The organism is Streptomyces sp. NPDC048644, from assembly GCF_043199105.1.
GTDB lineage: Bacteria > Actinomycetota > Actinomycetes > Streptomycetales > Streptomycetaceae > Streptomyces.
On record NZ_JBICVO010000001.1, the window covers coordinates 470,141 to 525,620 of the forward strand.

Consider the following 55,480-nt stretch of genomic DNA (forward strand, 5'->3'; position numbering starts at 1 on the left):
ACGGGGGGGGGGGGGGGGGGGGGGGGGGGGGGGGGGGGGGGGGGGGGGGGGGGGGCCGCCCCCCCCCCCCCCCCCCCCCCCCCCCCCGGCCGTGTGCGCTCCGGCTCGCCCGTCGTCTTCCGCACACCCCATTGCGTCAGAAAGACGAATACACTGGCCGGGTGCCCCAACTACGCCTCGCCCTCCAACAGATCGACTCCTGCGTCGGTGACCTCGCGGGGAACGCCGAGACGATCGTGCGCCTGACCAGGTACGCCGCCGGGCAGGGCGCGCACCTGGTCGCCTTCCCCGAGATGACGCTGACCGGCTATCCCGTCGAGGATCTCGCGCTGCGCCCCTCGTTCGTCGAGGCGAGCCGTGCCGCGCTGACCGCCCTGGCGGCGCGTCTCGCCGCCGAGGGATGCGGTGAACTGCCCGTCGTCGTCGGCTACTTGGACCGCTGCGCCGAGGACCTGCCGCGCTACGGGCGGCCGGCCGGCTCCCCGCAGAACGCGGCGGCGGTGCTGTACGGCGGCGCGGTCGCCCTCAGTTTCGCCAAGCACCATCTGCCCAATTACGGCGTCTTCGACGAGTTCCGGTACTTCGTGCCGGGCGACACGCTGCCCGTCGTGCGGGTGCACGGCGTCGATGTCGCGCTCGCCATCTGCGAGGACCTGTGGCAGGAGGGCGGCCGGGTGCCGGCCGCCCGCAGCGCGGGGGCCGGGCTGCTGGTGTCGGTCAACGCCTCGCCGTACGAGCGGGACAAGGACGACACGCGTCTGGCGCTGGTCCGCAGGCGGGCCGGGGAAGCCGGCTGCACCACCGCGTATCTGGCGATGACCGGCGGGCAGGACGACCTGGTCTTCGACGGCGACTCGATCGTCGTCGACCGGGAGGGCGAGGTGCTCACCCGCGCCCCGCAGTTCGCCGAGGAATGCGTGCTGATCGACCTCGATCTGCCCGCCGCCGCCCCCGAGCCCCCGTCCGGCACCGTCGACGACGGGCTGCGCATCGACCACGTCACCCTCTCCCCCGAGCCGCTGCCCGCCTACCCGCCCCGGGAGCCGGGCGGCGAGGCCGAGCGGCTGTCCGACCTGGAGGAGATCTACACGGCGCTGGTCGTCGGGCTGCGCGCGTACGTCACCAAGAACGGCTTCCGCAGCGTGGTCATCGGCCTGTCGGGCGGCATCGACTCGGCGCTGGTCGCCGCGCTGGCCTGCGACGCGCTGGGCGCCGCGAACGTGCACGGCGTCGCCATGCCGTCGGCCTACTCGTCGGAGCACTCGCTCGGCGACGCCGCGGATCTCGCGCTCCGTACCGGACTGGCGTTCCGTACGGTGCCGATCGGCCCGATGTTCGACGCGTACATGGGGGCGCTCGGCCTGACCGGGCTCGCCGAGGAGAACCTCCAGTCGCGGCTGCGCGGCACGACGCTGATGGCGATCTCCAACCAGGAGGGCCATCTCGTCCTCGCGCCGGGCAACAAGTCCGAGCTGGCCTGCGGCTATTCGACGCTCTACGGCGACTCGGTGGGCGCGTACGGGCCCATCAAGGACGTCTACAAGACCGTCGTCTTCCAGCTGGCCCGCTGGCGGAACCGGGCGGCGGCGGACCGCGGCGACACCCCGCCGATCCCGGAGAACACACTGACCAAGCCGCCCAGCGCGGAGCTGCGCCCCGGGCAGGTCGACACCGATTCGCTGCCCGACTACGCCGTGCTCGACCGCGTCCTGGAGCTGTACGTCGACCGTGACCGCGGGCGCTCGGAGATCATCGCCGACGGCTTCGACGAGGAGCTGGTGACCCGGGTGCTGCGGATGGTCGACACCGCCGAGTACAAGCGCCGCCAGTACCCGCCGGGCACCAAGATCTCCGCCAAGGGCTTCGGCAAGGACCGGCGGCTGCCGGTCACCAACCGCTGGCGGGAGGGCGCCTGACCGGCGCCGGGCGCCCCGGGTCCGGTCGTCGCCCTCCCGGCCCGGCCCCCGGTTCAGCCGGTGTGGCCGCCCGCCGGGGCGCTCTCCGCGGCCTCCTGGGCGCTCTCCCCGCCGCGCGCCACGATCCGGGAGGTCTCGTGGGCGGCGGCGCCATCGCCGCGGTCCAGCAGTCCCGCGGTGACGGCGACGGCCAGTCCCGCGGCGGCCAGGACCGCGCCGACGAGGGTCGGTGAGGTCCAGCCCCAGCCGGCGGTCAGGGCCAGGCCGCCGACCCAGGCGCCGCCCGCGTTGGCGAGGTTGAAGGCGGACTGGTTGGAGGCGGCGGCCAGGGTGGGCGCCTGCTGGGCCTTGTTCATGACCAGCATCTGGAGGGGCGTGGTGGTCATGAAGCCGACGGCACCGATGAGGACGACGCAGGCCAGGGCCGCCCATTTCACCTCGGCGACGAAGTGGAAGGCGGCGAGGACGACGGTGAGCGCCGCCAGCGAGCCGTACAGCGTCGGGCGCAGCGCCCGGTCGGTCAGCGGCCCTGCGGCCAGCGCGCCGAGCGTCATGCCGATGCCGAAGAGGGCCAGCACGAGGGGGACGGTGCCCTGGGAGAAGCCGGTCACCCGGGTCACCGTCGAGGCGAGGTAGCTGTAGACGGCGAAGACGCCGGCGAAGCCGAAGACCGTGGTGAGCAGGCCGAGCAGGACCTGGCGGTCGCCGAGTGCGCGCAGTTCGCGGCCGAGCCCGGTGCGTTCCTGCGCGGGCAGCTGCGGGACGAGGCGGGCGAGCGCGGCCATGGCGGCCAGGCCGATGGCGGCGACGACGAGGAAGGTCGCGCGCCAGCCGAGGTGCTGGCCGAGCAGGGTCGCCGCGGGCACGCCGACGATGTTGGCGACGGTCAGGCCGAGGAACATGGTGGCGACCGCGCGGGCCTGCCGTCCCTCGCGCACCAGCCGGGCGGCCACCACGGCGCCGACGCCGAAGAACGCGCCGTGCGGCAGCCCGGCGAGGAACCGCCCGGCGATCAGCAGGCCGAAGGTGGGGGCCAGCGCGGAGGCGAGGTTGCCGACCGTGAAGACCGCCATCAGCAGCACCAGCATCCGCTTGCGGGGTATGCGGGAGCCGAGCGCGGTCAGGAGCGGGGCGCCGATGACGACGCCGAGCGCGTAGGCGGAGACGAGGTAGCCGGCGGCGGGCACGGTGGTGCCCAGGTCGTCCGCGACGTTGGGCAGCAGGCCCATCATCACGAACTCCGTGGTGCCGATACCGAAGGCCGAGATCGCGAGCGCGAGCAGAGCCAAGGGCATGAGAAACCTTTCGGGAACGGGTGCGTGGGGTCGTCACACGCGGCAGGAAGGAGGTCCGTAAGTTCTGTTACGGAACAAAGTCTTTCCGGCCCAGTATTCCGGCAGGTCAACGAGGTGTGAAATCCCGAGGTCGGACGGGCTCCGGGGGGCGGCCCGCGCCCGGCCCTGAGCCCGTCCGGCGGCTCAGAGCTTGACCGACGCCGCGACCGGCAGGTGGTCGCTGCCGGTGGCCGGCAGCGACCAGGCCGAGACCGGCTCCAGGCCCCTGACCATGATCTGGTCGATGCGGGCCATCGGGAAGCCGGCCGGCCAGGTGAAGCCGAAGCCGTCGCCCGCCGCGCCCTGCGCCGAGCGCATCTGCGAGGTGACCGGCGCCAGCGACCTGTCGTTCATGGTGCCGTTGAGGTCGCCGAGCAGCACCACCTTGCCCGCCGGGTCGTGGGAGATCGCCCGGCCCAGCGCGGCGGCGCTCTCGTCCCGCTGGTTGGCGGTGAAGCCCGCCGCGACCTTGACCCGTACCGACGGGAGGTGCGCGACGTAGACGGCGACCTTCTGGCCGTCCGCCGCGGTCACCGTCGCCCGCAGCGCCCGGGTCCAGCCCATCTTGATGTTCACCGGTGCGGCATCGGACAGCGGTCGCTTGCTCCAGATCCCGACGGTCCCCTTGACCGCGCTGTAGGGGTACGCCGCGGCCAGCCCCTTCTTGTACGCGGGCAGCGCCTCGGCGGTCAGCTCCTCCAGGGCGACGACGTCGGCGCCCGCCGCCGCGATGTCCTTCGCGGTGCCCGCCGGGTCGGGATTGTCGGCGTCGACGTTGTGGGTGGCGACGGTGAGATCGCCGCCGCTGCCCGACTTGCCGGTGAGCTGCCCGCCGAACAGGCTGACCCAGGCGACGACCGGCAGCAGCAGCGCGATCAGTGCGGTCGCCGAGCGGCGCAGCAGCGCCAGGATCAGCAGCAGCGGGATGGCGATGCCGGCCCACGGGAGGAACGTCTCCAGCAGACTGCCCAGGTTTCCCACGGTGTTGGGAACCCGGCCGTGCAGGAGCATCAGCAGCCCGACGAGCACCGCGAGCACGGCCAGAATGATGCCACGCCGCCACATCCCCTCCGGACGCCACCAGTTCTTCAGGCGGGCGGCTCCGGAACCGGTCCGTTCAGGGTCCTGGCCCTGTCCCGGCTCCGTCATGTATGCCTGCGCCATTCCGCTGTCCTCACTGCCTTGCTCCGCTGCCTCACCTGTGGTTCACGACCCTAGGCGATGCTTCGTGATGCGCTTTCTTAGAAGTGGAGACGGATGGGCGACGGGCCTGGGTTCCGCTGAGCGGCGCCTCGGCGCCAGGTGTCACAGAACGGGCATATTCCGCTCCCTGCCGTGGGCCCCTCGCGCCGGTCCGCCGCCCGCCCTCCTACCCCGTCACGGGCCCGGTCGCACCCCCTCCAGCACGGTGTCGACGATCTGCTCGGCGAGACCTTCGGGCAGCGCCTTCGACTCGTCGAGCAGCGCCCGGGAGAGCATCGGGCCGATGAAGAGGTCCGCGAGGACGTCGAGGTCGCGGTCGGCCCGGATGTCGCCGCCCGCCATGCCGCGGCGCAGTACCGCGAGCAGGGCCTCGCGGCGGGCGCGCATCACCGTCTCCTGGTACTCGCGCCACACCGCCGGCTGCGCCTGGACGTGCGTCAGCACCGTGCGCAGGACCGCGGAGTGGCGCTTGGCCAGCCCGCGCCTGCGGAGGAACTCCAGCAGCCGGACCAGTTCGTCGCGCACCGATCCGCCGCCCGGCGGCGGGACTTCCTCCTCCAGGGAGCGGATCACGTCGAGGAACAGCGCGTCCCTGCCGGGCCAGCGGCGGTAGACGGTGGCCTTGCCCACCCCGGCCTCCCGGGCGATGCGTTCCATGGCCAGCTCGCCGATGCCGGCGCCCTCCTCGATCAGGCGCAGGACGGCCTCGATGATGGCGCGGTCGGCGGCTGCGCTGCGCGGACGCCCGCGGCGTTCGGGGGCCGTCGCCCGGCCGCCCGTCACCCGGCCTCCGCCGCCGGTTCCTCCTGCGGCTGCGTCGCGGGCACCTCGCCACGGGACCTGCTGGGCAGGAAGACGGCGACCACCACCGCGCCGGCCAGCGCGATGCACGCCGAGCCGACCGCGGTGACGTGCATGGCGTGCACGAAGGCGTCCTTCGCCGTGGACACCAGCGGCGCTCCGGCCGGGCCCATCCGGTCGGCCAGCGCGAGCGTCGCCTCGACGGACTCACCGGCCGCGTGCCGGGCGCCGGGTGACAGCCGGGGGATGCCGTCGAGCGTGCCCTGGATGCCGTCGCGGTACGTCGTGGACAGCAGCGAGCCGAGGACCGCGACGCCGAGGGTGCCGCCGACCTGCCGGAAGGTGTTGTTGATCGCGGAGCCCGAGCCGGCCTTCTCGCGCGGCAGGGACTGCATGATCGAGACGGTGACCGGCGGCGTGATGTGCGCCATGCCGATGCCCTGGAGGAAGAAGAGTGCCTCCAGCACCCAGATCGGGGTGGTGGTGTCCAGGAGCAGCAGCCCGGCCATGGTGGCGACGATGGCCAGCATGCCGACGGTGCACACCGCGCGGGAGCCGAACCTGTCGACGACGTGCCGGGCCCGCGGCGCGAAGATCAACTGGGCGGCGGCCAGCGGCAGGATCAGCAGCCCCGACTGGAGCGGCGTGTAGCCGCGCACGCTCTGCACGTAGAAGACGATGAGGAACGTGACCCCCACCAGCGCGAAGAAGACCAGCGCGATGGCGGTGACGGCGGCCGAGAAGGCGGGCTTGCGGAAGTAGCCCATGTCGATCGACGGGTGGTCGCTGCGCCTTTGGTGCGCCACGAAGACGGCGAGCACGACGAGACCGCCCAGGGTCGTGCCGACGACCTCGGGGGCGGCGAAGTCGGCGAGCCGGCCGCCCCTGATGATCCCGTAGACCAGCAGGACCAGGCCGACCACGGAGAGCAGCACGCCCACCGGGTCCAGCCTGCCGGGTGCGGGGTCCTTGGAGTCGGGGACGAGGAGCACCACCGCGGTCAGCGCGACCAGCACGATGGGGACGTTGATGAGGAAGACCGAGCCCCACCAGAAGTGGGTGAGCAGCAGCCCGCCGGCGATCGGCCCGACCGCGATGGCCAGGCCCACGCCGCCGGCCCAGAACCCGATGGCCCTGGGCTGCTCGGCCGGCTCGAAGATGTTCATCAGGATGGCGAGGGTGGCGGGCATCACGAAGGCACTGCCGAGGCCCATCACGGCGCGGAAGGCGACCAGTTGGGCGGGCGAAGCGGCGAACGCGGCGAGCAGCGAGCCGAAGCCGAAGACCGCAAGGCCGAACAGCAGCATCTTCTGGCGGCCGATGCGGTCGCCGAGCAGCCCCGCGGTGAACAGCAGCCCGGCGAAGAGCAGCGTATAGGCGTTGATCGCCCACTCCAGCTCGCTCTGGCTGGCGCCCAGACCGACGGGCACGGGGGTGGCGATGGTCTTCATGGCGACGTTGAGGATGGTGTTGTCCAGGACCACGATCAGCAGGCTGAGCATGAGCACGGACAGGGCCACCCAGCGGCGGCGGTGGATGTGCGCGGGGATACTGCCGGCTTCGAGGGCACCCGGGCGGGGCGGTGAGGTGGCCATGCGGCACAGAGTAGAGCGTAACGATACGACTCCGTTCCGTAATCGCCGGATTCCGGGGACGCCCTTCCGCGCCGCAGCACCGCGTGCCAGCATGGAGGGGATTCCGGGGACGCCGTCAGGGCGCCTCGAGATGAGAACAGGAGCCGTCACCATGACGCAGCTTTCCCCTGCCCTGAAGCCGGCCGCACGGCCCGCCGGCCGGGACACCGCGCTCTACGGGGGCACCCGCTCCCGCCGCATCACGGTCCGCGACATCGCCGCCGCCAAGGAGCGCGGCGAGAAGTGGCCGATGCTCACCGCCTACGACGCGATGACCGCATCGGTCTTCGACGACGCCGGCATCCCCGTCCTCCTCGTCGGCGACTCGATGGGCAACTGCCACCTCGGCTACGAATCCACCGTGCCGGTCACCATGGACGAGATCACCCTGCTGTCCGCCGCCGTCGTCCGCGGCAGCCGGCACGCCCTGATCGTCGCCGACCTGCCCTTCGGCGCCTACCAGGAAGGGCCCGTACAGGCCCTGCGCAGCGCCACCCGGCTGGTCAAGGAAGCCGGCGTGGGCGCCGTCAAACTGGAGGGCGGCGAACGCTCGGCCCACCAGGTGGAGTTGCTGGTCTCGGCCGGCATCCCGGTGATGGCGCACATCGGCCTCACCCCCCAGTCCGTGCACGCCTTCGGCGGCTACCCCGTCCAGGGCCGCGGTGAGGAAGCCGCGCAGCAACTGCTGCGGGACGCGAAGGCCGTCCAGGACGCGGGCGCCTTCTCCGTCGTCCTGGAAGCCGTACCGGCCGAGCTGGCGGCGGAGGTCACCCGCTCGCTGCACATCCCGACCGTCGGCATCGGCGCGGGAGCCGGCTGCGACGCCCAGGTCCTGGTGTGGACCGACATGGCCGGCCTGACCGCGGGCCGGGCGCCGCGCTTCGCCAAGCAGTACCTCGCCCTGCGCGACCTGCTGGGCGGCGCGGCCAAGGAGTTCGCCGACGAGGTCGTCGGCGGGTCCTTCCCCGCCGAGCAGCACACCTTCCACTAGGAGGACGGGCTGCGGGGGCGATGCGCCCGCCCCCGCAGCCGCCCTGTCGGCAGCCTGTCGGTGCGCTGTCGGTGGCCGCTGGCACCTTGGTGCGCATGACACGAAAGACACAACCCACCAAGGGCGGAAACGCCGTGGAGGTGCGCGGTCTGGTCAAGCACTTCGGCGATGTGAAAGCCGTCGACGGGGTGGACCTGGACGTGCGGGAAGGCACCGTGCTCGGCGTGCTCGGCCCCAACGGCGCCGGCAAGACGACACTCGTCCGCTGCCTGTCCACCCTCATCGCACCCGACGCAGGCAGCGCCTTCGTGGCCGGCTACGACGTGGTGCGCCAGCCCCGCGCGCTGCGCCGCACCATCGGCCTGACCGGGCAGTACGCCTCGGTCGACGAAAAGCTCTCCGGCCGGGAGAACCTCTACATGATCGGGCGGCTGCTCGACCTGTCCCGCAAGGACGCCCGCCGGCGCGCGGACGACATGCTGGAACGCTTCTCCCTCACCGAGGCCGCCAAGCGGCCCGCCGCCAAGTACTCCGGTGGTATGCGCCGCCGCCTGGACCTGGCCGCCTCCATGATCGGGCAGCCCGCCGTCCTCTACCTGGACGAGCCGACGACGGGACTCGACCCCCGCACCCGCAACGAGGTGTGGGCCGAGGTGCAGCGGATGGTCCGCGAGGGCGCGACGGTGCTGCTCACCACCCAGTACATGGAAGAGGCCGAGCAGCTGGCGAGCGAGCTGACGGTCATCGACCGCGGCCGGGTGATCGCCGAGGGCCAGGTCGACGAACTCAAGGCGAAGGTCGGCGGGCGCACCCTCCAGATCCGCCCCGCCGAACCCGGCGAGCTGGACCGGATGGCCGGCGCCGTCGCCCAGGCCGGACTCGACGGCATCTCGGGCGCCACCGCCGACCACACCGAAGGTGTCGTCAACGTCCCGATCATCAGTGACGAACAGCTCACCGCGGTCATCGCCCTCCTGGGAGCGCGCGGCTTCGCCCTCGCCGGCATCAGCACCCATCTGCCCAGCCTGGACGAGGTGTTCCTGGCCATCACCGGCCAGAAGACCTCCGACGCGGGCTCCCCCGATGACGATTCGGACCAGCAGCACGCGGAGGTATCGGCATGAGTGCCGCGACAATGACGGCGCCCACGGCGAAGCCGCGTGCCGACGAGGGCCGGATCGGCCTGCGGGCCAACGTCCGGCACATCGGCGCGCTGGCCCGGCGCAACGCCCTGCAGATCAAGCAGGACCCGGAGTCGATGTTCGACGCCCTGCTGATGCCGATCATCTTCATCCTGCTGTTCGTGTACGTCTTCGGCGGCGCCATCGCCGGCAAGGGCCACCAGCAGGCGTACGTCCAGTACCTGGTGCCCGGCATGATGGCGATGATGGGCATGAACATCGCCATGGCGGTGGGCACGGGCGTCAACGAGGACTTCCGCAAGGGAGTCATGGACCGCTTCCGTACGATGCCGATCGCCCGGTCGTCGGTGCTGATAGCCAAGATCGTCGTCGAGGTCGGCCGGATGCTGATCGCCACCGCGATCCTGCTGGGCATGGGCTTCCTGCTCGGCCTGGAGGTCAAGGGCGGCTTCTTCCCGTTCCTCGGCGCGATCGCCCTGTCCACGGCCTTCGGCGCCGCCCTCATGTGGATCTTCATCCTGCTGGGCCTGGCCATGAAGACCCCGCAGGCGGTGCAGGGCGTGGCGATGCTCGTCCTGATGCCGCTCCAGTTCGGCTCGTCGATCTTCGCCCCGACGCAGTCGATGCCCGGCTGGCTGGAGGGCTTCACCAAGGTCAACCCGCTCTCCAACCTGGCGGATTCGGCCCGCGCACTGATCAACGGGCAGGGCGCCGTCCTGCACCCCACGCTGATCACGCTCGGCTGGGCCGTCGCCATCACCGCGGTGACCATGCCGCTCGCCGTCGCCAAGTTCCGCAAGAAGACCTGACCGGCCGGACGGCGCGTCCGGAGGCTCCCCGGGACGCGCCCCCAGAACCTGACGCGCCCGGAGGCCGGAAGCCCCCGGGAGTCACAGCCTTCGCCCGGCTCGCGTCAGATCAGGGCGGTGGCCTCTTCGAGCGAGAGGCCACCGCCCTCCGCATACGCCCCCGCGTAGGCGGCATCGCCCAGCACTCCGCGCGCCACCGCCTCGGCAGCCGCCCGGCTGTCCCGCATGACGCGCGGCGGCACGTGACTGGGCGACCGCAGCGCGTCGTACGCACCCACCAGCCGCGCCGCGTCCGGGCCCGCGTCCGCACCCCGCACCGCCACCATCAGCCGGGCACCGATGAGCAGTTGGCTCACCGGCAGGTCCGGCGCGACCATCCGGGTCAGGGCGCCCTGCATCTTCGCCAGCGCCGCACGGAGCCGTTCCGGCAGCCCGTCGAGCCGCCCCTGATCGAGGTCCGTCGCGACGAGCGCCGACTCCACCAGCCCCAGGAACAGCTCAGGAGCCCGCTGCGCGAACGCGTCCCGCACCGCGAGCAACTGCTCCCGCGCCTCGTCGATACGGCCCGCAACCGACAGCCGCATCGCCAGCGTCAGCTGCGCGAACGGCACCGCGTCCCGGCCGCTGTTGCGCTCCTTGGCCTGCGCCAGCACCTCCCGCAGCAGCCGCTCACCGGTGTCCTCCTGACCGTCCTCGATCAGCACCCCGGCCAGCCGGGTCCGCAGCAGCAGCGTCTGATCGTGCGCACCCAGATCCTCGGCGTACGCCATCGCGGCACGGTAGTCCTGGGCGGCGCGCGCGTACTCACCGCGCGCCTCGCGGGCCTCGGCGCGGCCCGCGAGCGCTTCGGCCGCGCCCCAGTCGTCCCCGATCCCGACGAAGATCCGCAGCGATTCGTCGGCGTCCCGGCTCGCCTTCTCCAGCCCGCCGGGACTGTCGTTGAGGATCTTCGAGCGCAGCTGGAGGGTGAAGGCCAGCTCCCACTCGTAGCCGAACTCCCGGCAGGCGCGCACCGCGTCGTCGGCCATCTCCGCCAGCCGGTCGATCCGTCCTGACAGCAGCACCGCGTAGTACCACATCACCCCAGGCACCCGGCAGGTCTGCGGCATCCCGCTGCGGTAGGCGGTCAGGACACCCGCCAGTTCCGCCCGCGTCTGCGGACTGCGCAGCGCCTCCATGTCGCTCTCGACGCTCGCCAACGCCACCAGACGGACCTCACGACGGGCCTCCTGGAGCAGCTCAGCGCTCATCGGGGGCGGCGCGTCGATGGGACGCTCGTACAGCTCGGGGGCCGGCTCGACGGGCGGCAGGAACGGGTCGGGGCCCAGCGCCCCGGCCGCCCGCGACCAGGTACGGGCATCGGCACGGTGGTCACGCAAGGACCAGAACCACTGCAACGACAGCACCAGGCACAGCGCCTCGTGCTCATCGCCCGCCGCCACCGCACGGCGCAGCGCGGTGCGCAGATTGTCGTGCTCGAGCTCCAGCCGCTCCAGCCACTCCCGCTGCCCCGGGCCGCGCAGCAACGGGTCGGCGCCGCGGGCGAGTTCGCGGTACGCGACGAGATGCCGGCGCTCGGCCCCGGCCCGCTCACCGGCCTCGTCGAGCCGCTCGCCCGCGTACTCCCCCACGGTCTCCAGCAGCCGGTAGCGCATCCGGCCGTCCGGCGCGGGCGCCGCCACCACCAGCGACTTGTCGATGAGCGAGCCGAGCAGCGCGGCGACCTCACGGCCGTCGACGTCCTCGTCAGCGCACACCTCATCGGCGAGGGCCAGATCGCAGCCACCGGCGAAGACCGACAGGCGGCGCAGCACGGCCCGTTCGGGCGCGTCCAGCAGATCCCAGGACCAGTCCACGACGGCGCGCAGCGTCTGCTGCCGGGGCAGCGCGGTGCGGCTGCCGCTGGTCAGCAACCGGAAACGGTCGTCGAGCCGGTCGGCGAGCTGCCGCGGCGAGAGCATCCGCAGGCGGGCGGCGGCGAGTTCGATGGCCAGCGGCAGGCCGTCCAGGCGCCGGCAGATCTCGGCGCAGGCGGCCGGGTCGTCGTCGATCCGGAAGCCGGGGCGTGCGACGGCACCGCGGTCCGCGAGCAGCCGCAGGGCGACGGGGTCGGGCAGCGGCTCCACCGGCCGCAGCACCTCGCCCGGTACGGCGAGCGGCTCGCGGCTGGTCGCCAGCACCGTGACACCGGGGCAGGCGGCCAGCAGCCGCTCGGCGAGTTCGGCTGCCGCGCCGATCACGTGCTCGCAGTTGTCGAGCACCAGCAGCATCCGACGGTCGGCGCAGTGCTCGGCGAGCCGGCCGAGCGGGTCGAGCGCGGTGGGGTCGGCCGCGGCGCGCAGCCCCTCGGCGGTGGTGCCGCGCACCACGGTCTCCCGGGCGCCGAGCACGGTGAGCACGCTCTCGGCAACGGTCCGCGGATCGTCGACGGGCGCAAGCTCCGCCAGCCACACCCCGTGCGGCCAGGCATCGGGCAACGCGGCGGCGGCCCGCTCCGCACCCTCCTGCGACAGCCGCGTCTTGCCCGCGCCACCGGGCCCGAGCAGCGTCACCAGCCGGTGCGCCGCCAAGTCACCCCGCAACGCCTCCAGATCACTGTCCCGCCCGACGAACGACGTCAGCCGCGCCCGCAGATTCCCGGGCGGCCCGCCACCGGAACCGAGGGTGCCGGAGGTGGTGGGGGCGGTGGGAGCGGTGGGGACTTTGTGGCCGCCGGTGTCGGTTCCCTTGTGGTGGGTGACGCCGTGGGCGGTGGTGACAGTGCTCGTTCCCGGGTGGCCCCGGGTGGGGTCGTGGCGGGCGGCGTCCTCACCGCGGGTGCGGTGGCGACGGGTGCCGTCGCCGTCCGCGGCGGCTCCGTGGCGGAGGGCGCCGTCCGGGGCGCCGCCATGGCGGGAGGTGTCGTACGGGTACGGGGAGCCGTTGCGACCGGCCACGTCGTGCGGGATGCCGCGAGGGCGGGGGTCCTGGGTGGGACGGGGGTCCGGGCCGGGGCGGCCGGGAAGGACGTCCGGGCCCGAGCCGTCGCCCGCGTCGGAGGCGGAGGCGGAACTGGGGCCGGGGCCGGGGCCGACGGGTCTGTGACGGTCGCCGCGGACCGCTCCCTCCAGGGGGTGGTGGCCGGGCGCATCGCGCCCCGGAGTCGGCGGCGCCACCGGAGCCTGGGCCGGGCCAGGCCGCAACAGCTCGGCGTGCAGGGCACGCAGTTCCGGGCCGGGGTCGGCGCCCAGGCGGTCGGCGATGCCGGCGCGTATCTCCTCGTAAGCGGCCAGCGCCTCTGCGGTACGGCCCGCGTCCCGCAGCGCGCGCAGTCGCAGCGCCTGGAGCGGCTCGTCGAGCGGATGGTCCTGGCAGAGCGCGCCGAGCGCCGGCAGCGCGTGGTCGGCGCGGCCGAGAGCGAGATCGGCGGCGAACCGGCTGCGCTGGGCGTCCAGCCTGCGGCGTTCGGCACGGGCCGCGTCGGCACGGGCCTCGGGCAGATCGGCGAGCGCCGGGCCGCGCCAGAGGGCGAGCGCGTCGTCGAGGAGGGCGGCGGCGCGGGCCGGTTCCCCGTCGGCCAGCGCCCGGGTGCCGTCCGCTGCGAGCCGCTCGAAACGGGTCAGATCGACGGCATCGGGCCCGGCGCACAGGCGGTAGCCGCCGTCGGCCGATGCGACCGCCTCATGACCCAGCGCCCTGCGCAGCCGGCCGACCAGCGCCTGGAGGGCGCCCGGCGCGTCGGCGGGCGGGTCCATCCGCCAGATGTCGGCGATCAGCAGGTCCGGGGGGAGCGCCCGGCCCGGCCGCAGCGCGAGCGCGGCGAGCAGGGCGCGCAGGCGTGCGCCGCCGAGGGCGACGGGGGTGCCGTCGGCCCTCAGAGCCTGGGTGGTGCCAAGAATTCCATAGCGCACCTGGCCATTGTCGGTCACGCCCGAGCCGCCCACTTTCCGTTCCCCCGCCTCATGCACCTCGCGCACCTCACACACCTGCCACACACCTGCCACCTGCCACTTACCGCCACCGCTGACCGTCGGGGATCCACGGCCCCTACTACCGACCGCTCGCCGCCCGGCCCCCACGGCCCCTACCGGCCACCGGCCGCTGACCACTGGCTACCGGTTACCGGCTGGGGTGTCTGCGGCGGGGCGGGGCGGGGCCGGCCACGGCCACCGTCGATCCGCCTCTGAGGGATCCCCAGACGCTCTCTCACCGGCCTCCGGGCGATTCCGTTCCGTGGCTCCCCGGGCAATCCCCGATGTGGCCCCCGACACATCCCCGAGCCGTCCGCGCCCGCACCCCCGAGCCGCCTCCGGCCGATCCCGGATTCGGCCCGGAGGTCCACCTTGCCCGGAACCGGCCCGACAGCGCGCGTCGTTTTCCGCAAAAGGAGACGCGCGGGGGAAAGGAACGGCACGGAGCCAGACACGGAACGGAGACCAGACAGAAGCACACCCCCATCCCGCGAGGCCCCCACCGGACTCTACGGCGCCCAAGAACCGGGGCACCCACGAGGAGCCGGGCCCCCACGAACCGACGGCACCCACAAGCCGACGGCATCCAGGACCCCGGACCCCCCGGAACGAACCGAGGCACCCAGGAACCGGGGCCCCCACGAACCGGGCCACCCCGGAGCCTGGCCACCCCGGAGCCTGGCCACCCCGGACACCTGGCCGTCCAAGGAGGTGTGCACAGAGCGCCGTGGCGCCGATACCGTCGGGGCTGGCCGGCACACCGCCAACGGCCGATCCGCCGACGGCCGAATCCACCACACCCGGGAGTCCCGCACGATGACCACAGCAATACGGCGCGCCGACCGCCACATCAGCCCGGTGTTCCTCGCGCTCGTCGCCGTGATGGCGGTGTCGGGCTGGGCGGTCTGGAGCGGGCAGCTCGCGGCCAGTACCGGGTTCGCGGTGTTCTTGTTCGTGGTGTCCGGCTGGGTGGTCTCGCTCTGCCTGCACGAGTACGCGCACGCCAGGACCGCCCTGCACAGCGGCGACATCTCGGTGGGCGCCAAGGGATACCTGACGCTGAACCCGCTCAAGTACACCCATGCGCTGCTGAGCATCGTGCTGCCGGTGATCTTCGTGATCATGGGCGGGATCGGGCTGCCGGGTGGTGCGGTGTTCATCGAGCGCGGCCGGATCCGCGGACGCTGGCGGCACAGCCTGATCTCGGCGGCGGGCCCGTTGACGAACATCCTGTTCGCCGCGATCGTCACGGCGCCCTTCTGGCTGGGCGCGATGGACGGCGTGCCGGACCCGTTCCGCTACGCGCTGGCCTTCCTGGCGCTGCTCCAGGTGACGGCGGCGATCCTCAACTTCGTGCCGGTACCGGGCCTCGACGGCTACGGCGTGATCGAGCCCTGGCTCTCGCACTCCTTCCGGCGCCAGGTGGAGCCGTTCGCGCCGTTCGGTCTGCTGGCGGTCTTCGGGCTGCTGTGGGTGCCGGAGATCAACCACGTGTTCTTCAACCTGGTCGACATGATCCTGCGCGCCCTGGGCGTCTCCAACTGGGATTCCTACTGGGGTCAGGAGTTCTTCCGCTTCTGGCAGGGCGAGTCGCAGATCCCGCAGGTCGGGGGCGGCGCGTAGGCCCGCGGACCTGCGGGCACGGCGGAATCGGGGGCGAAATCGGGGGCGGGTCGGAGGCCCCCATCCCGTTCAGGCCATCGCCCCAGGGGCCGTCAGTCCTTCACCTTCAGGCAGGCGTTCGTCTTCCGGCTGTCGCCCTCAGGCCGTCACCTCAGGGACCGGCAGGCATGCGCCCTCAGGCAGGCTCCGTGGCCTCGGACCTCGGGCCTCAAGCCGTCGCCTCGGGCCTCAAGCCGTCGCCATCGCCTCCGGCCTCAGGCCGTCGTCGTGGCCTCGGGGCGGGCGGCGGCCTCTCGTTCCAGCTTGGTGCGGCGTACGTAGAACCACGCCATGTTGCTGGAGATGCCCGCCATCAGGATCCAGACGACGCCGAGCCAGCTGCCCTGTACGAACGAGACGACAGCGGCCACGACGGCGAGGACGCATACCGCGACGGCGAACAGCGCCAGTCGCGGTGCCGGGCGGGACGAGGGAACGGAGGGCATGGGGGTCGGCTCCTGTCGGGGGTGCGGTGGTCCCTTCCAGTGTCCCCCATGCCCACCGGCGATCATGAAGCGGTCGCGTGAAACGGTCGCGTGAAGCGGTCGCCGTGCCGCCCGGCCGCCGTGCCGCCCAGTCGCCATGACGCCCGGCCGCGTGCCGCCCGACGGACGGCCGCCCACCGCCGGGCCGCCACACGCCGAGCCCGCGCCGACCACCTACCGGACGCACACCCGTCAGGCCGCAGGCCGGCGCCGCTCACGCGTCACCACCTACGGACGCGTACGAACGAGCCCCTCACACATCCGTCAACCGCAGCCCCGCATGGGCCTTGTAACGGCGGTTGACGGAGATGAGGTTGGCGACCAGCGACTCGACCTGGTGGGCGTTGCGCAGGCGGCCGGCGAAGACGCCGCGCATGCCGGGGATGCGGGCGGCCAGGGCCTGGACGATGTCGGTGTCGGCGCGGGCCTCGCCGAGCACCATCACGTCGGTGTCGATCTCCTCGGTCTCCGGGTCCTGGAGGAGGACGGCGGAGAGGTGGTGGAAGGCGGCGGTGACGCGGGATTCGGGGAGCAGGGCCGCGGCCTGTTCGGCGGCGCTGCCCTCTTCGGGCTTGAGGGCGAAGGCGCCCTTCTTGTCGAAGCCGAGGGGGTTGACGCAGTCGATGACGAGCTTGCCGGTGAGTTCCTCGCGGAGGGATTCCAGGGTCTTGGCGTGGCCGTCCCAGGGCACGGCGACGATCACGATGTCGCTGCGCAGGGCGCAGGCGGCGTTGTCGGTGCCTTCGGTGCCGAAGCCGATCTCGTCGGCGGCGGTCCGGGCGCGTTCGGCGGCGCGGGAGCCGATGATCACCTTCTGGCCGGACTTGGCGAGGCGGTAGGCGAGTCCGCGGCCCTGGTCGCCGGTGCCGCCGAGGACGCCGACCACCAGGCCGGAGACGTCCGGAAGCTCCCAGGGGTCACGCTTGAGTGCGGCCTTCACGCGGGTCGCGACGTTTTCGGACTGGGCGGCGGGCCGGTCGTCGGGCTGGGCGGCGGGGCGGGCGGCGGATCCGGCGTCGTCAGGAGTAGTCATGACAGCGATACTGTCACGCCGCCACGGCTGCCGGGCCGCCCCGCCCGCCGGTCCGTCCGCACGGGTGCCGTCCCCTTACGCCTTCGCCACTTCCGTCACCGCCGCCGTGGCCCTCGCATCGGTCACCAGGGGCTGCCTGCCCCGCCGTTGGGGCCCCCGCGGCAGGCCACCCGCTGCCTCGCCGGGCCCACCGGAAATACGAGCCCCGCCCCGGGCCCGCCGGTACGGGCCCCGCCCCCGGCCCGCCGGTACGGGCCCCGCCCTTCACGCCTTGACGCTCCCGTCCGTCAGCCCCGTGCGCCAGTACTTCTGGAGGACGGTCATCAGGATCATCAGCGGTACGACGGACAGGAACGCGCCGCCGACCGTGTACTGGTAGAGCACCGGCTGGCGGTCGGCGTAGCCGGTCCAGGAGGTCAGGCCCAGTTGGATGGGGTAGAGGTCGGAGTCCGAGAGCATGACCAGCGGCAGGAAGTAGTTGTTCCAGATGTGGACGAACTGGAACAGGAAGACGGTGACCAGGGCGGGGGTCATCAGTCGCAGTCCGAGTCCGGCGAAGATCCGGGCTTCGCCCGCGCCGTCGATGCGGGCGGCTTCCAGGAGCGAGTCGGGGACCGCGGCGGCGGCGTAGATGCGGCAGAGGTAGACGCCGAAGGGGCTGACGGTGCTGGGGATGAGCACGGCCCAGAGGGTGTTGGACAGGCCGATCTCGCTGAAGAGGAAGTACAGCGGGAGGGCGAGTGCGGTGCCGGGGATCAGGACGCCGGCGAGGACGATGTTGAAGACGGTTTCCCGGCCGGGGAAGGCGTATTTGGCGAGGGCGTATCCGGCGGCGGCGGAGAGCAGGGTGGCGGTGGTCGCGCCGATCCCGGCGTAGAGCAGGGAGTTGGCGAACCAGCGGAGGTAGACGCCGTGGTCGTAGGTGAGGACGTCGGCGAGGTGGTCGATGAGGTGCGGGTGGCCGGAGAACCAGAAGCCGAAGGTGCCGAAGAGGTCGGCGCTGTTCTTGGTGGCGGAGACGATCAGCCAGTAGACGGGGATGAGGAAGTAGATCGCGGCGACGGTGAGCAGGGTCGCGGTGATGATCCGGTAGCGGGCCGGGGGGCGGGTCACCGGCGGTCCGTTCCGTGGCCGCCGGCCAGGCGCAGGAAGCCGAATGACAGGACGCAGGCGGCGAGGGCGAGGAGGACGGCTTCGGCGGCGGCGAGGTGCTGGTTGTTGCCGACGAATGCCTCGCTGTAGGCGTGCAGGTTGGGGGTGTAGCCGGAGTCGATGGCGGAGGCGAGGGGGCGCAGGACCATGGGTTCGGCGAACAGTTGGAGGGTGCCGATGATGCTGAAGACGCAGGTGAGGGTGAGGGCGGGGCGGATCAGGGGGATTTTGATGTACCGGGCGGTGTGCCAGGCGTTGGCGCCGTCGATGCGGGCGGCTTCGTACAACTCGCTTGGTACGGCTTTGAGTTGGGCGATGAGGACGAGCATGTTGTAGCCGGTGAACTGCCAGGTGACGATGTTGGCGATGGACCACAGGACGGTGCCGCGGGCGAGGAAGTCGACGTGCCGGCCGAGGGTTTGGGCGAGGGTGACGAGGGGGCTGATGCCGGGGACGTAGAGGAATCCCCAGAGGATGGAGGCGATCACGCCGGGGACGCCGTAGGGGAGGAAGAAGGCGGTGCGGAAGAAGGGGACGCCGCGGGCGCTCGCGCTTTCCAGGAGGAGGGCGAGGGCGGTGGCGAGGGCGATCATGAGGGGGATCTGGACGGCGCCGAAGAGGAGTACGCGGGCGAAGCCGGTCAGGAAGCGGTCGTCGGCGAGGGCGTGGGTGTAGTTGGCGAGGCCGGCGAAGACGTCGTGTTCACCGCCGAGGCCGAGGGGTCCGGTGCGTTCGGTGCGGTGGAGGCTTTCGTGGACGGCGTAGCCGAGGGGGGCGAGGAAGCAGAGGGCGAAGAGGGTGAGGAAGGGCAGGAGGAGGCCGACGGCGGCGCGGGTGTGGCGGGTGGGGCGGCGGGTGGTGCGGCGTGACCGTCCTGGGGTGGCGTGGTGGGGGTGTGCCACCGGGGGGTCGAGGGTGTCGCGACTCATCGGCCGCTCTCCACTTTCAGCCCCTTGGCTTTGAGGTCGGCGAGGGTCTGGTCCTGGACTTTTTTCAGGGCGGAGCGGAAGGAGCTGCCGTCGCCGAGTGCGTCGGTGAAGGCGTCGCCGAGTCGTTGGTAGAGGGTGTCGACGCCTGGGCCCCATTGCCAGCGGGTGTCGACGTGTGCTCCGGCGTCGGCGAAGACGGTGCTGTAGTGCTGGCCGCCGAAGAAGTCCTTGTCGACGTCGAGGTCGGTGGTGGTGTAGCCGGTTTTGGCGCTGGGGAATCCGTAGCCGCCGTCGATGAGGAGGGCGATGGATGCGGGGTCGGTGTTGAGCCAGAGGGCGAAGTCGAGGGCGTCCTTGGGGTAGGTGGCGGCGGCGAATACGGCGGTGGTGGAGCCGCCCCAGTTGGCTTGTGCGTCGGCGCCCGGTGTCCATTGGGGCAGGGGGGCGGCGCGCCATTTGCCGCGGGTGGCGGGGGCGTTGCCGGCGAGGAGTGTGTCGCCCCAGCTGGCGCCGAGCCAGGCGGGTACGGCGCCGGTCTGGATGTCCTTGTACCAGGCGTTCTGGCGGTCGGGGATGGTTTTGACGAGTTTCTGTTTGACGAGGGATTCCCAGTAGTCGGCGACTTTGCGGGTGGGTTCGTCGTCGATGTGGAGGGTCCAGGTGTCGCCGTGGGCGGTGTACCAGGCGGCGCCTGCCTGCCAGGCGTAGCCGGCGAAGCGGTTGCCGTTGGTGGGGGCGAAGGTTTCGATCCAGGCGCCTTTTCTGCGGATGGCTTTGGCGGCGTTTTCGTAGTCGTCCCAGGTGCGTGGCGGGGCGATGTCCCACGTGTCGAAGAGGTCCTGGCGGAGGAAGAGGCCCATGGGGCCTGATGCCTGGGGGATGGCGTAGATGCCGTTGCCGAAGACGGATTGCTGCCATTGCCAGCCGACGAAACGATTCTTGTGGCGGGCGGCGCCGAGGGGGGCGAGGTCGTGGAGGCCGTTGTCGAGGAGGAAGCTGGGGATGACGGGGAATTCGATCTGGCCGAGGTCGGGGGGGTTGCCGGCTTTGATGGCGGCGTGCATTTTGGCGTATTGCTGGCCGTTGACCGCGGAGACCTTTTCGACGTTGACCTGGACGTCGGGGTGGTGGCGGTTCCAGAGGTCGACGGGTTTGTCGATGCCGGGTACCCAGGACCAGAAGGTCAGGGTGATCTTCTGGCCTTTTTTGCGTTCCCGGGGCGGGCCGCCGCTGCCCGCGCTGTTGCCGCAGCCGGCGAGGGCGAGGCCGGCGGCGGTGGCGGCGGCTGTGCCCAGGACGGTTCTGCGGGGCAGGGGGTGGGTGCTCACAGGAGGTCCTCCACGGGGATGCGGCGGAAGGTGATCGTCGCGTAGGCGCTGAAGTCGCCGGTTTCGTAGAACAGTCCGACGGTTGCGGGGTCGGCGCGGACGAGGTCGCTGTAGCCGGCGGGGAGGCCGGATGCGGTGTGGGCGGGTCGCCAGGTGTGGCCGTGGTCGTGGCTGGCGCGGAGGGTCATCAGGGCGCGGGCGGTGGGGTGGGCGGGGCCGGCGTACAGGAGGGTGCGGTGGTCGTCGAGGTGGAGGGTGCTGCCCTGGACGGGGGGTCCGGTGAGTCCTGCCTGGGGGCGGAAGGGGGTGGTGAGGCGGGTGCCGCCGTCGGTGGAGCGGGTGTCGGCGCGGTGCCAGGGGGCGGGGGCTTCGTTGCGGGTGGTGAAGTAGAGGGTGCCGTCGGGGAGTTCGGCCGCGGTGGTTTCGTTGGGGGCGACGGAGGGGTGGGTGTCGCTGTCGGTCCAGCCGATGCGCCAGGTGGTGCCGTGGTCGTCGCTGAGGAGGGTGTGGGCGCCGTTGTAGCGGGGTTCGGTGCCGTTGTGGGCGGGGTCGGTGGGTGGGGTGGAGTGGTTGGCGGGGACGACGAGGCGTCCGGCGTGGGGGCCGTGGCGGAGGTGGAGTGCGTGGCCTGGGCCGGTGGCGTACCAGCGCCAGGTGGGGTTTTTGGCCTGGTCGGTGAGGTCGCGGGGCGGGCTCCAGGTGGTGCCGTCGTCGTCGCTGTGCTGGAGGTGGACGCGTCGTCCGTCGGCGGCGTCGACCAGGCCGCGGCGGATGCGTTCTTCGGTGGCGTGGGCGGCGTTGTGGACCTGGAGGAGGAGGATGCGGCCGGTGGGCAGGAGCAGGGGTGCGGGGTTGCCTGCGGTGCCGGTGCCGTTGCGGGCGACGATGTGGAGGGGGCTCCAGGTCCGGCCGCCGTCGGTGGAGCGTTTGACGACGATGTCGATGTCGCCGGAGTCGGCGGCGGAGGTGACGCGGCCTTCGGCGAAGGCGAGCAGGGTGCCGGAGCGGGTGCGGACGGCGGCGGGGATGCGGAAGGAGGTGTATCCGTCGTCCCCTGCGCGGTACGGCACTGACGTCTCGTATGCCACGGGGCTCCCCCATCGGCCGGACGTAGGTCCTGTCGTGGAACTCCCGTCGACTGCCCGGAGGGCAGGCGGGCGTTCGGACCGGACGTAGGACGTCCTTCGTCCTGTGCGGTGACCATAGGGAGGGCTCAACTGACCGTCAAGGCAGCGGACATGTCCCGGTTTCGTGTCGCTCACGTCGGCAACGGCCGGGCCGCCGGTGGGTGAACTCCCGGTGAACGGGGGCCGGTCGGCCCGCCGGGCGGGGTGGCGGGCCGGCGACGGGCGGGGGTGTCAGTCGGCGAGCCGGCGGCGGATGCCGTCGAAGTGGCGGTGCATGGCCTCGGTGGCGCGTTCGCCGTCGCCCGCTTCGAGTGCCGCGACGATCTCGGCGTGCTGACGGTAGGTCACCTGGGGGTCCTGGCGGTCGTCGGAGAGGTCTTCGCGGACCCGGCGCAGGGCGGCCCAGAAGGCGTCGAGGACCTCGCTGAGCAGGTGGTTGCCCAGTGAGCGGTAGAGGGCGAGGTGGAAGGCGCGGTCGGTGGAGCTGTCGACCCGGCCGTTGCCCGCCTCCTGTTCCATGCGGGCCACCAGATCTTTGAGCGTGCCGAGGTCCTCGGGCGGCAGGTCGTGGGCGACGGTGGCGATCAGGCCGGATTCGAGGGCTTCGCGGACCTCCATGAGTTCGTAGAGGCTGGATTCGCCTTGGTGGTGGCGGACCGCGGCGCGGAAGGCGACGCCTTCGACGAACGGTTCGAGGGTGAGGGGGCCGACGTAGGTGCCGAAGCCGTGGCGGATTTCGACGATGCGCATGGCCTGGAGCGCTTTGAGTGCTTCGCGGACGGAGTTGCGGCTGACGTCGAGCAGGCCGACGAGTTCCGCTTCGGTGGGCAGCGGGTCACCGGGGGTCAGCCTGCGCTGCAGGATGAGCTGCTTGATCTGCCCCTGGACGTCTTCGGACATCGTGCCTCGCGCCATGGTTCTCCCTCTCCCGCGTCTGCTGTGCGGCCGGTTCGCCCGGCCCCCTCCGGGACCTGAACCCTTGACCGGCCGCGTGTGCACGGGTCTATTGTGACCCAGACATAGGACATCCCATGTCCGACGTCCAACAAGTTGGCGGGCGCCCCGCCCGCACCGCACCACCGCTGGAGCCCTCATGGCACTGCCCGCACCGCTGCACGGCGTCGTCCCGCCGGTCTGCACCCCGCTCGACCCGCGGGGCGAGGTCGACGCCGCGTCCCTCACCCGCCTGGTCAACCACCTCATCGACGGCGGCGTGCACGGGCTGTTCGCGCTCGGCTCGACCGGCGAGGTCGCGTACCTCACCGACACCCAGCGCGCCACCGTCCTGGAGACCGTCGTGAAGGCCGCCGACGGCCGGGTGCCGGTGCTGGCCGGCGTCATCGACACCACCACCTACCGGGTGACCGGGCACGCCAGGGCCGCGGCCGGTCTCGGCGCCGACGCCCTCGTCGCCACCGCGCCCTTCTACACCCGCACCCACCCGCGGGAGGCCGCCGCGCACTTCCGCCGGATCCGCGCCGCCGTGGACCTGCCGCTGTTCGCCTACGACATCCCCGTCGCGGTGCACAGCAAGCTGTCCGCCGCGCTGGTGCGGGAGCTGGCAGGGGACGGCACGCTGGCGGGTCTGAAGGACAGCAGCGGCGACGAGGGCTCGCTGCGCCGGCTGATCGTCGCGCTGGGCGGGCGCACCGGGCGGCGCGCGGGCCCCGTCCCCGGTTTCTCGGTCCTGACCGGCTCCGAACTGACCGTGGACGCCGCCCTGCTGGCCGGTGCCGACGGCGTCGTCCCCGGCATCGGCAACGTCGACCCGGCGGCCTACGTGCGGCTCTACGACGCCGCGCGGGCCGGTGACTGGGACGCCGCAGCCGCCGAACAGGAGCGGCTCACCGCCCTGTTCGCCATGATCGACGTCGGCCCGGAGGCCGAGATGGGCCGCAGCTCGTCGGCGCTCGGCGCGTTCAAGGCCGCGCTGCGGCTGCGCGGCGTCATCGCGCACGGCGCCACCGCCGCACCACAGCTCCCGCTGAGCGAGGAGTCCGTCGCCGAGGTCGGCCGGCTGCTCACCGCGGCCGGGCTGCCGCCCGTCCGGTGACCGGCGCCCCCGGGGCTGCGCGCCCTGCGGCCGTCGGCCTCGACCTCGGCGGCACCAAGATCGCCGCCGCTCTTGTGGGCGCGGACGGCACGATCCTGGCCCGGCACACCCGGCCCACACCGGGCGAGGAAGGCCCCGAAGCGGTCCTGGACGCCCTGGCCGCCGCCACCCGCGCCGTCCTCACAGGCGGGTGCCAGGATCCCGCGGGGGTGGGGGTCGCGGCCTGCGGCGTGATCGACCCCGTCGGCGGCGTCGTGCGGGCGGCCACCGACCGGATCGCCGGCTGGACCGGCGCGCCGCTCGGACCCGGGCTCGCCGCCCGTACCGGCCTGCCGGTGGCCTGCGACAACGACGTACGGGCCGCTGCCGGGCCCGAGTTGGCCGCGCTCGACGACCCCGCGCCGTCCCTGCTGTACCTGTCCGTCGGCACCGGAATCGGCGGGGCGGTCGCCGTCGACGGGCGGATGCTGCACGGCTGCGCGGGGATCGCCGGGCACATCGGCCACCTCCCGGTCCCCGAGGCGGATGGCCTGCCGTGCAGCTGCGGCGGGACCGGGCACGTCGAGGCCGTCGCGTCGGGGCCCGGCATCACCGCCCTGTACGGGCGGCTCGGTGGGTCGGCCGCCGGCCGCCTGGAGGACGTCGTCCGGCGGGCCGATGCCGGTGAGCGCGCGGCGGCCGATGCCATCGCCGTCGGGGCGCGGGCCGCGGGCCGGGCGCTGGGCGGCCTGGCCAACGCGCTCGGGCCCGGCCATGTCGTCGTCGGCGGTGGTGTGCCGAAGGCCGGGGCCCGCTACTGGTCGGCGCTGCGCCGCGCGTTCGCCGCCGAGCTGATGGCGCCGCTCGGCGGGCTCGTGCCCCGCCCGCCGCGGCACGGCCATGACGCGCCGCTGCTCGGCGCCGCCGCCCTCGTCACCGCACTCCCCCTGCACCAGCCCCCTGGAGGCCGGATATGACCACCCCGCACGAGCCCGCCGCCCCGGCCACCACGTCCCGCGCCGAGCGGGCCGCCCGCCTCGCCGGAGCGCTGCGCGGCCGGCTGATCGTCTCCTGCCAGGCGCCGCCCGGCAGCCCGCTGCGCGACACCGGCACGATGGTGCGGATGGCCCGCGCCGCTGCCGCGGAGGGCGCCGCCGCCATCCGTGCGAACGGCACCGACGACATCGCGGCGATCGTCGCGGCGCTGCCGGGCGTGCCGGTGATCGGCCTGTGGAAGGACGGCGACGGCGGTGTCCGCCTGACCCCGACGGTCCGGCACGCGCTGGCCGTCGTCGCGGCGGGCGCCGCCGTCGTCGCCGCCGACGCCACCGACCGCCCGCGGCCCGACGGTTCGTCCTTCGCCGAGCTGGTGGCCGCCGTGCACGCGGCGGGCGCGCTGGTACTCGCGGACGTCGCCACCGCGGCGGAGGGGGCCGCGGCCGTCGCGGACGGCGCCGACCTGGTCGCCGGCACCCTGTCCGGGTACGTCCCCGGCTCGCCCCGCACGGAAGGCCCCGATCTGGACCTGGTGGCCGCGCTGGCCGCCGCCGTGGACCGCCCGGTCATCGCCGAGGGCCGGATCCGTACGCCCGACGAGGCGGCGGCTGCGCTGGCCCGCGGCGCGCACGCGGTGGTCGTCGGCACCGCCATCACCGCGCCCGGCGCCCTCACCGCCCGGTTCGCCGCCGCCCTGCGGCACTGATCAACGGGCCGCGGCCCCCATCCCGTAGACCGCGCTCGACGGCGAGCGTCCGGCACTCTGGAGTCACCGTGCACCCTTCGCACAAGGCGTCCCTCCCGTGGTACCGGGAGGTGAGCCGCACCCGGTGGAAGGCGTTCTTCGCCGCCTGGATCGGCTACGTACTCGACGGTTTCGACTTCGTCCTGATCACCCTCGTACTGACCGAGATCAGCGAGGAGTTCGACCTGAGCACGGCGGCGGCTGCCAGTCTGATCTCCGGCGCCTTCATCACCCGCTGGCTCGGCGGCGCGGTGCTCGGCGCGCTCGGTGACCGCTTCGGGCGCAAGCTGTCGATGGTGGCGAGCATCCTGCTCTACTCCGTGGGCACCTTCGCCTGCGGATTCGCCTGGGACTACACCAGCCTGTTCGTGGCGAGGCTGCTGATCGGCATGGGGATGGCCGGTGAGTACAGCGCCAGTGCGACCTACGTCCTGGAGAGCTGGCCCGCCCGCGTCCGCAACCGCGCCAGCGGCTTCTTGATCTCCGGGTTCTCGATGGGCTCGGTGCTCGCCGCCGAGTGCTACAAGTGGGTCGAACCGGCGCTTGGCTGGCGCTGGATGTTCTACCTCGGCCTCGCGCCGATCCTCGTCGCCCTGTGGGTGCGGCGTTCGCTGCCGGAGGCCGAGGAGTGGAGTGCGGCGGTCGCCGGGCGCGCGGCCAAACCCGATCCGTTCCGGCCGCTGTTCGCCACGCCGCGGCGGGCCACCGCCAACGTGCTGGTCACGGCGGTGGCGACGGCGGCGCTCTTCGGGGTGTTCACGCCGGTGGGTGCGGGCGCGGTGCCGCTGCTCGCGGTGGTCGGCGGCCTGGCCGTCGCCGCGCTCGCCGTGCAGCTCGGCGGGCGCCGCGGCTGGGTCCTGTACCTGTCGCTGATCGTGACGGTCTTCGTGGCGTTCCTCTACTCCTGGCCGATCCAGGGGCTGCTGCCGACGTACCTCAAGACGGAGCTGCACTACAGCCCGTCGGAGGTGACCCAGGTGCTGTTCTTCGCGGGCTTCGGCACCATGGCCGGCTGCTGTCTGGCCGGTTTCGTGGGGGACCTGATCGGCACGAAGAAGGCGTACGCCCTCACCCTGATCGCCTCGCTCGTGTTCGTCTTCCCGGTGTTCGCCGTCTCCGGCAACCTGCTGCTGCTCGGCGCGCTGCTGTTCGTCCTCCAGGCGCTGAGCTTCGGCATCTCCGGGCTGCTGCCGCGCTACATCGGCGGGCACTTCCCGACGTCGAGCCGCGGCGCCGGGCTGGGCTTCACGTACAACGTCGGTGCGCTGGGCGGCGCGGTGGCGCCGGTGCTGGGCGCGCACCTCGCGGAGGGCAGGTCGCTGGGCGGCGCGCTGGCCGCGCTGACCTTCGCCGGCACGATCCTGGTGGTGCTGCTGGTCGGCTTCGACGTGCCCGCCCGCCTCAACCGGCTGATGAGTCCCGGCAGTCCACGCGACCATCTGGCGGACGGGCCGCGCACGGAGGGGACCGGCGGAGCAGACGCCACGGAGGCCACGGAGGCCACGGACGCCACGGACGCCACGGACGCCACGGATGCCACGGATGCCACGGATGCCACGGACCTCGGCAACTCCCGGGAGAGCGCGGGCAGTTCCTGACCGCCCCGGGCCGGCGTCCCCTTTCGGGTGACGCCGAGGGGATCCGCCGTGCCGGCCCCGGCCCTGCGACAGGATGCCGGGCCATGGATGCCGTACGGGTCGCGCTGCTGCGCGAGGTCCTCGCCACCACCGAGTGGGTGCAGTCCACCCGCCGCTTCGCCGGGGCGCTGCGCGCCTCGGTCGCCCCGCACGGCGGCGGGCTGCTGCTGGTCGGCAGCGCCGCGTACGAGCCCTGGCACCTGGCCGCGCACCTCGACGACGAGGCCGCCTGGTCGGGGCTGCCCGAGCTGTCGCCGACGCTGGTGCGCCACCGCGTACCGAGCGGCGGCCCGGCCCATCTGTCGGTGGGCATCGGCCGGCTGGCGTCCGCCGGGCGCGGCGCGACGCTGCTGGTCGTCTCGCCGGGGCAGCCGGGCGCCGGACTCCTGGAGCGGGTGCACGACGCCCGGCGCAACGGCGCGACGGTCCTGGCGCTGGACGGCGGCGACCGCGAGCTGCACGCCCTGGCCCACGACGCGCTGGCCGCCCCCGCCCCCACCGGCGACCGGGCCGGTGACGACGGCGAGCAGCCTCACCCCCTCGACCTCGACACCGTGCAGCACCTGGTCAGTGCCGCGGCCGGCGAGAACAGCCTGCCGGCACCGCGCAGGCACCGCCGCTTCCGTGACCGGCTGGCCCGGCTCGCGGACGAGCTGACCGCGCCACCGCCACCGCGCTGGTGAGGCCGGGCGCACCCGGCGGGGGCGGGCGTGCCCCTGTCCGCCGGCCCGAACCCTAGGAAATTCCCAGGGACTTGCACGCCGCCTTGAGGTCCTCGGTGCAGATCAGGTCGGCGCGGACGGCGCCGTCGCGGATCACGGTGTCCTGCATGGTGTTCCGGGTGACGATCTTCGCGCTGAACAGTTTGGCGGGAATACCGGATGCCCTCTTGCCGGTGACGGTTGTCGGGGCCAGGGACGTGATGCTCTTTCCCTGGAGGAGATTGACGGCGATGTCGCCCGCGGTCTGGGCTTCCGGCCTGACTTCTTTGTAAACGGTGAAGGACTGAGTGCCCTTCAGAATCCTTTGCAGGGCGGTGAGTTCGGCGTCCTGGCCGCTGAGCGGAACGTTGCTCACACCGGCCGACTTCAGTGCGTCGGCGATACCGCCGGCCATTCCGTCGTTCGCCGAGTAGACCGCGTCGAAACCGGCCGGGCCGAGGTTCTTGACGGCCTCGGTCATTTTCTCTCCGGCCTTGCTCGCCGACCAGCCGGTGATGTCCCGCTCGTAGACGATTTTATGGACCTTGTGGTCAAGGACGGCGTGCGCGCCCTTCTTGAAACCCGGGGAGTTCGGGTCGGCGGGCGAGCCGTTCAGCATCACGACGTCGGCGGTGGCGGCGCGGGATCCGAGTGCCGCCACGAGGCCCTCGCCCTGGAGGCGGCCGATCTTCTCGTTGTCGTAGGAGACGTACGCGGCGACCTTGCCCTCGGCGAGCCGGTCGTAGGAGACGACCTTGACGCCCTTCCTCGCCGCCGCGTCCACCCAGGTGCCGGCGGCCTGCGCGTCGACCGGGTCCAGGATGATGACCTTGACGCCCTTTTTCACCAGCGCGTCGAACTGCTGCCGCTGGGCATCCACGCTCGACTTGGCGTTGTGGTAGTCCAATCGGCATTCGAGGCAGCGGGATGCGACCTTCGACGAAATGATGCGGCGGTCGAAATCCTCGTAGCGGGACGCCTTGTTCTCCGGCAGGAGCAGACCTATGGACTTCTCGGACGCCCCCGCTTCCTTGTGATCACTTCCGCAGGCGGCCAGGGGCACCGCGAGGGAAAGTGCCATCGCGCCGGTGAGTGTGCGACGTAGTGGTGCGTTCATTTCAGTTTTCTCCCCCTGGGGCCGCCGGAACGGCTGAAGTGAACGTCACCGCCACCCGCATCGTCAAGAATCGAAGCAATAACGATACACACCAGCAATTTACGTTGACGCTACAAATAGAGGGACCGAGCGGCCCTTAGGGGATCCGCCCGCGGTCGCTACGGAGCGTCCCGCTTGCCGTCGCCTTCGTCGCCGCTCCCGCCGCGCTTGTCCTGCTCGTGCCAGCGCGGGTCGGTCTCCCATTCCAGGTTCCGCTCGCGGGCCGTCTCCATCGCGTGCGCGGCCTCCTCGCGGCTGGCGTAGGGGCCGAAGCGGTCGGCGGCCCGGCATTCGGGGCCCTCCTCGACCTTCTGGTGCCGCAGGCAGTAGAACCATTCGCCGGGCCTGCTTTCCGTACGCCTCTTGAACAGCGCCATTGCCGCCTCCTGTGGTCCGTCCTGTGCCGCCATCCTGCCCGATGGCCCGCGGATACACTCGCTGGCATGTCTGGCCAGTCGCTTCTCGCCCCGGGGGACATCTCCCCCACCCGCCCCGTCCCCGCCTCGATCCCGCGCCCCGAATATGTCGGCAAGGCCGCGCCCACGCCCTATACGGGGCCCGAGGTGCAGGACGCCGACACCATCGAGCGGATGCGGATCGCCGGCCGGATCGCCGCGCAGGCGATGGAGGAGGCCGCCAAGCTCATCGCGCCTGGTGTGACCACGGATGAACTGGACCGGGTCGCCCACGAGTTCATGTGCGATCACGGCGCCTATCCCTCCACGCTCGGCTACCGCGGTTTCCCCAAGTCGCTGTGTTCCTCGCTCAACGAGGTCATCTGCCACGGCATCCCCGATTCGACCGTCATCAAGGACGGCGACATCGTGAACCTCGACGTGACCGCGTACATCCACGGTGTGCACGGTGACAACAACGCCACCTACCTGTGCGGCGACGTGGACGAGGAGTCCACGCTGCTCGTCGAGCGCACCCGTGAGGCGCTCAACCGCGCGATCAAGGCCGTCAAGCCGGGCCGCCAGATCAACATCATCGGCCGGGTCATCGAGTCGTACGCCAAGCGGTTCGGTTACGGCGTGGTCCGGGACTTCACCGGCCACGGCGTCAATTCCTCCTTCCACTCCGGTCTGATCGTCCCGCACTACGACAGCCCGCACCACACGACCGATATCAAGCCCGGCATGACGTTCACGATCGAGCCGATGCTGACGCTGGGCTCCTACGACTACGACATGTGGGACGACGGCTGGACGGTCGTGACCAAGGACCGCAAGCGGACGGCGCAGTTCGAGCACACCCTGGTCGTCACGGAGACGGGGGCGGAGATCCTCACGCTTCCCTGACGGCGGCCCGGGGTAAAGTTTTACCGACAGCGCGTCGGGAACAGGTTGACTTAGGTAAACCTAAGTAGTTAGGTGAGCCTACCTCGACCTGTTCCTTTCCGCTCCCCTCGGTCCCCGGAGGCCAGCCGTGGAAGCACCCAGCCCGAGCACGCCCACCCCGTTCTCGACGCTCATCCGCACCGCCTCGCACGAGCAGCACACCGAGGCCGAGAACTCCTCGTTCATGAGCGACCTGCTGAGCGGCCGGCTCGGCGTCCCCGCCTACCGGCGCTACACCGAGCAGCTGTGGTTCGTCTACCGGGCGCTGGAGGACACCTCCGGGACGCTCGCCCAGGACCCGGTCGCCGGGCCCTTCATCCGCCCCGAACTGGCCCGCACCGCCGAGCTGGAGCGCGACCTCGCCCACCTGGGCGGCCCGTCCTGGTCCGCGGGCCTTGAGCCGCTGCCTGCCACCGCCGCGTACGCCGACCGCATACGGCAGTGCGCACGCGACTGGCCCGCCGGCTACGTCGCCCACCACTACACCCGCTACCTCGGCGACCTCTCCGGCGGCCAGATCATCCGCGGCACCGCGGAGAAGACCTGGGGCTTCGACCGCAAGGGCGACGGCGTGCGGTTCTACGTCTTCGATGGCATCGACAACCCCGCCGCCTTCAAGCGCGAGTACCGCGAGCTGCTGGACGCCCTGCCGGTCGACGACCTGGAGAAGCAGCGGGTGATCGACGAGTGCAAGCGCGCCTTCACCCTCAACAGCGCGGTCTTCCAGGAGCTGGGCGCGCAGTTCCCGCTGAGCGCGTAGCGGCGGCCGGGTCCGCGGGCACCGGTCCGGCGCCCGCGGGTCCGCCCTACGGCGCCTCGGCGCGCACCCGCCCGCCGACCGCGACGCTGCCGTCCGGGTACAGCCGGGTGAGGATCTGCGACGCGGCCCCCTGGCGGACGTCGAGCGAGCGGCCGAGCCGGTGGGTCAGCAGTATCGCGGCGGCGCCCGTCGCCTCGTCCTCGTCCGTGTCGCCCACGCGGCGCGGGAAGCCCCTGGCCCGCACGGTGCCCGCGGTCTCGTCCTGCCAGGCCCAGGCGTACAGCCAGCCCTCACCCGGCGGCGGCGCGGGCAGCGCGTCGACCTCGGCGGCCGACGCGTACCGCTCGGTGCTGCGCCCCGTCACCCACTCCGGGCGCCCGCGCACCCAGACCGTTCCCTCATCGGCCGCCCCGCCTCCCGCCGCCCCCTCGTAGAAGACGGTCACCTCGCCGGCCGGCGGGCGCAGGGTCAGGGGCGGGCTGCCGAGGCTGCGCAGCAGCCAGGCGAGCCCGACGAGCGGGTGTCCGGCGAAGGTGAGGCGGACGCTCGGGGTGTGGATGTCGACGGTGCCGCGCTCGGCGTCGTCGAGGAACACCGTTTCGCTGAAGCCGAGTTCGGCGGCGAACGCGGCCCGCGCCGCCGGGTCGGGGAGGGCGGCGCCGTCCCGTACGACACCCAGCGCGTTGCCTCCCGACCCGTCGGGGCCGCAGAACACTCGGAGCACTTCGTAGGCGGTCATCCGGTCATTGTGCGCACCGCGGGGGCCGCGCGCCCCGGCCACCCTCACCACCCCGCACAGCAATGTGACGCAGGCCACATGATGCGGTGTCATACGGCGCGGGGGGCTCGGCCGTGTGCAGGGGGAAGGGCTCGCAACGGAGCCCTGAACCACGGGGAAAGGAACCACCCAATGCGTAACAGGCGAATCATCACCGGCGCCTTCGCCGCCGTCGCCCTGGCGGTCGCCGGGCTGGGCACGACCCAGGCCAGCGCCGCACCGGCCACTCCGGCCGCCGCAGCCGCCGCGACCGCTCCGGCCGCCGTCCACGTGCAGCAGCAGAAGCCGATGGACGGCCCTCCCGGAACCGTGTGGACCGGGAAGAAGTTCTGGACGCTCAGCGGCTGCCAGGAGGCCGGCACCGATCTGGTGAGCTCCGGCAAGTGGGCCGACCCCTTCTGCGACGGCGGGGGCCTGCAGTACGACCTGTGGGCGCGCCCCCTGTAAACGACGGGTGAGCTGCCGGGGATGACGATCCTCGCGCAGCGGCACCGACGGAGGCGGCACCTCCCCCGCGCGTGATCCGCGGCCGTGCGGGGCGGGCGCCGCCATCGAAGCTCACGACCGGTGGAGCCGGACGGTCGCCCAAGGGCGGCCCGGCTCCACCGGTTTCTTCGTGCCCTAACGTGCGGCGCGGCGCCGGGTGGCGTAGGTGGCGGCGGCGCCCGCGACGACCAGGGAAGCGGCCGTGCCGATCAGGGCGCCGACGGGGGCCGGTGAGCCGGTGGCGGCGAGGGAGCCGCTGCGGAAGCCGGGGGCGCCGTCCGACGCGGCGCCGGTGCCGGCCGTTCCGGTGTCCGAAGTGCCGTCGCCCGCGCCGCTGTTGCCGCTCGGGAGGGCGGCGTCGCCATCCAGGGACACCGCCAGGGTGACCGGGTCGAGGGTCTCGCCCTTGCGGTACATGTTGTCGAACGCCTTGGCGCCGGCGGCGGTGAGGGTGGCGGGCACCTTGTCGAGCGTGACGATGCCCTTGGCCGGTTTGAGAGCGCCGGAGGGGACCTTCAGGTCGGCAACCGGCATCGCGTCGGTGGTGGTGACCTTGCCGGATTCCCGGGACTTGGCGGAGACGTCGGCGATCAGCGTGCCCTTGGTGCCGGCGACCTTGACCTTGAGGTCGCTGAACTTCATGTCCAGGGCGCCTGAGTGGGCCAGGAAGCGGACGGAGCCGTGGAAGGCGGCGTTCATCGCGGCGGTGTCGTGCGTGCCGTGGCCTTTCGGGAAGCGGTAGCCGGCGCCGGATGCCGTGGCGCCGCCGGACAGTTCGGCCTTGCCGTTGCCGATCGGCCCGGTGACGTAGTCGCGGAAGGATTTCTTGACGCCCCAGTCGAGGGTGCCGTCCACGATCGCCGGGGATGCGGCGGGGGCGGATGTGGCGGCGCGGGCCGGCTTGTCGCCGGGCACGGTGCCGGTCCTGTCGGCGGACCCGGCGGCGGGCTCGGTGTCGGACCCGGCGGCGGACTCGGTGGTGGACCCGGTGGCGGACCCGGCGGCGGGGCGTCCGGCCGGCCGGTCCGACGGCTGGGGTGCGGGCCGTGTCGGGGCCGGGGTGTGGTCCGGGCCGGGTGCGGGCTTTCCGGGGGCGGTCGCCGGGGTGAAGGACAGGGTGGCCGGGTCGAGTTCCTGGCCCGCCTTGTACATGCCGTTGAACGCCTTCGCGCCCTCGGCGGTCAGCTTCGTCGGGATGCCGGCGAAGGTCAGCGCGCCGCCCGTGCCACCGCCCGGCTTCACCCCGCTCAGGTCGAGGGAGGCGAGCGGCACGTCGTCCTGCGTGCTGCCGGACGCGGTGACGTCGGCGGTGACGGCGCCGCCGGTGCCCTTCGTCGCCACCTTCAGGTCGGCCAGCTCGATGTCGAAGCCGTGCGCCTTGGAGGTGAAGCGGACGGAGCCGCGGAAGGTGGCGGCGACGGCGTGGCTGCCCTCGTCGTAGGTCCCGGTGCCGCCCTTGAAGGTGAACGCGCCGTTGTCCTGGGCCTGTTCGGCACCGCCGGTGGTCTCGATCGTGCCGAGCGCGATGCCGGTGACGTACTTACGGAAGGACTCCTTCACACCCCAGGTGAGGGTGCCGTCCTTGAGGTCGGTCCGTGGGGTCGCGGAGTGTGCGTCGGCGGCGAAGGCGGTGACGGGGAGACCGAGCGCGGCGGTGGTGGCGAGCGCCGCTGCGAGGGCGAGGGGTCTGCGGATGGCGGGCATGGTGACGTCTCCTTCTGTGAGGCGTGCGGCGGGACGGTGACGGGGGAGAAAGCGGAAGGCCCGGGTCAGGCTTCGGGCGGGGCGGCGGCGCGGCGGCGACGGGTCCGCAGGACGGCGAAGGCGGCTCCGGCGGCGATGACGACGGCGCCGCCCGCCAGGGACAGCGGCAGGGCCGCGGACGAGGTGCCGTCATCGGCCGCCTTCGCCGTCCGCTTCCCCGTCTCCGCCGTCGGCGTCAGGGGCTTCACCGGGTCGCTGCCGAGGTCGGGCAGTGCGGGCAGCCAGGCGCCCGCCTCGACGGGGACGGCGAGCGAGACCGGGTCCATCGCGGTGCCCGCCGGGTACAGGCCGGCGAACGCCTTCGCGCCGTCGGCCGTCAGCTTCGCCTGGGCCTCCTTGACGGTGATCAGGCCGTCGCGGGGCCGCGGTTGGCCGGCGTGGAAGGTGACCAGCGGCGTCTTGCGGTCGGTATGCCCGCCGGTGGTGACGTCGGCCGCGAGGGTGCCCCTGCCGTCCTTCACGCTGACCGTGACGGCGCTCAGGGCGAGGTCGAGGTGGCTGCCGGTGAAGCGGAGGGTGCCGCTGAAGCGCGCGTCGACGGTGTGCCGTGCCGCGTCGTAGACGCCCTTGCCGTGGGGGAAGCGGAAGCGGGCGCCGCCGTCCTCGGCGTCGTCGCTCACCCGCCAGCGGCCCTGCGCGACGGGCCCGGTGACGTACTCGCGGAAGGTGCGGCGCACGCCCCAGTCGACGGCCGCGCCGCTGAACTTCCCGTCGGCGGCGCCCTTGTGCGCGTCCCCGCCCTCGTCCCGGGTGGCGCCGTCCGCGCCGTCGCCCGGCTTGCCGCCGGTGCGGACGTCGGCGGAGAGGCTGACCGGGTCGAGCGGGGTGCCGGCGGTGTAGTAGCCGGCGAAGGCGCGGGCGCCCTGGGCGGTGAGGGTGGCGGGGAGGCGGTCGAGTGCGATGGGGGTGGCGCCGCCGCGGGTGTCGAGGCCGCCGACGCCGAGGGTGGCCAGCGGCACCCCGGCGGCCGTGGTGACCTCGCCGGAGCCCTTCGCCTTGCTGGTCATGTCGGCGTAGAGGGTGCCCTTGCCGCCGGAGATGACGACGCGGGGACGGCTGATGGTGAGGTCCAGCCGGTAGGAGCCGTCGGGTGTGCGGTGCCCCGTGAAGTGCACGCCGCCTGAGTAGCCGGCGGTGACGGCGCCGCTGTCCGGGTCGTAGCTGCCGCTCGCCGAGTGGAAGCGGAAGCGGCTGCCGACGGTGGCCGCGCCGTCGGTGAGGCGGCAACTCCCGTGCGCGATGGGCCCGGTGACGTAGGACTGGAAGGAGGTCTTGATCCCCCAGTCGAGGCGCCCGCCGGCCAGCGTGCGGCCCGCCGCCTGTGCCTCGCCTGCCGGGAGGAACGCGCTCGCCGCGCCGGCCAGCAGGACGGCGCCGAGCGCGACGGTGACCATCCGCAGCAGCGCGCGCCGCAGGCCGTGGCAGGCCAGGCGGGTGCGGTGGCGGACCGGGCCGCGGGCGGGGCGGCGTGCGCGGTGGGCGACGGGGTCGGCGGCCGGTCGGAACGGCAGCATGAGGCACCCCTCCAAGGGGTAGTTATTTAGGTAAGGCTAACCTAAGCTAACTCCGCTCGTGGGGGAACCCGGACTCCTCACGAAATCGCCGGCATCCGGTCAACCGGCCTCCAGAGAAAGGCGGGACAGTGACAGCACCCCACCAACGGCCGCCGTGGCGCCCCGGAATCCGGCTGCGCGCCGCGTCCGGCGCGGTGGCCATCGCGCTCGCCCTCGTCGGCTGTTCGGCCGGAGCCACCGGAGCGGGCGGCCCGTCACCGGCCGCCACAGCGGCGGGGAAACCGGCCGCCGACCGGGTCGAGCCGCTGCCAGGCCCCGCCCCGAAGGCCGTCCTGCCGGCGACCGTACGTTCCGCCGACGGCCACCGGGTGACGGTCCGCAAGACCGGCCGGATCGTGCCGCTGACCGGATCGCTCTCCGAAATCGTCTTCAGCCTCGGACTCGGCGACCACGTGGTGGCCCGCGACATCACCGCCACCTTCGCCCAGGCGAAGAAGCTTCCCGTGGTGACCCGCGCCCACGACGTATCGGCCGAAAACGTGCTCTCGCTCAAGCCCGACGTGGTGCTCGCCGACACCTCCACAGGGCCGGCCGAAGCCGTCGGGCAGCTCCGCGACGCGGGCATCCCGGTGGTCGTACTGCGCCCGGCCACCGCGCTGTCCGACGTCGGCCGGCGCATCACGGAGGTCGCCGCGGCGCTCGGGGTGCCGAAGGCGGGGGACGCCCTGGCCTCCCGTACCGACGCACGGATGACGGCGGCTGAGCGCGGCGTCCCGCACCGGGACGGCGCTCCGGCCGGCCGGCCCCGGGTCGCGTTCCTGTACCTGCGCGGATCCGCGTCCGTCTACCTCATCGGCGGCGCCGGATCCGGCGCCGATGCGCTGATCGAGGCGGCCGGCGGCATCGACGCGGGCAAGGCGTCCGGGCTGACGAAGGACTTCACGCCGATCACCAGTGAGGCGCTGGCGAAGGCACGCCCCGACGTCATCCTCGTCATGGCCAAGGGCCTGGAGTCGGTCGGCGGGGTGGACGGTCTGGTGAAGATTCCCGGCGTGGCCGAGACACCGGCCGGGATGGACCACAGGGTGGCGTCCGTCGACGACGGCGTACTGCTCAACTTCGGCCCGCGCACGGACCAGGTGCTGCGCTCGCTGGCCACGCAGATCCACGCGGGGCCCGCCGGATCCGGGCAGCCGCACGTCAGGGGCGAGTGACGTGCCCGCACCGCCACGGGACGGCGCGGACCTGAAGCCCACGGCGGGCGGTCCTGCGCCGGAACAGGACCCGGCGACGGCGGATACGGCGCGCACACCGCCCGCCGCCCGCCCCCGCACCCTCGTGCTCACCATCGGGCTCACCGCCGCCCTGCTGCTCGCCGCGCTGCTGTCCGCCGGATCCGGCGCGTACGACATCCCGCCCGGCGACGTCTTCAGCTCGCTGCTGCACCAACTGCACCTGGGCGGGGGCGCGTTGGACCGGGTCGGGGAGAGCGTGCTGTGGCAGGTCAGGCTGCCGCGGGTGGTCCTGGCGGTGGCCGTCGGCGGCTCGCTCGGCTGCGCGGGCGCCCTGATGCAGGGGGTGTTCGGCAATCCGCTGGCCGAACCGGGGATCATCGGGATCTCCTCAGGCGCGGCGGTCGGCGCGGTCGGCGCCCTGGCCCTGGGGCTGACGTTCCTCGGCAACTGGACCGTGACGGTCTGCGCGTTCGCCGCGGGGCTGCTGACCGTGCTGGCCGTCTACCTGCTCTCCCGCTCCGGCGGGCGCACCGAAGTGGTCACGCTGATCCTCACCGGCATCGCGGTGAACGCCTTCGCCGGCGCCCTGATCGGCCTGTTCCTGTTCACCGCCGACACCGCGCAGCTCACCCAGATCACGTTCTGGCAGCTCGGTTCGCTGGCCCAGGCGACCTGGCCGAAGGTGCTCGCCGTCCTGCCGTGCGCGGTGGTGGGTCTGGCGGTGGCGCCGCGGTACGCGCGGCGGCTCGATCTGCTGGCGCTGGGCGAGCGGCCCGCCCGGCATCTGGGGGTGGACGTCGAACGGCTGCGTCTTGCGCTGGTGCTGGTGGTCGCCCTGCTGACGGCGGCTGCGGTGGCGGTGGCCGGTGTCATCACGTTCGTGGGGCTGCTGGTGCCGCACCTGCTGCGGATGGCGGCGGGGCCTGGGCACCGGTTCCTGATCCCGGGCAGCGCGCTCGGCGGGGCGCTGGTGCTGGTCGTCGCCGACCTCGCGGCGCGCACCCTCGCGCAGCCCGCCGAGCTGCCCCTCGGGGTGCTGACCGCGCTGTTCGGCAGCCCGTTCTTCTTCTGGCTGCTGCGCAGGACCCGTCGCAGGCAAGGGGGTTGGGCATGAGCGGCATCAGGGGTGTGGCCGGGAAGCTGTTCCCGCGGCGGAGCAGGCGGCTGCCCGGCGCGGCGCCGGCCGGCGCGGTCTGCGCGCAGGCCGTGGGGCTCACGGTGCGGCTCGGTGGCCGTACGGTGCTGCGCGAGGTGGATCTGACCGCGCGGGCCGGTGAGGTGCTGGCCCTCGTCGGGCCGAACGGCGCGGGCAAGTCGACGCTGCTGGCCGCGCTCGCCGCCGATCTGCCCGCCGCCGCGGGCGCGGTGCGGGTGGACGGGCGGCCGGCCGGTGACTGGTCGGCGGCCGAACTGGCGCTGCGCCGCGCGGTGTTGCCGCAGTCGGCGGCGCTGTCGTTCCCGTTCGCGGTGGCGGATGTGGTGCGGATGGGCCGGGCGCCGTGGGCCGGTACGCCGGCCGCGGACGGGGACGACGCCGCGGTGGCCGCCGCGATGGCGGCGACCGAGGTGGACGGCTTCGCCCGGCGGCCGTTCGCCGCGCTGTCCGGGGGTGAGCGGGCCCGGGTCGCGCTGGCCAGGGTGCTGGCGCAGCGCGCACCGCTGCTGCTGCTCGACGAGCCGACCGCCGCGCTCGACCTGCGTCATCAGGAGCTGGTGCTGGGGATCTGCCGGCGCCGGGCGGCGGCAGGTGACGCGGTGGTGGTGGTCCTGCACGACCTGGGTCTCGCCGCGGCGTACGCGGACCGGGCGGCGGTGCTGCACGAGGGGCGGCTCGCCGCGCAGGGGCCGCCGGGCGAGGTGTTCACGGCGGAGTTGCTGTCGCGGGTGTACCGGCAGCCGGTCGAGGTGTTCGGGCATCCGCGGACCGGGGTGCGGCTGGTCCTGCCCCGCCGCCCGGCGTGACCTTGCCGTTCGCCCGGGTCCGACGGTGCTTCAGGTCACGGTGTGGGCGCGGTATCAGGTCCCCGCCCCCACCGGCTTCCCCGCCCCCGGTAGGGTTGCGCCGAATCGTGCCACCCCGGCGGCCTCCGTGTCCGCCCCGGTCGCCCCGAAGGAGCCCGAGCCCCATGACACGCAGGTCGCCGTTCCGGGTGCCCGCCACACTGACGTCGGCAGCGGCGGCACTGGTGATATTGAGCGGGTGCATGACGGTGCACGGCGAGCGGGAGATCGTCCCTGCGGTGTCGAAGGCCGAGGCCGCCAAGGCGCTCCAGCACTTCACCGACGGCTTCAACAAGGCCAACCGCACCCTCGATCCGAAGGTCAACGCCTCCTACGAGGCGGGGGCGTTGCTCAGCATCGACGAGGCGGGCATCAAGGCCGCCCACGCCACCCGGCCGCAGGGCAACCCCAACTTCCCCGCGCTGACGCTGAAGGACGCGCACTTCACGGTGCCCAAGCAGGCGGGCTGGCCGAAGTCGTTCCTGGCCGACGCGGTCAGCAACCGCAAGGACCGCGGCGGCAACTACACCCGCTGGTTCCTGGTGTTCAGCCGGGACGCCGTCGACGCGCCCTGGCGTGCGGTGTACCTGTCGACGCTCCCCGACAACAAGGTGCCGGAACTGGCGCGGGACGCCGACGGCTACGCCGAGGCGGTACCCGCGGGGGACGGTCCTTCCGGCCTGGCGGTGGATCCGGACAAGCTCAGCCGGAGTTACACGGACTACCTCAAGACCGGCGAGGGCGAGCTGTTCGCCTCCGGGCCCGACACCGACCTGCGGCGCCGCGACCGGGCCGCCAAGTCGCACACGGTCGGCGCCCGAATCCAGTGGGTGGACCAGCCGGCCGACTTCCCGCCGGTGGCGCTGCGGACGAAGGACGGCGGGGCGCTGGTGTTCTTCGCGAGCTACTACCACCAGCAGAAGACGGTGTTCAAGGGCTCGACGATGAACGTGTCGGCTGCGGTGCAGGGCGTCATGGCCAAGCCCGTGAAGCAGGCCAGCAAGATCACTCTGACGTATCTGACGGGGCAGGCGGTCAAGGTCCCGGCGAAGGACGCGTCCGGCAAGATCGAGGTGCTGAACCTCATCGAGGCGCGGACATCGGCGCGGGTGCCGTAGGCGGCAGCCGTACGGGCCTGCGGCGGGTGCCGTGGGACCGCCCGTGTCCGGCGGTCCTGGGTGTCAGCGGCCGATCGGCCAGGCCGCCGTCTCGTGGTCGGGGGTGCGGTCGATGAACTCCGCGCAGGCGTCGGTCAGGGTTTCCAGCAGCGTCAGCGGGTCGGGCAGCGGCAGCTCGGGCCCGCGCAGCCAGCTCACGTCGGGCTGGTCGCCTGGCAGCCGCGAGGGCGGCAGCAGGACGTAGCTGCCGCGGCAGTGCCAGCGCAGTCCGGGGTGCTCGTCGAGGGTCTCCGGGTGGCAGTCCAGCTCGCAGGGCCACCACTCGTCCTCGTCGTCCGGGGTGCCGCGGGTGGCGGTGAAGAAGAGCATCCGGCCGTCCCCGAAGCCGGCGCCGCTGAGGGTGACGGGGCCGACGTCCACACCGGCCGCGTCCAGCCTGCCGAGTGCGCTGCGGCCCGCTTCGACGGGGACGTCCAGCACGTCGTGGGCGATGCCGGTGGCGGTGACGAAGTTGGCGTCGGGGAGGGTGCGGATCCAGGCGGCGACCTTGTCGCGGTCGGTGCTGGCGACGGTCTGCCAGCCGAAGGAGACGGGATGGCGTCCGGGGGTGGGACAGCCGATGCGTTCGCAGGAACAGCCGTAGCCGGACGGGTGCGCGGCGGGGGCCACCGGGAACCCCGCGTCGGCCGCGGCGAGCAGCAGGTCCTCTCGGCCGCGGGCGGCCGTCGATCCCGTGTCCGTATCGCCGCCGTCCGATCCGCTCTTCGGCCGGCGCAGCCACTGGGAGAACCTGCTCTTGCGTTCCATCTATCCCCTCACTTCGAGCGGTGGTCTGGGATCAATGCTGCCACCATCCTGCGCTCCGGGTGACCGGTGTCCCGATCCGGGGCGGGATCGCACCCGGCGATTACGGTGGATTCCCGCTCATCACCGGCAGGCTGGACGGGCCGCCCGGCCCTCAGGCGGCCGGGTCACCGCGGTGGCCGCAGGGCGCGCAGTACCAGGTCGACGAGGGTGTCGGTGTAGGCGTGGGTCAGTTCGCCGGTGCGCATCAGCCAGCGCTGTGAGAAGGGACTCAGCAGCAGCTCGGCGGCGATCCGCGGGTCGGTGTCCGGGGCGATGTGGCCGGCGTCCCTGGCCGCGCGGAACCGGTCGGCGTAGACGGCGATGCCGGGTTCGAGGAGGCGGGTGACGTAGGCGCGGGACAGTTCCTCGTCGTTGGCGCCGGCCGCCGCGAGGGCGCGGTAGGGGGCTTCGAAGGCGGGGTCGTTGAATTCGTCGGCGGTCGCCCGCAGGACGTGCTTGAGGTCCGCTTCCAGGTCGCCGGTGTCCGGCAGGGCGGCGCCGTAGTCGTCGACGCCGTCGGTGAACGCGTCCAGCAGGACGGCGGCCTTCGAAGGCCACCAGCGGTAGATGGTCTGTTTGCCGACGCCGGCCCGCGCGGCGATGCCCTCGATGGTGAGCCGGGGGTAGCCGACCTCGCCGACCAGGGAGAGGGCCGCGTCGAAGATCGCCCGGCGGGAACGTTCACTGCGGCGGGAGGCGTCGGGTGCCGTCTTGGGGGCCATGGAGTGATCCTAGCGACGCATGAGGCGAGACGTATCGTCTTCACGGAGTGGGCCCCGGACGGGCCGCCCGCTCAGGACCAGTCGTCGCCCCAGGACGCGTCCCTGGCCGCCCGGTAGCCGTCGCCCTGCCGCTTGGTGACGGTGGTGCGGCGCAGCCCCTCGTCCGCCGTGCACAGGTCCAACAGCACCTGCCCCTTGCGGAGTTGGGGCTTGCGGACGATGCGGGCGGGGGCCGGGGACGCGGGCAGCCGGGTCGCCGCGACATAGCTGAACTTCTCGTCCTCGTACGGCAGGGTGCCGCCCTTCACCTGGCGGTGCAGGGACGAGCGGCTCACCCGGGCCGCGAAGTGGCACCAGTCGTCGCCCGGGACGATCGGGCAGCGCTCGCCGTGCGGGCAGGGCGCGACGATCCGCAGCCCGGCCGCGGCCAGCTGTTCGCGGGCCTCGCGGATGCGGAGGTACCCGGCGGGTGTGCCGGGTTCGATCAGGACGACGGCCGGGGCGGCGGACGCGGCGGCGACCACCGAGCGGCGGGCCTCCGGGCGCAGCTCGCCCAGCACGTAGGAGACGGTCACCAGGTCCGTGCCGGCCGGGACGGTCAGCCCGTCGCCGATCACCTGCCGGTGCCATTCCGTGTCGGGCAGCGTGCCGGCCGCCAGCTCGCGGCCCAGGTCGAGGGCGGGCTGCGCCCAGTCCAGGACGGTGCTGCGGTGGCCCTGCCAGGTGGCGGCTGCGGCCCAGGTCGCGGCGCCGGTGCCGCCGCCGATGTCCACGTGGGTGGCGGGCGAGAAGTCCGGCAGCCGGCCGGCGAAGGCGGTCAGCGCGGCGCGTACCGCCTCGTACGTCGCGGGCATCCGGTAGGCGGCGTACGCGGCGACGTCCGCGCGGTCCCTGAGCACCGGGGCGTCGGTGGGGGTGGTGCCGCGGTAGTGGGTGATCAGCCGTGCGGTGGCCTGCGCGGCCTGCTTGGGCGGCAGGCCGTCGAGCAGGCCGGCCAGGGCGGCGCGCAGTTCCTCGTGCATGCGGCCAAGTTTACGGCCCCGGCGCGGCGGGGCCGTCCGAGTGCCCAGGCCGCTCAGTGCCGCCGTGCCGCGCGGGCCAGGCAGGTCGCCGCCGCGGCACGGGGCCCGCTGCCGCCGTCGCGGCGCCGTGGGTGGACGGTGTTGGCGAGCAGCACGAGGAACGTGTCGGTGGCGCGGTCCACGACCAGGCTGGTGCCGGTGAAGCCGGTGTGGCCCGCGGCGCCGCGGCCGGCCAGCTCGCCCATGAAGTACGGCTGGTCGACGGCGAAGCCGAGTCCTGGTGGCTCCAGCAGGGCCGCGACCGTGGCGGGCCGCAGGATCCGCGCGGCGCCGTACGCGCCGCCGTTGAGCAGCGTCCGGCACAGCACCGCCAGGTCCTGGGCGGTGGAGAAGAGCCCCGCGTGGCCGGCCACCCCGCCCAGCGCCCAGGCGTTCTCGTCGTGCACCTCGCCGCGCACCATGCCGCGGTCCGCCTTCGCCCACGGCCGCCGCTGGTCCTCGGTCGCCGCCACCCCCTGCGGCGCCAGCGGCCCGAAGGACGTGCTGCGCATGCCCAGCGGCCCGGTGATGCCCTCGCGCACCAGGGCGTCGAGGCGCTGCCCGGTGCACTGTTCGATGAGCAGTTGGAGGGCGATGAGGTTGAGGTCGGAGTAGCGGTGGCCGCTGCCGGGGCGGCCGTCGGGCGCGGCGGCCTGGGCCCACAGCATCTCCAGCTGGGCGGCCCGCCCGCGCCGTTCGTACAGCGGCAGTTCGGGGCGGAGCCCGGAGGTGTGGGTGAGCAGCTGCCGGACGGTGATGCCGGGCGCGAAGGCGGGCAGCCTGGCGCGTACCTCTTCGTCGAGTGACAGCCTGCCGTGCTCGGCCTGCTGGAGTGCGGCGAGCGCGGTGAAGAGCTTGGTGAGCGAAGCGAGGTCGAAGACGGTGCCGACCCGCGTGCGCTCCCACAGGTCGCGGGGCAGGTCCACGCCGCGGTCCTTCCCCGGGTCGTAGGCGCGGTAGCGGACCGCCCAGCCCGTCGCGGCCTCCGCGGCGACGACCGGGCCGCGCCCGGCGATTACGACGGCGCCCGCGCACCATGCGGGGCGGCCGTCCGGCAGCGCGCGCACGCCGCTGACCAGCCGTTGCATCCACACGGTCGCGAGCCGCGCCTCGCCCGGCGTGCCGGGTCTGAGTGTCGGTGCGTTCAGAGCACGGTCCTCTCGCCTTCGGTGCCCCCGTCGGTCACCTCCCTACGCTGCCACGGACGGCACATCCCCAGGAAGCTCACGAGCGCCAATACGGCGCATCCGAGCTGGACGACGGCCATCGGCACGGCGGTGTGCTCGCCCGCGATGCCCACCAGCGGGGAGGCGACCGAGCCGAGCAGGAAGGTCGAGGTGCCCAGGAGCGCGGAGGCGGATCCGGCCGCGTGCGGGGTGCGCAGCAGGGCCAGGGTGTTGGTGCTGGGCATGACCAGGCCCATGGCCGACATCAGCACGAAGAGGCCGGCGGCCATCGGCCACAGCCCGACAGTGCCGAAGACGCCGGACGACATCAGCAGCAGCGCGGCGGCGGCGACGGCCACCAGCGTCAGGCCCACGCCCAGCACCCGGTTCAGGCTGACCCGGCCGACGAGCACCTTGCCGTTGAGCTGGCCGACCAGGACCAGGCCGACGGAGTTGACGCCGAACAGCAGGCTGAAGGTCTGCGGGGACGCGCCGTAGATCTCCTGGATGACGAACGGCGAGGCGGAGATGTACGCGAAGAGGGCGGCGAAGGCGAAGGCGCCGACCATCAGGTAGCCGGAGAACGCCCGGTCGGCGAGGAGGTCGCGCATGGTGCGCAGGGTCTGGCCCAGGCCGCCGGAATGGCGCCGCTCGGGCGGCAGCGTCTCGTGGAGCGTGCGCCAGACGACGGTGGTCAGCAGCACGCCGACGACGGTCAGCACGGCGAAGACCCCGCGCCAGTCGGTGACTTGGAGGATCTGGCCGCCGATCAGCGGGGCGACGACCGGCGCCACCCCGGAGATCAGCATCAGGGTGGAGAAGAACCTGGCCATCGCCACGCCGTCGTACAGGTCACGGACCACCGCCCGCGCGATGACGATGCCGGCCGCGCCCGCCAGGCCCTGGAGCAGGCGGAAGGCGATGAGGATCTCGACGTTCGTGGCGATGGCGCACAGCGCGGTGGCCAGCACGTAGATCACCATGCCGGCCAGCAGCGGGCGGCGGCGGCCCCACTTGTCGCTCATCGGGCCGACGATCATCTGGCCGAGCGCCATGCCCGCGAGGCAGGTGGTGAGGGTGAGCTGGACGGTGGCGGCCGGGCTGTGCAGCGAGGTGGTGACCTCCGGCAGGGCCGGCAGGTACATGTCCATGGAGAGCGGCGGGACCGCCGTGAGGCCGCCGAGTACGAGGGTGACGAGGAGTCCGGTGCGGCGGGACGCGGACGGTGCTGCCACCGCGCCCCGCTCGGCTATGGGGGGAAGATCCTGGTTCGCGGCCGTGCCGGTGCCGGCGTCCGTCATGTGCGTCTCCGTCTTTTGTTGAGGGCTGCACCATGGTGTCACGCACCGCCCTGATCACCGGCTGGTCGGCCCTCGGCCCTTGGACCTACGTCCGTCCCGGGATGCGCCGCATCCGTCGCCGTCGGCCCGGCCCTACGGGGCCGCCCCGTAGGATCCGGTGCATGGCTGAACTGATGGTGCGCGACGGCACGTGGACCTTCGACGGCGACGCCGTACGGATGGTGCCGGGGCGCGAACGCGGGGTGCACCAACTGCGGCAGGACCTCGGCGAGTACGCCGTTCCGCTGGCGGCGCTGGCGGGCATCGCCTACGAACCGGCCCGCAAGGGCGGCCGGCTGCGGCTGCGGATCCGGGACGGTGCCGATCCGCTGCTCCAGGTGACCGGCGGCGGGCTGCCGGCCGACGCGAACCCGTACCAGCTTTCGGTGGACGCGGGCAGGACCGACGTCGCGGAGTACTTCGTCCACGAGGTGCGGCAGGCGCTGACCCTCGAACAGGTCCCGGAGGGGCCCGCCGACCGCTACCTGCTGCCGGGGCCGGCCGTGCCCCTGTCGGCGGCCGGTGTGGACGGCCTCGCCACCTTCGACGGCGAGCGGGTACGCATCGAATGGCGCTGGAACACCAGCGAGAACAAGAAGCACGCGGGCCCCAGGGACTTCCCCCTGGCCGGCCTGGAAGCGGTGGAGTGGCGCGCCGCCGTCGGCCTGGAGTCGGGCTTCCTGCGTTTCCGCCCGCGCGGCACGACCCCGCACATGAAGCCCGAGCACGACCCCAACGCCATCGAGCTGTGGGGCTTCAAGAAGGAGAGCGGGCGAACGGCCCTGCTGGCCGCGGCGGTTGCCGCCCGGCTCCCCCACCCGTCGGCCGGCCCGGCCCTCCTGTCCAAGGCCACCGCCGTGCCCCCGCCCGCGCCGGAGCCGGCCGGTGAAGGCACCGCGTCCGGCAACGACCACGACGCACTCCTGCGCCGCCTGCGCGAACTGGGCGAGCTGCACCGCGACGGCGTCCTCACCGAAGAGGAATTCACCACCGCGAAGGCCGCCGTGCTCCGCAGCTTCCACTCCGCGGGCTGAGACGGGGCGGCGCCGGGCCGCCCCGCCGCCTACCCTGCCGCCATGACACAGCACACCCAGGCATCCGGAGGGCCCGCCCGGTGCGGGGACGGGACGGCGGACGGCGCACGGGTCGCGGTGGTCACCGGCGCCGGATCCGGCATCGGACGGGCGGTCGCGCACGCCCTGACCGCGGCCGGCTGGCACGTCGCACTGGCCGGCCGGCGCGCCGACGCGCTCGCCGAAACCGCCGCGGGCGCGGACCGCCCCGGCTCCCCCGCCGCCCTCACCGTCCCCACCGACGTCACCCGCCCCGGCGACGTCGACACCCTCTTCGCCGCCGTCCACGACCGCTTCGGCCGCCTCGACCTGCTGTTCAACAACGCCGGCACCTTCGGCCCCCCGGTCGCCCTGGACGCGCTGTCCTACGACGACTGGCGGACGGTCGTCGACACCAACCTCACCGGCGCCTTCCTGTGCGCGCAGGCCGCCTTCCGCGCGATGAGGGCCCAGGACCCGCAGGGCGGCCGGATCATCAACAACGGCTCGCTCTCCGCGCACGTACCGCGCCCGCAGTCGCTCGCCTACACCGCGACCAAGCACGCCATGACCGGACTGACCAAGTCCCTTTCCCTGGAGGGCCGTCCGTACCGGATCGCCTGCGGACAGCTCGACATCGGCAACGCCGCGACCGAGATGACCGGACGGATGCGCACCGGCATCCTCCAGGCCGACGGGCGCACCGCACCCGAACCGGTGATGGACGCGGCCGATGTCGCCCGCACCGTCGTCCACATGGCGTCCCTGCCGCTGGAGGCCAACGTCCAGTTCGCGACGGTGATGGCGACGAACATGCCCTACATCGGGCGGGGTTGACGGCGTCCGCCCGGCACGGGAATAGCCCGCGGGGCAGCCGGGTTCTCCCCGCCATGACACGCGAAGCCGCCGCAGGGGACACCGCCCGCGCCCCCGAGATCCTGCGCTACACCGCCTTTTCCGACGACCCCGAGGGCGGCAATCCGGCCGGCGTCGTGCTGGATGCCGGCGGACTGGACGACGCCGCGCAGCTCGCCGTCGCCGCCGGTCTCGGCTACTCCGAGACCGCCTTCCTCACCGCCGCGCCCGAGGGCCTGGGCGAGGCGGGCCGCGCGTTCACCGTCCGCTACTTCAGCCCGCTCGCCGAGGTGCCGTTCTGCGGGCACGCGACGGTCGCCGCCGCCGTCGCGCTCGCCGAACGCATCGGCGCGGGCGACCTGCTCTTCGCCACCCAGGCAGGGCCCGTACCGGTCACGGTCGGCGAGCGGGACGGCGCCCTGCGGGCCACCCTCACCAGCGTCGAGCCGCAGGTCACAGCCGTCGCCGATGCCGACGTCACCGAGGCTCTCGCGGCCCTGGACTGGGCCGCGTCCGACCTGGATCCCGGCCTGCCGCCCCGCATCGCCTACGCGGGCGCCCGCCATCTCGTGCTCGCCGCCGCCACCCGCGACCGCCTGGCGCGGCTGGCGTACGACTTCGACCGGCTGGCCGCCCTCATGCGGCGCCTGGACCTGACCACCCTGCAACTGGTCTGGCGGGAGAGCGATTCCGTCTTCCACGTCCGCGACCCGTTCCCCGTCGGCGGCGTCGTCGAAGACCCGGCGACCGGCGCCGCAGCCGCCGCCTTCGGCGCCTACGCCCGCACCCTCGGCGTGGTGTGCGCCCCGGTCACCCTCACCCTCCACCAGGGCCATGACCTGGGCCGCCCCGGCGTGCTGACCGTCGAGCTGCGGGACGGCGACCCCCGCTCGCACGTCAGCGGCACGGCGACGGCCCTCCCCGCCTGACCCCGCCTTTACACACCCATGGGCCCCCTTCCGATGACCGGAAGGGGGCCCATGGGCGGTAAGTCCGCGACGCGTGAAGGAATGCCGGTCCGGCCGGGTTCGGTATCCGCAATACCACTCGCCGGGCCTTCCCGAAGCCGCCTTCCCGATTTTCGCAGCCGCTCCGCTTTACGTTGCCATTAACCGTTCTGCCCGGAATTACTGAGCACCGGAACGGGCGGAACGCCGGCCGCGGGCGGTCACACTCGCCGCAGGATCGGCGGTTGTGCACGCCGCTACTTCGCCTTTGCGTATGCCTCACGAATGTCGGCGGGAACGCGCCCGCGGTCGTTGACGTTGTAGCCGTTCTCCTTGGCCCACGCCCTGATGGCCGCGGTGTCCTCACTGCTCGCCGCAGCATTGCGCGGCTTACGGGCCTTCCCGGTCCGACGGCCGACCTTCGTGAAAGGCGCCATGGCCTCCAGCAGCCGGTCGTAGCTGTCAGGACCCAAATCCAGTTCGTACGTCACACCGTCGAGGGAGAGGGTGTGGGTCGCGGCCTCCGAAGACTCTTCGCCCGTGAGGTCGTCCGTGTAGATGGTGATTACTTTCTGTGCCATGAGCGTGATTGTACGGCCGAATGGGCCCCCTACAACACCAGGGGAAAAGCACCGCCGATGCCCTTCGCCCGGTCTCCGTTCACGGACTTCGCGGACGACTTCGTTCACGGACTTCCCGACGGCTTCGGAGTTGTCCGAGTCCGCCTTCTTCTGCCATCCGGCAGATCACCTCGGTCTGCCGGATATCCGGTTCCGGGTTATCGGCGGACCGGCATTCCGGCCACCCGGATCCGCGCGACCCCCGGCGCGGCAACCGGCCCGGCGTCCGGGCACCCACGCAAAGGCCCCCTGACCTGGCAAAGTACCAGGCCGGGGGGCCTTCTGCCGACTGGGCGGCGGACGAGTCCGGCCTGTACGCCGGGTTTTGTCTCCCCCGGTCCTTGCGGGCCGAGGGGAGGCGGCCATCCATCTAGGACTGCCGTTGCCGGCAGTCTCGTGCGGTCTACCCGCGGACTCGGGCGGGCAGCCCTCGATCGTCCGCGCAGGACCGGCGCCCTCTTCAGGACGTCGGCCCCTCTTGACCTTGCTCCGGGTGGGGTTTACCGAGCCCTCCGAGTCACCTCGGAGGCTGGTGGTCTCTTACACCACCGTTTCACCCTTACCTGGGCCTTACGGCCCCGGCGGTCTGTTTTCTGTGGCACTGTCCCGCGGGTCACCCCGGGTGGGCGTTACCCACCACCCTGCCCTGTGGAGCCCGGACGTTCCTCGGGAGGATGCGCATGTCCGAAGACATCCGGTCCCCACGCGACCGCCCGGCCGGCTCGTCCGCCGTGCCGACCATGCTACCCGGCCCCGGGACACGTACCGGACGGCCGGTCCGTGGTCGTCACACCGGCATGAAGCGGACCGGGTCGCGGCCCGGGTCGGCGTCCGCGAGACGGACGCGGATGCGGTCGCCCAGCGGGAGGGCGGGGCCGTCGGGCCGGGCGGCGACCCGGCCGATCACGGCCGGGTCGTAGAGGTGCACGGTGCCCTGTGTCGGGTCGTTCTCCTGGACGTCGACGACGAGGGCGTCGAAGGTCTCGCCGATCCGCCCCCGCATCAGTGCGGCCTCGACGAGGTCGACGCACTCCCGCTCGACCTGGTTGGCGCGCCGGGTGCCGGTGTCCATGGTGGCCGGGAGTCCCGGCAGCGCGCCGCGGGCCCAGCCGGGCGCGCCGACCCCGGCGGAGGCGGCCAGGCACAGTTCGGAGGCGTAGCGGTCGACGAGCCTGCGCAGCGGGGCGGTGACGTGCGCGTAGGGCGCGGCGACGGCGGAGTGCACGGCGGCGGCCGGGTCGGGTGCGGTGCCGTCGAAGGCGGTGTAGCCGGCGCCGCGGAGCAGGGTGGTGCACTCCTGGAGGAAGGCGGCGTGTGTGGTGCGGCGCGGGTCGAGGGTGCGGATGAGGGCGGCGTACGAGGTGTGGTGCGGCCAGTCGACGCCGAGGGCGCGGGCGGTCAGCCGCAGCCGGGCGACCGAGCCGTCCGGTGCGGTGGGCAGCGTGCGCAGGATGCCGGTGCCGGACGCGAGCATCAGGCCGGCCGCCGCCATGCCGGTGAGCAGGGAGATCTGGGCGTTCCAGGCTTCGGCGGGGAGCGGGGCGCGGTAGGCGAGCGTGTAGCCGCCGTCCCGCTCGACGATCTCCTGTTCGGGGACGTGCAGCGAGATCGCGCCCCGGGCGACCTCCTGTTCCTCCCGCAGGATGCCGATGTCGCGGAGCAGCGCGAGCGGTTCCTCGGCCGTGCCGTCGTCGAGGGTGCGCTGGACTCCTGCGTAGTCGAGCCGGGCGCGGGAGCGGACCAGGGCGCGGCGGACGGACACCGTGGTGACGGTGCCGTCGGCGTCCAGGTCCAGTTCCCACAGGACGGCCGGGCGGTCCTGGTCGGGCAGCAGGCTGGCGGCGCGCTCGCTGATCGCGTACGGGTGCAGCGGGATGCGTTCGTCGGGGAAGTAGAGGGTGGTGACGCGGTGGTGCGCCTCGGCGTCCAGGGCGCCGCCGGGGGTGACGAAGGCGGCGGCGTCGGCGATGGCGTAGTGGACGCGGTAGCCGCTGCGGGCGGTGGGACGGGTGGCGCCCGGCGCGGTGCGGCGGCTCAGGAACATCGCCTGGTCGAGGTCCTGGGATCCGGGCGGGTCGATGGTGAAGAGCGGCAGGTCCGTGACGTCGGTGAGGGTGTCGGCCGTGGTCACGTCGCCGGTGGCCGTCGGGATGCGCGGGGACAGGGCCGCGCTGTCCGCCTCGGCCTGCGCCGTGGGCGGGAAGTGCTCCGGGATCTCCAGCTTCCAGCGCAGCTCACGCAGCGCGGCACGCAGGGGGGCCTGTGCTGCGTCGGTCACATGCATGCGGCGACGGGGCATGGCACCGAGCGTAGGGCGGCGGGGCCCGCGGGGCGCGGCGTGGCGGCGGGCCGGGCGAACGGGGGCGCCGGCGGCGGTTTCCCGGCGGGTGCCGCGCCGCCCTACCCTTTTCCGGGGCCGTGCCGAACGGGCGGGCCCGGCCGTACCGCCGTGAAGGAGAACGCCGTGCTCGTGCTGTTGCCGCCGTCCGAAGGGAAGGCCGCGGGGAAGGCCGGGGCGCCGCTGGATCCGGCGTCGCTCTCGCTGCCCGGTCTGGCCGCGCCGCGCGAGGCGGTGCTGGCGGAGCTGGTCGAGCTGTGTGCCGCGGACGAGGCCAAGGCCCAGGATGTGCTGGGGCTCAGCGACGGACTGCGGGGCGAGATCGCGAAGAACGCGGGGCTGCGCACCGCCGGGGCGCGGCCGGCCGGGGAGATCTACACCGGGGTGCTGTACGACGCGCTGGGCCCGGCCACCTTGGACGCGGCGGCGCGGGAGCGCGCCGAGCAATCGCTGCTGGTGTTCTCGGGGCTGTGGGGCGCGGTGCGGATCGGGGACCGGATTCCGTCGTACCGCTGCTCGATGGGGGTGAAGCTGCCGGGGCTCGGCGCGCTGGGTGCGTACTGGCGGGCGCCGATGGCCGAGGTGCTGCCGGCGGCTGCCGGTGACCACCTCGTCCTGGATCTGCGGTCGGCGGCGTATGCGACGGCGTGGAAGCCGAAGGGTGAGGTGGCCGGGCGTACGGCGACGGTGCGGGTGCTCCAGTCGAAGATCGTGGACGGGGTCGAGAAGCGGTCGGTGGTCAGCCATTTCAACAAGGCGACGAAGGGCCGGCTGGTGCGTGATCTGCTGACGGCCGGGGTGGATCCCGAGGGGCCTGCCGAGTTGGTGGAGGCGCTGCGCGCGCTGGGTTACGCGGTGGAGGCCGAGGCTCCGGCGAAGGGCGGCAAGGCGTGGGCGGTGGATGTGATCGTCACGGAGCTGTGAGACATCCGGCGAGCATTGCAGCATACGCAACGACCGTTGCGGAGAGTGGGTTGAGGGCGCACTATGGGCGGCGTGACTAGCGCCGCCTCCTCCCCCGTGCCCGCCGAGACCCCCTCGGTCCTCGGGCTCGCCCCCGTCATCCCGGTCGTCGTCGTGCGGGACGCCGCCGACGCCGTTCCGCTCGCCCGCGCCCTCGTGGCCGGCGGCCTGCCCGCGATCGAGGTGACGCTGCGGACCCCCGCCGCGCTGGACGCCATCTCGGCAATCGCCGACGAGGTCCCGGACGCCGTGGTCGGCGCCGGCACCCTGCTGACCCCCGAGCACGTCACCGCGGCCCGCGCGGCGGGTTCGCGTTTCCTGGTGAGCCCCGGCTGGTCGCCGCGGCTGCTGGGCGCCATGCGGGACTCAGGGGCGCCGTTCCTGCCCGGCGTCTCGACGGCGTCGGAGGTGGTGACGCTGCTGGACGAAGGCGTCACCGAGATGAAGTTCTTCCCGGCCGAGGCGGCGGGCGGCACGGCCTACCTGAAGTCACTGTCCTCGCCGCTGCCGCAGGCCAGGTTCTGCCCGACCGGCGGCATCGGCCTGGCGAGCGCGCCCGCGTACCTGGCGCTGCCCAACGTCGGCTGCGTGGGCGGCACATGGATGCTTCCGGCCGACGCGCTGGCCGCGAAGGACTGGGGCCGGGTCACCGAACTCGCCCGGGAGGCCGCGGCGTTGGCGGTCTGACCGCGGCGCGGCAGGGATGCCGAAGGGCCCGGCGCCCCGTCCTGTACGGGACGGAGCGCCGGGCCCTTCGCCGTGTGCGGCGCTCGGCTCAGCGCAGGTGCGAGGTGTCGTTCAGCAGCCGCAGCGAGGCGTTGCCGTCGGCGTAGTAGGCGACGGCCGACAGCGAGGCGGCGGACAGCTCCATTTTGAACAGCGACTCGGGCGGGGCGCCGAGCGCCAGCCTGACCAGGGTCTTGATGGGCGTGACGTGGGTGACCACCAGCACGGTGCGGCCCGCGTACCGGGCGATCAGCTTGTCGCGGGCCACCGCCACCCGGCGGGCGACCGCCGCGAACGACTCGCCGCCGCCGGTGGGTGCCGCCTTGGCCGAGCCCAGCCACGCGTCGAGGTCCTCGGGGTGACGCTCGCGCACCTCGGCGAAGGTCAGCCCCTCCCAGGCGCCGAAGTCCGTCTCGCGCAGCCCGTCCTCGACGCGGACGTCCAGGCCGAGCCGGGCGGCGACCGTGCCGGCGGTCTGCCGGCAGCGGCGCAGCGGGGAGCTGACGACGGCCTGGATCGTGCCGCGGGCGGCCAGGGCCGTGGCGGCTGCCTCGGCCTGCCGCAGTCCTGCGGGTGACAGCTCCGGGTCGGTGCCGCCGCTGCCGGAGAACCGCTTCTCCGGGGTCAGCGCGGTCTCGCCGTGCCGCAGCAGCGCGAACGTGGCGGGCGCGCCGAGGTCGGGGGCGCCCCAGCCGGCCGCCGGGGCGCTCGGCCGGGATTCGGCCGCCGCGCCGTCCGCCGCTTCGGCCGCCGCGTCCGCGGCGCGGGCGGCGCCGCTGCGGGCGGTGGCGAGGGCGGCGCGGGAGTCGCCCGGCTGCCACTGCTTGCCGATCTTCCCGGCGTCCATCGCCTCGTTGGCGAGCCGGTCGGCGTGCTTGTTCTTCTCGCGCGGGATCCACTCGTACGAGACCTGGTCCGCCGGGTGGACCGCCGCGGCCTCGGCGGCGAGCGGGCGCATGTCCGGGTGCTTGATCTTCCAGCGCCCCGACATCTGCTCCACGACGAGCTTGGAGTCCATCCGCACCTGGATCAGCGCCTGCGGGTCGAGCGCGTGCGCCGCCCGCAGCCCGGCGACCAGGCCCTTGTACTCGGCGACGTTGTTGGTCGCGGTGCCGATGAACTCGGCGGCCTCGGCCAGCGTCTCGCCGGTCGCCGGGTCGATGACGACGGCGCCGTACCCGGCGGGGCCCGGGTTGCCCCGTGAGCCGCCGTCCGCCTCGACGATGAACCTGTGCGGCACGGCCTACAGGCCCGATTCGGGGGTGCGCACCAGGATGCGGCTGCAGTTCTCGCAGCGTACGACCGTGTCGGCGGCTGCGGCCCGGACGTCGTTCAGCTCGGTGATGTCCAGCTCCAGGCGGCAGCCCTCGCAGCGCCGCTGGAAGAGCCGGGCGGCACCGACGCCGCCCTGCTTCGTGCGCAGCCGGTCGTAGAGCTTGAGGAGGTCGTCCGGGATGTCGGCGACGGTCAGCTCGCGCTCCTTGAGCACCGTCTCGGCCTCGGCGTCGATCTCGCCGCAGGCGGCGTCCCTGCGGGCGGTGGCGTCGTCGGCCTTGGCCTGGACGGAACCGACCCGGCCGGTCAGCTCGGTGACCCGCTCCTGGGCGGCCTCGCGGCGCTCCATGACCTCCAGGACGACGTCCTCCAGGTCGGCCTGGCGCTTGGCGAGCGAGGCGAGTTCGCGCTGGAGGTTCTCCAGGTCCTTGGGGGAGGTGACGGAGCCGGAGTCCAGGCGCTGCTGGTCGCGGGAGGCGCGCTGGCGCACCTGGTCCACGTCCTGCTCCGCCTTGGTCTGCTCGCGAGCGGTGTCACTCTCCTCGGTCTGGGCGGCGACGAGCAGGTCGCGCTGCTGGATGAGGTCGGCCTCCAGCGCCTGGAGCTCGGCCAGCTCAGGAAGGTTCTTGCGCTTGTGCGCGAGCTGGGTGAGCCGGACGTCCAGGGCCTGGACGTCGAGAAGACGGATCTGGTCGGCGGGCGCGGCGTTCAGCGTGGGGCTCCTGTGGTGTGCGTTGTTTCAGGGGGGCTGGAGAGGGGGGCGGACGCCGCGTGGGCGGTCCAGGGGTCGGTGACCGTGTGGGAGACGTGCGTGCGCAGTCCCCAGCCGTGCCGGTCGGAGACCGCGTCGAGCTGGGCCGCTGCCTGCTCGCACCACGGCCATTCGGTGGCCCAGTGGGCGGCGTCGAGCAGCGCCAGCGGGCTCTTCTGGGTGGCTTCGGATGCCGGGTGGTGGCGCAGGTCGGCGGTGAGGAACGCGTCCACACCGGCGGCCCGTACGTCGTCGAAGAGGCTGTCGCCCGAGCCGCCGGAGACCGCGAGGGTGCGGATCGGGCGGTCCGGGTCGCCGGCCGCGCGGATGCCCTGCGCGGTGGCGGGCAGGCGGGCGGCGGCGTACGCGGTGAGCTCGGCCAGCGTCATGGGGTGTCCGAGTTCGCAGATCCGGCCCAGGCCGCGGCGGCCGTGCGGGTCGGTCGCATCCGGCACCAGCGGGCCGGTGATCCGCAGGTCCAGGGCGCCGGCCAGGGCGTCCGAGACTCCGGGGTCGGCGGTGTCGGCGTTGGTGTGCGCGACGTGCAGGGCGATGTCGTGCTTGATGAGCGTGTGCACGACCTTGCCCTTGAAGGACGAGGCGGCGACCGTCGTCGTCCCGCGCAGGTAGAGCGGGTGGTGGGTGACGAGCAGGTCGGCGCCGAGCGTGACGGCCTCGTCGACGATCTCCTGGACCGGGTCGACGGCGAACAGGACGCGGCCGACCTCGGCTTCGGGGTCGCCGCAGACCGTGCCGACGGCGTCCCACTGTTCGGCCCGCTCGGGGGGCCACAGGGCGTCGAGCGCGGTGAGGACTTCAGACAGTGCGGGCACGGGGGGAAGGTTACCTCCCGCCCGTGCCCCGACGCCCCGTCGTACCCGGCCGGCGGCCCCGGCGGCCGGATCGGTACGCCGGGGCGGCCGGAGGGACCGGCTACTTGGTGACGAGGAAGCCGCGCAGGTCGTCCAGGACGCTGTCGGCCGCGGTGACGCCGAGGCCGAGGTACCAGGTCTCGTCCTTGACGTTCTTGGCGTGACCGTCCTTGACCGCCTGGAGCTT

The 55,480-nt window shown here is 73.3% G+C and carries 50 protein-coding genes and 1 other RNA gene (1 of these 51 only partly in view); 22 read left to right on the forward strand and 29 right to left on the reverse strand.

Annotated features, from left to right (window positions below; genetic code table 11):
- Positions 1–161: 161 nt before the first annotated feature.
- The gene (locus ACGFNI_RS02095) at positions 162–1,916 is read left to right on the forward strand and encodes an NAD+ synthase (protein ID WP_393679725.1); all 1,755 of its coding nucleotides are present in this window, start codon (positions 162–164) and stop codon (positions 1,914–1,916) included.
- A 53-nt stretch (positions 1,917–1,969) separates the two neighbouring features.
- Here ACGFNI_RS02095 and ACGFNI_RS02100 read toward each other — a convergent pair whose 3' ends face one another.
- From ACGFNI_RS02100 to ACGFNI_RS02115, 4 genes are all read right to left on the reverse strand, one after another.
- Positions 1,970–3,211 (reverse strand): MFS transporter, encoded by a 1,242-nt coding sequence (locus ACGFNI_RS02100; protein ID WP_393679726.1) that lies wholly within the window; start codon positions 3,209–3,211, stop codon positions 1,970–1,972.
- A gap of 183 nt (positions 3,212–3,394) precedes the next feature.
- Positions 3,395–4,399, reverse strand: coding sequence for an endonuclease/exonuclease/phosphatase family protein (locus tag ACGFNI_RS02105; protein WP_393680325.1), 1,005 nt, complete (start codon positions 4,397–4,399; stop codon positions 3,395–3,397).
- Positions 4,400–4,627: 228 nt separating this feature from the next.
- Positions 4,628–5,236 (reverse strand): TetR/AcrR family transcriptional regulator, encoded by a 609-nt coding sequence (locus tag ACGFNI_RS02110; RefSeq protein WP_393679727.1) that lies wholly within the window; start codon positions 5,234–5,236, stop codon positions 4,628–4,630.
- A complete protein-coding gene (locus tag ACGFNI_RS02115) occupies positions 5,233–6,849 on the reverse strand; it encodes an MFS transporter (protein ID WP_393679728.1) in 1,617 nt (538 codons plus the stop codon). The genes ACGFNI_RS02110 and ACGFNI_RS02115 overlap by 4 nt, the downstream gene beginning before the upstream one ends.
- Before the next feature lie 151 nt (positions 6,850–7,000).
- Here ACGFNI_RS02115 and panB point away from each other — a divergent pair, with 151 nt between their 5' ends.
- The 3 genes from panB to ACGFNI_RS02130 all read left to right on the forward strand — a co-directional run bounded on the left by panB (position 7,001) and on the right by ACGFNI_RS02130 (position 9,830).
- The gene (panB, locus tag ACGFNI_RS02120; protein WP_393679729.1) at positions 7,001–7,879 is read left to right on the forward strand and encodes a 3-methyl-2-oxobutanoate hydroxymethyltransferase; all 879 of its coding nucleotides are present in this window, start codon (positions 7,001–7,003) and stop codon (positions 7,877–7,879) included.
- Between the two features lie 95 nt (positions 7,880–7,974).
- Positions 7,975–9,003 carry an ATP-binding cassette domain-containing protein gene (locus ACGFNI_RS02125; RefSeq protein WP_393679731.1) on the forward strand — a complete coding sequence of 343 codons (1,029 nt, stop codon included), beginning with the start codon at positions 7,975–7,977 and terminating at the stop codon, positions 9,001–9,003.
- A complete protein-coding gene (locus ACGFNI_RS02130) occupies positions 9,000–9,830 on the forward strand; it encodes an ABC transporter permease (RefSeq protein WP_393679732.1) in 831 nt (276 codons plus the stop codon). Before ACGFNI_RS02125 ends, ACGFNI_RS02130 begins: the two co-directional genes overlap by 4 nt.
- 104 nt (positions 9,831–9,934) lie before the next feature.
- Here ACGFNI_RS02130 and ACGFNI_RS02135 read toward each other — a convergent pair whose 3' ends face one another.
- Entirely contained in the window at positions 9,935–13,738 is a 3,804-nt protein-coding gene (locus ACGFNI_RS02135) for a BTAD domain-containing putative transcriptional regulator (RefSeq protein WP_393679734.1), read from the reverse strand.
- 858 nt (positions 13,739–14,596) lie between these two features.
- On the opposite strand from ACGFNI_RS02135, the gene ACGFNI_RS02140 reads away from it, so the two are divergent.
- The gene (locus ACGFNI_RS02140) at positions 14,597–15,403 is read left to right on the forward strand and encodes a site-2 protease family protein (protein ID WP_393679736.1); all 807 of its coding nucleotides are present in this window, start codon (positions 14,597–14,599) and stop codon (positions 15,401–15,403) included.
- 254 nt (positions 15,404–15,657) lie between these two features.
- Here ACGFNI_RS02140 and ACGFNI_RS02145 read toward each other — a convergent pair whose 3' ends face one another.
- The 7 genes from ACGFNI_RS02145 to ACGFNI_RS02175 form a co-directional block, all read right to left on the reverse strand.
- Positions 15,658–15,888, reverse strand: a complete 231-nt coding sequence (locus ACGFNI_RS02145) for a hypothetical protein (protein ID WP_393679738.1) — start codon at positions 15,886–15,888, stop codon at positions 15,658–15,660.
- A gap of 292 nt (positions 15,889–16,180) precedes the next feature.
- Positions 16,181–16,960, reverse strand: a complete 780-nt coding sequence (gene npdG / locus ACGFNI_RS02150) for an NADPH-dependent F420 reductase (protein WP_393679740.1) — start codon at positions 16,958–16,960, stop codon at positions 16,181–16,183.
- 264 nt (positions 16,961–17,224) lie between these two features.
- Positions 17,225–18,118 (reverse strand): carbohydrate ABC transporter permease, encoded by an 894-nt coding sequence (locus tag ACGFNI_RS02155; protein ID WP_393680327.1) that lies wholly within the window; start codon positions 18,116–18,118, stop codon positions 17,225–17,227.
- The gene (locus ACGFNI_RS02160) at positions 18,070–19,041 is read right to left on the reverse strand and encodes a carbohydrate ABC transporter permease (RefSeq protein ID WP_393679741.1); all 972 of its coding nucleotides are present in this window, start codon (positions 19,039–19,041) and stop codon (positions 18,070–18,072) included. Before ACGFNI_RS02160 ends, ACGFNI_RS02155 begins: the two co-directional genes overlap by 49 nt.
- Positions 19,038–20,369 (reverse strand): ABC transporter substrate-binding protein, encoded by a 1,332-nt coding sequence (locus ACGFNI_RS02165; protein WP_393679743.1) that lies wholly within the window; start codon positions 20,367–20,369, stop codon positions 19,038–19,040. Before ACGFNI_RS02165 ends, ACGFNI_RS02160 begins: the two co-directional genes overlap by 4 nt.
- Positions 20,366–21,457: an exo-alpha-sialidase gene (locus ACGFNI_RS02170; protein WP_393679745.1), complete on the reverse strand. Its 1,092-nt coding sequence runs from the start codon at positions 21,455–21,457 to the stop codon at positions 20,366–20,368. The genes ACGFNI_RS02165 and ACGFNI_RS02170 overlap by 4 nt, the downstream gene beginning before the upstream one ends.
- 270 nt (positions 21,458–21,727) lie before the next feature.
- Positions 21,728–22,411 carry a FadR/GntR family transcriptional regulator gene (locus tag ACGFNI_RS02175; RefSeq protein WP_393679747.1) on the reverse strand — a complete coding sequence of 228 codons (684 nt, stop codon included), beginning with the start codon at positions 22,409–22,411 and terminating at the stop codon, positions 21,728–21,730.
- 178 nt (positions 22,412–22,589) lie between these two features.
- Between ACGFNI_RS02175 and ACGFNI_RS02180 the strand changes: the two genes are divergently transcribed.
- The 5 genes from ACGFNI_RS02180 to ACGFNI_RS02200 all read left to right on the forward strand — a co-directional run bounded on the left by ACGFNI_RS02180 (position 22,590) and on the right by ACGFNI_RS02200 (position 27,589).
- On the forward strand, positions 22,590–23,549 hold the full coding sequence (locus ACGFNI_RS02180) for a dihydrodipicolinate synthase family protein (RefSeq protein WP_393679749.1): 960 nt from the start codon (positions 22,590–22,592) through the stop codon (positions 23,547–23,549).
- Positions 23,546–24,505: an ROK family protein gene (locus ACGFNI_RS02185; RefSeq protein WP_393679750.1), complete on the forward strand. Its 960-nt coding sequence runs from the start codon at positions 23,546–23,548 to the stop codon at positions 24,503–24,505. Before ACGFNI_RS02180 ends, ACGFNI_RS02185 begins: the two co-directional genes overlap by 4 nt.
- Entirely contained in the window at positions 24,502–25,230 is a 729-nt protein-coding gene (locus ACGFNI_RS02190; protein ID WP_393679752.1) for a putative N-acetylmannosamine-6-phosphate 2-epimerase, read from the forward strand. The genes ACGFNI_RS02185 and ACGFNI_RS02190 overlap by 4 nt, the downstream gene beginning before the upstream one ends.
- Before the next feature lie 68 nt (positions 25,231–25,298).
- On the forward strand, positions 25,299–26,867 hold the full coding sequence (locus ACGFNI_RS02195) for a sialate:H+ symport family MFS transporter (protein WP_393679754.1): 1,569 nt from the start codon (positions 25,299–25,301) through the stop codon (positions 26,865–26,867).
- A gap of 83 nt (positions 26,868–26,950) precedes the next feature.
- Positions 26,951–27,589, forward strand: a complete 639-nt coding sequence (locus tag ACGFNI_RS02200) for a hypothetical protein (protein WP_393679756.1) — start codon at positions 26,951–26,953, stop codon at positions 27,587–27,589.
- Between the two features lie 52 nt (positions 27,590–27,641).
- On the opposite strand, the gene ACGFNI_RS02205 is transcribed toward ACGFNI_RS02200, so the two are convergent.
- On the reverse strand, positions 27,642–28,724 hold the full coding sequence (locus tag ACGFNI_RS02205; RefSeq protein ID WP_393679757.1) for a sugar ABC transporter substrate-binding protein: 1,083 nt from the start codon (positions 28,722–28,724) through the stop codon (positions 27,642–27,644).
- Between the two features lie 158 nt (positions 28,725–28,882).
- Positions 28,883–29,140 carry a hypothetical protein gene (locus ACGFNI_RS02210; RefSeq protein WP_393679759.1) on the reverse strand — a complete coding sequence of 86 codons (258 nt, stop codon included), beginning with the start codon at positions 29,138–29,140 and terminating at the stop codon, positions 28,883–28,885.
- A gap of 66 nt (positions 29,141–29,206) precedes the next feature.
- Between ACGFNI_RS02210 and map the strand changes: the two genes are divergently transcribed.
- Positions 29,207–30,064 carry a type I methionyl aminopeptidase gene (gene map, locus ACGFNI_RS02215; RefSeq protein WP_393679761.1) on the forward strand — a complete coding sequence of 286 codons (858 nt, stop codon included), beginning with the start codon at positions 29,207–29,209 and terminating at the stop codon, positions 30,062–30,064.
- Between the two features lie 127 nt (positions 30,065–30,191).
- Positions 30,192–30,863, forward strand: a complete 672-nt coding sequence (locus ACGFNI_RS02220; RefSeq protein WP_393679762.1) for a heme oxygenase (biliverdin-producing) — start codon at positions 30,192–30,194, stop codon at positions 30,861–30,863.
- A 46-nt stretch (positions 30,864–30,909) separates the two neighbouring features.
- Here ACGFNI_RS02220 and ACGFNI_RS02225 read toward each other — a convergent pair whose 3' ends face one another.
- On the reverse strand, positions 30,910–31,602 hold the full coding sequence (locus ACGFNI_RS02225) for a PhzF family phenazine biosynthesis protein (protein ID WP_393679764.1): 693 nt from the start codon (positions 31,600–31,602) through the stop codon (positions 30,910–30,912).
- 171 nt (positions 31,603–31,773) lie between these two features.
- Between ACGFNI_RS02225 and ACGFNI_RS02230 the strand changes: the two genes are divergently transcribed.
- Entirely contained in the window at positions 31,774–32,088 is a 315-nt protein-coding gene (locus ACGFNI_RS02230) for a hypothetical protein (RefSeq protein ID WP_393679766.1), read from the forward strand.
- Positions 32,089–32,262: 174 nt separating this feature from the next.
- Here ACGFNI_RS02230 and ACGFNI_RS02235 read toward each other — a convergent pair whose 3' ends face one another.
- Both ACGFNI_RS02235 and ACGFNI_RS02240 read right to left on the reverse strand, forming a co-directional pair.
- Positions 32,263–33,831, reverse strand: a complete 1,569-nt coding sequence (locus ACGFNI_RS02235) for an HtaA domain-containing protein (RefSeq protein ID WP_393679767.1) — start codon at positions 33,829–33,831, stop codon at positions 32,263–32,265.
- 65 nt (positions 33,832–33,896) lie between these two features.
- Positions 33,897–35,285 carry an HtaA domain-containing protein gene (locus ACGFNI_RS02240; RefSeq protein ID WP_393680328.1) on the reverse strand — a complete coding sequence of 463 codons (1,389 nt, stop codon included), beginning with the start codon at positions 35,283–35,285 and terminating at the stop codon, positions 33,897–33,899.
- Positions 35,286–35,533: 248 nt separating this feature from the next.
- On the opposite strand from ACGFNI_RS02240, the gene ACGFNI_RS02245 reads away from it, so the two are divergent.
- The 4 genes from ACGFNI_RS02245 to ACGFNI_RS02260 all read left to right on the forward strand — a co-directional run bounded on the left by ACGFNI_RS02245 (position 35,534) and on the right by ACGFNI_RS02260 (position 39,759).
- On the forward strand, positions 35,534–36,619 hold the full coding sequence (locus ACGFNI_RS02245; protein ID WP_393679769.1) for a hemin ABC transporter substrate-binding protein: 1,086 nt from the start codon (positions 35,534–35,536) through the stop codon (positions 36,617–36,619).
- A gap of 31 nt (positions 36,620–36,650) precedes the next feature.
- The gene (locus ACGFNI_RS02250) at positions 36,651–37,754 is read left to right on the forward strand and encodes a FecCD family ABC transporter permease (RefSeq protein WP_393680329.1); all 1,104 of its coding nucleotides are present in this window, start codon (positions 36,651–36,653) and stop codon (positions 37,752–37,754) included.
- Positions 37,751–38,602 carry a heme ABC transporter ATP-binding protein gene (locus ACGFNI_RS02255; RefSeq protein ID WP_393679771.1) on the forward strand — a complete coding sequence of 284 codons (852 nt, stop codon included), beginning with the start codon at positions 37,751–37,753 and terminating at the stop codon, positions 38,600–38,602. The genes ACGFNI_RS02250 and ACGFNI_RS02255 overlap by 4 nt, the downstream gene beginning before the upstream one ends.
- A gap of 164 nt (positions 38,603–38,766) precedes the next feature.
- Entirely contained in the window at positions 38,767–39,759 is a 993-nt protein-coding gene (locus tag ACGFNI_RS02260; RefSeq protein WP_393679773.1) for a hypothetical protein, read from the forward strand.
- 63 nt (positions 39,760–39,822) lie between these two features.
- Here the strand turns inward: ACGFNI_RS02260 and ACGFNI_RS02265 are convergent, their stop codons facing one another.
- From ACGFNI_RS02265 to ACGFNI_RS02285, 5 genes are all read right to left on the reverse strand, one after another.
- Positions 39,823–40,566, reverse strand: coding sequence for a bifunctional DNA primase/polymerase (locus ACGFNI_RS02265; protein WP_393679774.1), 744 nt, complete (start codon positions 40,564–40,566; stop codon positions 39,823–39,825).
- Positions 40,567–40,730: 164 nt separating this feature from the next.
- Entirely contained in the window at positions 40,731–41,327 is a 597-nt protein-coding gene (locus tag ACGFNI_RS02270) for a TetR/AcrR family transcriptional regulator (RefSeq protein WP_393679776.1), read from the reverse strand.
- A gap of 71 nt (positions 41,328–41,398) precedes the next feature.
- Complete coding sequence (locus tag ACGFNI_RS02275; RefSeq protein WP_393679778.1) at positions 41,399–42,349, reverse strand: small ribosomal subunit Rsm22 family protein; 951 nt, start codon at positions 42,347–42,349, stop codon at positions 41,399–41,401.
- A gap of 53 nt (positions 42,350–42,402) precedes the next feature.
- On the reverse strand, positions 42,403–43,476 hold the full coding sequence (locus tag ACGFNI_RS02280) for a serine hydrolase domain-containing protein (RefSeq protein ID WP_393680331.1): 1,074 nt from the start codon (positions 43,474–43,476) through the stop codon (positions 42,403–42,405).
- Positions 43,477–43,532: 56 nt separating this feature from the next.
- The gene (locus ACGFNI_RS02285; protein WP_393679780.1) at positions 43,533–44,855 is read right to left on the reverse strand and encodes a multidrug effflux MFS transporter; all 1,323 of its coding nucleotides are present in this window, start codon (positions 44,853–44,855) and stop codon (positions 43,533–43,535) included.
- A 161-nt stretch (positions 44,856–45,016) separates the two neighbouring features.
- Here ACGFNI_RS02285 and ACGFNI_RS02290 point away from each other — a divergent pair, with 161 nt between their 5' ends.
- The 3 genes from ACGFNI_RS02290 to ACGFNI_RS02300 are packed head-to-tail and all read left to right on the forward strand — an operon-like array spanning position 45,017 to position 47,730.
- Complete coding sequence (locus tag ACGFNI_RS02290) at positions 45,017–45,928, forward strand: DUF4429 domain-containing protein (RefSeq protein ID WP_393679782.1); 912 nt, start codon at positions 45,017–45,019, stop codon at positions 45,926–45,928.
- 42 nt (positions 45,929–45,970) lie between these two features.
- Complete coding sequence (locus ACGFNI_RS02295) at positions 45,971–46,783, forward strand: SDR family oxidoreductase (RefSeq protein WP_393679784.1); 813 nt, start codon at positions 45,971–45,973, stop codon at positions 46,781–46,783.
- 53 nt (positions 46,784–46,836) lie between these two features.
- Positions 46,837–47,730: a PhzF family phenazine biosynthesis protein gene (locus tag ACGFNI_RS02300; protein WP_393679786.1), complete on the forward strand. Its 894-nt coding sequence runs from the start codon at positions 46,837–46,839 to the stop codon at positions 47,728–47,730.
- Positions 47,731–48,005: 275 nt separating this feature from the next.
- Here the strand turns inward: ACGFNI_RS02300 and ACGFNI_RS02305 are convergent, their stop codons facing one another.
- The 3 genes from ACGFNI_RS02305 to ACGFNI_RS02315 all read right to left on the reverse strand — a co-directional run bounded on the left by ACGFNI_RS02305 (position 48,006) and on the right by ACGFNI_RS02315 (position 50,667).
- On the reverse strand, positions 48,006–48,329 hold the full coding sequence (locus tag ACGFNI_RS02305) for an Lsr2 family protein (RefSeq protein WP_393679788.1): 324 nt from the start codon (positions 48,327–48,329) through the stop codon (positions 48,006–48,008).
- Between the two features lie 336 nt (positions 48,330–48,665).
- Positions 48,666–49,093: RNase P RNA component class A (rnpB, locus tag ACGFNI_RS02310), an RNA gene on the reverse strand.
- A gap of 62 nt (positions 49,094–49,155) precedes the next feature.
- Entirely contained in the window at positions 49,156–50,667 is a 1,512-nt protein-coding gene (locus ACGFNI_RS02315) for an RNB domain-containing ribonuclease (protein ID WP_393679790.1), read from the reverse strand.
- Positions 50,668–50,832: 165 nt separating this feature from the next.
- On the opposite strand from ACGFNI_RS02315, the gene yaaA reads away from it, so the two are divergent.
- Together yaaA and eda are read left to right on the forward strand one after the other, a co-directional pair.
- Positions 50,833–51,630 (forward strand): peroxide stress protein YaaA, encoded by a 798-nt coding sequence (gene yaaA / locus ACGFNI_RS02320; protein WP_393679791.1) that lies wholly within the window; start codon positions 50,833–50,835, stop codon positions 51,628–51,630.
- Positions 51,631–51,693: 63 nt separating this feature from the next.
- The gene (eda, locus tag ACGFNI_RS02325; protein WP_393679793.1) at positions 51,694–52,356 is read left to right on the forward strand and encodes a bifunctional 4-hydroxy-2-oxoglutarate aldolase/2-dehydro-3-deoxy-phosphogluconate aldolase; all 663 of its coding nucleotides are present in this window, start codon (positions 51,694–51,696) and stop codon (positions 52,354–52,356) included.
- An 88-nt stretch (positions 52,357–52,444) separates the two neighbouring features.
- Here eda and ACGFNI_RS02330 read toward each other — a convergent pair whose 3' ends face one another.
- The 4 genes from ACGFNI_RS02330 to ACGFNI_RS02345 all read right to left on the reverse strand — a co-directional run.
- Complete coding sequence (locus tag ACGFNI_RS02330; RefSeq protein ID WP_393679795.1) at positions 52,445–53,635, reverse strand: bifunctional RNase H/acid phosphatase; 1,191 nt, start codon at positions 53,633–53,635, stop codon at positions 52,445–52,447.
- 3 nt (positions 53,636–53,638) lie between these two features.
- A complete protein-coding gene (locus ACGFNI_RS02335; protein WP_393680333.1) occupies positions 53,639–54,382 on the reverse strand; it encodes a zinc ribbon domain-containing protein in 744 nt (247 codons plus the stop codon).
- Entirely contained in the window at positions 54,379–55,254 is an 876-nt protein-coding gene (locus ACGFNI_RS02340; protein ID WP_393679796.1) for a Nif3-like dinuclear metal center hexameric protein, read from the reverse strand. Before ACGFNI_RS02340 ends, ACGFNI_RS02335 begins: the two co-directional genes overlap by 4 nt.
- A 100-nt stretch (positions 55,255–55,354) precedes the next feature.
- A protein-coding gene (locus tag ACGFNI_RS02345) for an ABC transporter substrate-binding protein (RefSeq protein WP_393679798.1) crosses the window boundary here: on the reverse strand, positions 55,355–55,480 show its final stretch. 909 nt of this gene lie beyond the right edge of the window; 126 of the gene's 1,035 nt are visible here — the last part of the coding sequence; its start codon lies beyond the right edge, outside the window — the gene reads right to left on this strand; it ends in the stop codon at positions 55,355–55,357.

Excerpts from the sequence above, each read along its gene's own strand:
- ACGFNI_RS02100 (WP_393679726.1), bottom strand. The coding sequence starts at position 3,211 with ATGCCCTTGGCTCTGCTCGCGCTCGCGATCTCGGCCTTCGGTATCGGC.
- ACGFNI_RS02105 (WP_393680325.1), bottom strand. The coding sequence starts at position 4,399 with ATGACGGAGCCGGGACAGGGCCAGGACCCTGAACGGACCGGTTCCGGA.
- ACGFNI_RS02115 (WP_393679728.1), bottom strand. The coding sequence starts at position 6,849 with ATGGCCACCTCACCGCCCCGCCCGGGTGCCCTCGAAGCCGGCAGTATC.
- panB (WP_393679729.1), top strand. The coding sequence starts at position 7,001 with ATGACGCAGCTTTCCCCTGCCCTGAAGCCGGCCGCACGGCCCGCCGGC.
- ACGFNI_RS02125 (WP_393679731.1), top strand. The coding sequence starts at position 7,975 with ATGACACGAAAGACACAACCCACCAAGGGCGGAAACGCCGTGGAGGTG.
- ACGFNI_RS02130 (WP_393679732.1), top strand. The coding sequence starts at position 9,000 with ATGAGTGCCGCGACAATGACGGCGCCCACGGCGAAGCCGCGTGCCGAC.
- ACGFNI_RS02140 (WP_393679736.1), top strand. The coding sequence starts at position 14,597 with ATGACCACAGCAATACGGCGCGCCGACCGCCACATCAGCCCGGTGTTC.
- ACGFNI_RS02145 (WP_393679738.1), bottom strand. The coding sequence starts at position 15,888 with ATGCCCTCCGTTCCCTCGTCCCGCCCGGCACCGCGACTGGCGCTGTTC.
- npdG (WP_393679740.1), bottom strand. The coding sequence starts at position 16,960 with ATGACTACTCCTGACGACGCCGGATCCGCCGCCCGCCCCGCCGCCCAG.
- ACGFNI_RS02160 (WP_393679741.1), bottom strand. The coding sequence starts at position 19,041 with ATGAGTCGCGACACCCTCGACCCCCCGGTGGCACACCCCCACCACGCC.
- ACGFNI_RS02175 (WP_393679747.1), bottom strand. The coding sequence starts at position 22,411 with ATGGCGCGAGGCACGATGTCCGAAGACGTCCAGGGGCAGATCAAGCAG.
- ACGFNI_RS02180 (WP_393679749.1), top strand. The coding sequence starts at position 22,590 with ATGGCACTGCCCGCACCGCTGCACGGCGTCGTCCCGCCGGTCTGCACC.
- ACGFNI_RS02190 (WP_393679752.1), top strand. The coding sequence starts at position 24,502 with ATGACCACCCCGCACGAGCCCGCCGCCCCGGCCACCACGTCCCGCGCC.
- ACGFNI_RS02200 (WP_393679756.1), top strand. The coding sequence starts at position 26,951 with ATGGATGCCGTACGGGTCGCGCTGCTGCGCGAGGTCCTCGCCACCACC.
- ACGFNI_RS02205 (WP_393679757.1), bottom strand. The coding sequence starts at position 28,724 with ATGAACGCACCACTACGTCGCACACTCACCGGCGCGATGGCACTTTCC.
- ACGFNI_RS02210 (WP_393679759.1), bottom strand. The coding sequence starts at position 29,140 with ATGGCGCTGTTCAAGAGGCGTACGGAAAGCAGGCCCGGCGAATGGTTC.
- map (WP_393679761.1), top strand. The coding sequence starts at position 29,207 with ATGTCTGGCCAGTCGCTTCTCGCCCCGGGGGACATCTCCCCCACCCGC.
- ACGFNI_RS02225 (WP_393679764.1), bottom strand. The coding sequence starts at position 31,602 with ATGACCGCCTACGAAGTGCTCCGAGTGTTCTGCGGCCCCGACGGGTCG.
- ACGFNI_RS02230 (WP_393679766.1), top strand. The coding sequence starts at position 31,774 with ATGCGTAACAGGCGAATCATCACCGGCGCCTTCGCCGCCGTCGCCCTG.
- ACGFNI_RS02235 (WP_393679767.1), bottom strand. The coding sequence starts at position 33,831 with ATGCCCGCCATCCGCAGACCCCTCGCCCTCGCAGCGGCGCTCGCCACC.
- ACGFNI_RS02240 (WP_393680328.1), bottom strand. The coding sequence starts at position 35,285 with ATGGTCACCGTCGCGCTCGGCGCCGTCCTGCTGGCCGGCGCGGCGAGC.
- ACGFNI_RS02255 (WP_393679771.1), top strand. The coding sequence starts at position 37,751 with ATGAGCGGCATCAGGGGTGTGGCCGGGAAGCTGTTCCCGCGGCGGAGC.
- ACGFNI_RS02260 (WP_393679773.1), top strand. The coding sequence starts at position 38,767 with ATGACACGCAGGTCGCCGTTCCGGGTGCCCGCCACACTGACGTCGGCA.
- ACGFNI_RS02265 (WP_393679774.1), bottom strand. The coding sequence starts at position 40,566 with ATGGAACGCAAGAGCAGGTTCTCCCAGTGGCTGCGCCGGCCGAAGAGC.
- ACGFNI_RS02270 (WP_393679776.1), bottom strand. The coding sequence starts at position 41,327 with ATGGCCCCCAAGACGGCACCCGACGCCTCCCGCCGCAGTGAACGTTCC.
- ACGFNI_RS02275 (WP_393679778.1), bottom strand. The coding sequence starts at position 42,349 with ATGCACGAGGAACTGCGCGCCGCCCTGGCCGGCCTGCTCGACGGCCTG.
- ACGFNI_RS02280 (WP_393680331.1), bottom strand. The coding sequence starts at position 43,476 with ATGCAACGGCTGGTCAGCGGCGTGCGCGCGCTGCCGGACGGCCGCCCC.
- ACGFNI_RS02285 (WP_393679780.1), bottom strand. The coding sequence starts at position 44,855 with ATGACGGACGCCGGCACCGGCACGGCCGCGAACCAGGATCTTCCCCCC.
- ACGFNI_RS02290 (WP_393679782.1), top strand. The coding sequence starts at position 45,017 with ATGGCTGAACTGATGGTGCGCGACGGCACGTGGACCTTCGACGGCGAC.
- ACGFNI_RS02295 (WP_393679784.1), top strand. The coding sequence starts at position 45,971 with ATGACACAGCACACCCAGGCATCCGGAGGGCCCGCCCGGTGCGGGGAC.
- ACGFNI_RS02300 (WP_393679786.1), top strand. The coding sequence starts at position 46,837 with ATGACACGCGAAGCCGCCGCAGGGGACACCGCCCGCGCCCCCGAGATC.
- ACGFNI_RS02305 (WP_393679788.1), bottom strand. The coding sequence starts at position 48,329 with ATGGCACAGAAAGTAATCACCATCTACACGGACGACCTCACGGGCGAA.
- ACGFNI_RS02315 (WP_393679790.1), bottom strand. The coding sequence starts at position 50,667 with ATGCCCCGTCGCCGCATGCATGTGACCGACGCAGCACAGGCCCCCCTG.
- eda (WP_393679793.1), top strand. The coding sequence starts at position 51,694 with ATGGGCGGCGTGACTAGCGCCGCCTCCTCCCCCGTGCCCGCCGAGACC.